Raw genomic sequence first — 57,671 nt, 5'->3', positions numbered from 1 at the left:
GGCGCCAAACAGAAAGCCGACATGCTAGAAGCAGCCCGTACTTTAAAAGAGCATGGTTATGAACTTTATGCTACAGGAGGAACTAGCCGTTATCTGACGGAGAACGGTGTGGCGAACCATTTGGTGTATTGGCCGAGTGAGGAGGGAACACCTCAAGCACTTGCCATGCTGCATAACCGGGAGATAGATATGGTGGTCAATATCCCGAAGGATTTGACGGTAAGCGAATTGAGCAACGGTTACAAGATTCGCCGTGCTGCGGTGGATTTGAATATTCCCTTGATTACGAACTCCCGTTTGGCGAGTGCCTTTATCCAGGCTTTCTGCCATATTGATATGGATGATCTGCCCATAAAGAGTTGGTCTGAATATAAGTAAACACTACACAATCATGCCATACCATGAATTTTGAAATTGTTTATGTCTTAATCTGTCTGGCCGCTATGGTCGTAGCACTAATCTACGACCGTATGCGTCCGGGCATGATACTTTTTTCTGTCGTCATCTTGTTTTTCTGTGCGGGAATACTTACCCCTAAGGAAGTGTTGGAGGGTTTCTCGAACAAAGGCATGATTACGGTGGCTCTTTTGTTTCTGGTCAGTGAAGGAATACGTAAGAGTGGGGTGTTGGAACGTTTGATTTTTGCCATGTTACCGCAAAAGAAGTCTACAGTAGCCAATACGAATCTGCGTGTATTGCCGGTCATTGCTTTCATTTCGGCTTTTCTGAACAACACGCCGGTGGTTGTCATCTTTGCGCCTATCATCAAGAACTGGGCAAGACGGATGAAACTGCCGCCTGCAAAATTTCTGATACCTCTTTCGTATGCCACTATACTTGGCGGTATTTGTACGTTGATAGGAACTTCCACGAATTTGGTGGTGGACGGAATGATACAAGACGCGGGTCTTAAGGGATTTTCCATCTTCGAATTGGGGCAAGTCGGGGTGATTATAGCCATTGTGGGCATTATTTATCTGGTTTGTTTTGCCAAGCGTTTATTGCCAGACCGAACCCTGAAAGATGACGATATTGAAGAAAGTAGCGACTCGGGTGACATTGTACGCGTGGAGGCTGTGTTGGGGGCACGTTTCCCCGGAAACGGAAAAACGTTGCGCGAATTTGATTTTCACCGTCATTATGGAGCCACGGTAAAAAGTCTGCATCGTAATGGTGAACGTCTCCAAGGGGATTGGATGAATGTACGCCTGTCAGAAAATGACACGTTGATTCTGGATGCAGACGGCACCTTTATTCCGACGTGGGGAGACAGCCGCGTGTTTTTGATGTTGTCGGTGTTGGATGCGGAACCCGAAATGGGAAAGAAAAAGAAATATCTGGCCATGATTCTGTTGTTGGTGATGATTATCGGGGCAACGGTAGGCGAGCTTCCGGTCGTGGAGCGGGCTCTTCCCGGACTGAAGTTGGATATGTTTTTCTTTGTTTGCGTCACAACGGTGATTATGGCTTGGACGGGAATGTTCAATCCCAAGAAATATACGAAGTTCATTTCATGGGACGTGTTGATTACCATCGCCTGTGCTTTTGCCATCAGTAAGGCTATGAGTAATTCCGGGTTTGCGGCTTTCATTGCCGAATATATAATAGGTATGACCGATGCTCTCGGACCGTATGCTTTGTTGGCTGTGATTTTTGTTATCACGAACCTGTTTACGGAGTTGATAACGAATAACGCCGCCGCCGCCCTGTCTTTTCCTATCGCTTTGGAGGTGGCCAATCATTTGGGAGTGAGTCCGACTCCGTTCTTTGTAGTGATTTGTATGGCTGCGTCAGCCTCGTTCTCTACACCTATCGGTTACCAGACCAATTTGATTGTACAAGGTATCGGAGGCTATAAATTTACCGATTTCGTTAAAATAGGCTTGCCTTTGAACATAATTGTGTTTGTGTTATCTGTATTTTTAATACCTTTGTTCTGGAATTTTTAAAAGAGAAGTAAGCAGTTTATGGGAGAGGCGACAAATATCTATCCGATATACGAAAAAATGATGACCCGTTCGGACAAGGAACAACTTCTTGGACAACGTGGGGTGATGGTCTGGTTCACTGGCTTGTCCGGTTCCGGGAAAAGTACGGTGGCACTCGGTGTAGAACGGGAGTTGCATAAGCGTGGCATCTTGTGCCGCATTTTGGACGGTGATAATATTCGTAGCGGTATCAATAAGAATTTGGGATTCTCGGCTGATGACCGGAAAGAGAATATCCGTCGTATTGCTGAAATCGGAAAATTATTCGTAGATACGGGGGTGGTGACGCTTTCAGCCTTTATCAGTCCTACGAACGAATCCCGTCACATGGCTTCTGAGATTATCGGGGCAGACGATTTTAGGGAAGTCTATGTGTCCACACCGTTGGAAGTTTGCGAACAACGCGACGTAAAGGGTTTGTATGCCCGTGCACGTCGGGGAGAAATCAAGGATTTTACCGGAGTCAGTGCCCCCTTCGAGGTGCCGGAACATCCGGCTCTGACGTTGGATACTTCCGTTCTGACGTTGGAAGAATCGGTTAATAAAGTGTTGGAACTTATATTGAACAATAAATAAATCACAATATTATGTCTGAATATAAATTGAGTCATTTGCAGGAGTTGGAGGCTGAGTCCATTCACATTATCCGTGAGGTGGCGGCTGAGTTTGAGAATCCTGTAATGCTTTACTCCATAGGAAAGGATTCTTCCGTGATGGTTCGTTTGGCTGAAAAGGCTTTTGCCCCGGGCAAGGTTCCTTTCCCTTTGATGCACATCGACTCCAAGTGGAAGTTTAAGGAGATGATACAATTTCGCGATGACTATGCCAAAAAATACGGTTGGAACCTGATTGTGGAATCCAATATGGAAGCGTTCCGGGCAGGGGTAGGCCCCTTTACGCACGGCAGTAAGGTGCATACGGATTTGATGAAGACCAAGGCTTTGTTGGATGCTTTGTCCAAGTATAAGTTTGACGCGGCTTTTGGTGGGGCGCGTCGCGACGAAGAGAAAAGCCGTGCAAAGGAACGTATCTTTTCATTCCGTGACCAGTTCCAACAGTGGGATCCTAAGAATCAACGTCCGGAGTTATGGGACATCTATAACGCCCGTATCCACAAAGGAGAGAGTATTCGGGTGTTCCCGTTGAGCAATTGGACAGAATTGGACATTTGGCAGTACATCCGTTTGGAAAACATTCCTATCGTCCCGCTGTATTATGCCAAGGAACGTCCGGTAGTGAACATCGACGGACAACTGATTATGCCGGACGACGACCGTTTGCCGGAAAAATACCGCGACAAGATTGAGATGAAGAATATTCGTTTCCGTACGTTGGGCTGTTGGCCGCTGACCGGTGCCATCGAAAGTGAAGCCGACACGATAGAGAAGATTGTGGAGGAAATGATGACTACCACCAAGAGTGAGCGTACGACCCGTGTGATAGACTTCGACCAGGAGGCGTCCATGGAACAGAAAAAGCGTGAAGGGTATTTTTAATTCAGGAGGGTATTATATGGCTACATTAAATATAAAGGAGTTTTTAGACCAAGACGAGAAAAAAGATTTGTTGCGCCTGTTGACGGCCGGTTCGGTGGATGACGGAAAATCCACATTGATAGGCCGGCTTTTGTTCGACAGCAAGAAACTGTATGAGGATCAGTTGCAGGCTTTGGAGCGTGACAGCAAACGTGTGGGAAATGCCGGCGACCATATAGATTATGCTTTGTTGCTCGACGGTTTGAAGGCGGAGCGCGAAGAAGGTATCACCATAGACGTGGCCTATCGTTATTTCTCGACGAACCAACGCAAATTTATAATTGCCGATACTCCGGGACACGAACAATACACCCGCAACATGATTACCGGCGGTTCCACAGCTAATTTGGCCGTCATATTGGTGGATGCCCGTACGGGAGTCATCACGCAGACCCGTCGTCATACCTTTCTTGTTTCCTTGTTGGGAATCAAACATATTGCGTTGGCCGTGAACAAGATGGATTTGGTGGATTTCGACGAAAACGTGTTCGACGCCATCGTAGCGGAATATAAGGCTTTGACGGATAAATTAGGTATAGAAGATGTGACTTGTTTTCCCCTTTCCGCTTTGGATGGTGACAATGTGGTAGAAAAGTCCGAGCGTACGCCTTGGTATGAAGGCACTAGCCTGTTGGACTTTTTGGAGACCGTGCCCATTCATACCGACCGCAACATGACGGATTTCCGTTATCCTGTGCAGTACGTGTTGCGCCCTAACCTCGATTTCCGTGGGTTCTGCGGAAAGATAGCTTCCGGTGTGGTACGGGAAGGAGATGAAATCATGGCTCTTCCGTCGCGTAAGAAGTCTCATGTGAAACGTATTGTGACGTACGACGGAGATTTGAAAGAGGCTTTTTGTCCGCAATGCGTGACGTTGACGTTGGAGGATGAGATAGACATTTCACGTGGTGAGATGTTAGTACATCCAGACAACGTGCCGGAAGTAGGGCGCTATTTCGAGACGATGCTCGTATGGATGGACGAAGAACCGATGGACCGTAACAAGCATTTTTATCTGAAGCATAATACGAATACGACTCGTGCCACGGTAGGTGAGATTTGTTATCAGGTAGATGTGAATACGATGGAGCAGCGTCCGGCGGACGGTTTTCATTTGAATGAAATAGGGAAAGTGCATATCACGACGGCAAAACCCATATTTTTTGATGCTTATCAGAAGAACCGTGCAACCGGTTCCTTCATATTGATAGATCCGATTACGAACAACACCAGTGCTGTAGGCATGATTATCGGTCCGGTGGAAGCCAAGGAGAATGACGTTGAGCGTCTTCCGGAGTTGGACTTGCCTAAATTAGGTATTGGTAAAGAGCATTACGAAGCCATAGAGAAAGCGGTCAAAGATTTGGGACGGCAAGGTCTCGCGATAGAAATCATTAAAGAATAACCTTAATTAAAAATCAAAGTTTCATGGGATTATTAGAGTTCAGCAAACTTCCGGTCAATACGTTAGTAGGTGCCGATTGGAAAACGTTTAAAGAAATGACGCATGGTCAGGAAATAGCTCCGGACAAGCGTACCAAGTATTATCTGACGAAAAGCGTATGCAGGCTGTTGAGTTTGTTGGCACCTATCCAAGACCACAGGTTTGAGGAGAAGTTGGGGGCGTACGAATTCGACCACGATCCTGTTTTCATCCTCGGGCATTGGAGAAGCGGTACGACTTTTGTGCACAACATCTTTGCTCAGGACGATAATTTTTGCTATACGACAACGTACCAGACTGTATTTCCCCATCTGATGATGTTCGGGCAACCGTTCTTCAAGAAGACGATGGGGTGGCTTATGCCGGACAAGCGTCCGACGGATAATATGGAGTTGGCTCCCGACCTGCCGCAGGAGGAAGAATTCGCTTTGTCGAACATGATGCCTTATTCCTTCTATGACTTTTGGTTCTTTCCTCAGAAATGGCAGGAATATTGCGACAAGTATCTGACGTTTGAGAACATTACGAAAGAGGAACTTCAGGTATTCAAGGAAACATTTGTGAAGTTGATGAAGATTTCCAGGTACTGTACGACGGGAGGTGATGTGTATTTATCCAAGAACCCGCCTCATACGGGACGTGTAAAAGCCTTGGTCGAAATGTTTCCCAATGCCAAGTTCATTTATCTGATGCGTAACCCCTATACGGTGTTCGAGAGCACACGTAGCTTCTTCACCAACACCATCAAGCCGTTGGAATTACAGCATATCAGCGACGAGGAGATGGAGAAGAATATTCTTCTTACCTATACAAAGCTTTACCGCGCCTACGAGGAACAGAAAAAATATGTGCCGGAAGGAAATCTTTTCGAAGTGAAATTCGAGGATTTTGAGGCTGATGCATTCGGGACTACGAAGCTCGCGTATGAAAAATTAGGTATTCGCGAGTTTCATTGTGCCGAGGCTGCCATACGCCGATATACAGACCGGAAGAAAGGCTACAAAAAGAACAAATATGAGTATAAGCCCCGTACCATTCAGTTGGTGAATGAAAATTGGGGATATGCCCTTAAGGATTGGGATTATGAGATACATCCATAAGATGGGATTCCGTATTTTCCTTTAAAACGAGGCATCCTCTCATTTTCGGGTGAGAGGATGCCTTATTTTTATTCTTTGATTTTTCCGCTGATTTTTTCGGCCATTTCCGGTTTCTGTTTGTACCGCTTGTTCAGGCCGTTTACCACGTCTTTAGTAATGTCGTACTTAGCGTTGGCTACCAAGATATTGTCTCCCGCCTTGCTGATGATATAATCGAATTTCTTTGATTTATTGTATTCTTTCAGGAATGCTTGGATGGAATCGCGCATTTCGGTGTTGTATTTTGCTTGTTCTGCGGCGAAATCATTCATCAACCGGTCGTTTAATGCTTGCAAGTCCTGTTGTTGTTTGGCCAATGTCATTTGAGCCTGTTCCACTTGTTCTTTGGTGGTGAACTGGTTGGTTTCATATTTCTTTTGCAGTTCTGCGGCTTTAGCCTGGAGGGCGCGTTCTTTTCCGGCCAATGTAGCTCGGATATTTTCTCCCTTTTTGTTCATCAGGAGCGTGTAGTCTTTACAGAAATTGTATTGCGACATCAGAGTGTCGATTTCCACGTATGCGATTTTCAATCCGCCTGCAGGGATTTCCGTAGCTTGAGTGTTTGTTTTTTCTTCCGGTGCCGACTTGTTACATCCCGTCAGGGCGAATGTGGCTGCCAAGGTGATAAGTCCTGTGCCAATGATACTGTTTTTCTTCATTATTTTTTCTTTATTTATGATTTTCTTGTACTGCGTTCATTGATTCTATGTGGGTTTTCCACCCGTTCCTGGGCATCCATGGTTTGTACGCACGTGATGCCCCGTTTGCGCATAGCCGCACTATGGCCTACGTGGGTGTTCGGGAAGCGGCCGTTTTTCTTGAAAAGGATTTTTATGGCAAAGAATGCCATACTTATGGCCACAATTATCAGGGTAAACAATAGTGTCTTCAACATTTTTGCGTATATTTGTGCTGCAAAGATAAACTTTAAAAGCGTGGATTTGTGTCGTATCTTCGCTTTTAACCAAATTTAGTAGAATGAATATATAAAATTATGGATATGGAAATGAGCTCATTGAAACCAACCGAGGTTTTTAAGTTTTTTGCAGAAATCAACCGGATACCCCGTCCTTCCAAGAAAGAAGAGCGGATGATAGCTTATTTGGAACAGTTTGCCCGTGAAAGAGGTTTGGAATGCAAAGTGGACGAGACGGGAAACGTATTGATTCGTAAGGGGGCGACTCCGGGGATGGAAAACCGTAAGACGGTGATCTTACAGAGCCACATGGATATGGTTTGCGAGAAGAACCGTGAGGTGGAGTTCGATTTTGAAAAAGACGCGATTCGTACGTGGGTTGATGGCGATTGGTTGCGTGCGGACGGGACGACGTTGGGTGCCGACGACGGGATAGGCGTGGCGATGGAGTTGGCCTTGTTGAATGCTTCGGATATTGCCCACGGCCCGATAGAATGTGTGTTTACCCGTGACGAGGAGACGGGCTTGAGCGGTGCGTTCGGCATGAAGCCTGGTTTCATGTCCGGTGATATTTTGTTGAACTTGGACTCGGAAGACGAAGGGCAGTTGTTCGTAAGTTGTGCCGGAGGAGCGGCAACTACGGCTGAATTCGACTTTACGCCGGTGGATGTTCCGCAGGATTATTTTTTCTTCGAAGTGAAGGTGAAAGGATTGACGGGCGGACATTCGGGTGACGACATTAATAAGAAGCGGGCGAATGCCAACAAGATACTGGCGCGTTTTCTGTATAATGCTTGGGCAAAATACGATTTATATTTATGCGACATCCAGGCCGGAGGTCTGCACAACGCCATACCCCGTGAAGCGATGGCGGTTTGTGCCATCCCGATGAAGGACAAGGAGAGCATCCGTGTGGATTGGAACCTGTTCAGTGCCGATGTGGAAGAAGAATACAGCGTGACCGAAAAGACCATGGTTTTCGAGTTGCAGAGCGAAAGCGCGAGGCCGGAAGCCGTGGAGCGCGAAGTCGCCCGCAAGCTCATTTGGGCTTTACAGGCCGTGCACAACGGCATTCTTTCCATGTCGCAGGATATAGATTTGGTGGAGACCAGTTCCAATCTGGCCAGTATCCGTCTGACGGACGGCAATAAGATTCTAGTGAAAACCAGTCAGCGCAGCAGCATACTGAGTGCACGCCACCACATGAGCAATATGGTGAAAGCCGCTTTCGAGTTGGCAGGTGCCCGTGTGGAAGTGGGCGAAGGCTATCCGGGTTGGAAGATGAATCCGGAATCAGAGATTTTGAAAATAGCGGTGGAAACTTACAAAGCCTTGTTTGGCAAAGAACCGAAAGTGTTGGGGATACACGCCGGATTGGAATGTGGGTTGTTCAGCGAGAAGTATCCCGGTCTGGACATGGTGTCGTTCGGCCCGACGTTGCGTGGAGTACATTCGCCTGACGAACGGTTGCTGATACCGACGGTTGCCATGGTTTGGGATCATATCAAAGCCATTTTGAAGAATATTCCGGTGAAAGCCTAAAATAAGCGGGGCATATCTGCGTTATGACAAGGCAGATATGCCTTTTTTGAATTTATGAATATGCGAAAAATATCCGTCCTTTGTGGCTCAGTCCTTGTGTGGGGCGTCGTGGCTGTATCCGGTTTTACGTCTTGTGACGACTCCATGTCGTTCACGACCGACCGCAGTGCGCTGTTATCCTTTTCTGCCGATACGGTGCGGTTCGACACCGTGATTTCAACCGTAGGGTCGAGCACACGCCAACTGATGGTTTACAACCGTAACGCAGATGGCCTGCGTATTGCGTCCGTACGTCTGAAACAAGCGTATGCCACTCCCTTTCGGGTGAATGTGGACGGTTCCTATCTGGAGCCTGAAAGCGGGGCACGGGCATACGATTTCGAGGTGCGTACGGGAGACAGTATCCGTGTCTTTGCAGAGGTGACGATGCCGGAAAACGGGCAGGATGCCCCCGTAGCCTTGAACGACACACTGATTTTTGCATTGGAGAGCGGGGCGGAGCAGCATGTCATTCTTACAGCAGTGGGGCAGGATGCCTATATGTGGCGTGGCAGAGTGATAGAAGCCGATACTTTGTTGGAGGCCGGACGTCCGATTGTGGTGTACGACAGCCTTTCTGTAAAAGAGGGAGTGACATTGTCCATGGCCGCAGGCGTACAGTTGTATTTCCACGACGGGGCTAACCTTTGGGTGCACGGTCGTATCGTGGCCGAAGGGACGGTCGATCGTCCGGTGGTGTTCCGTGGCGACCGTACAGACCGGATGTTCGACTACCTGCCATACGACAATACGCCTTCCCGTTGGGGAGGCATACGGCTGAAGGCCACGAGTACGGACAACCGGCTGAACCATGTGGACATCCATAGTGCTTCCTACGGCATTGCGTGCGACAGCTCTTCCACGGACGCGATGAAACTGACGTTGGAGAACAGCGTGATTCATAACGTAGGAGGCGAAGGATTGGGGCTGTACCATTGCCGTGCGTCGGTAGGCAACACCCAAATCAGCAACACGTTAGGGCATTGTGTGGCCGTGGTAGGTGGTTGGGCCGAGTTCGTGCATTGCACGTTGGCGCAATTCTATCCTTGGGATGCTGAGCGGGGCGATGCCTTGTATTTGGCCAACAAATGGTTAGCTTTGGATTATCCTCTCCAGCATGCCCATTTCCTGAACTGTCTGGTGACGGGATATGCCGACGATGTGGTGACGGGAAATCTGGAAGACGAGAACAAGGATGTGGATTACTATTTCGGGAATTGCGTGCTTCGTACGGTCGAGGCGGAAGACGATGCCTCGCGTTTCGTCGGCGTGGTGTATGAAAAGAAAGACGAGGAGGGTTCCGGCCAAGAACAGTTCCGGTTGTTCGATACGGATAACTATCTGTACGATTTCCGTTTGAAAGACATTTCCATTGCACGTGGCAAAGGCTCGACGGAGTGGGCCGCCCGTTATCCGACGGACCGTTACGGGACAGACCGTTTGACGGAACCGGTACCGGATGCCGGGTGCTATGAATTCGTGCCCGAAGAATGAAACCGCTTGTTTGGCTTTCGGCGTTGCTTTGTGGATGGAGCGCGTGGCTTCCGGTCAAGGGGCAGCAACCTTTCCGGGTCATGTTCTACAATGTGGAGAACTTGTTCGACTGCCGTCATGACAGCCTGAAGGAAGACCGTGAGTTTTTACCCGGTGGGGAGAAGAAATGGACACCGTCGCGTTACTGGCGCAAGTTGGATGCCTTGTCCAAAGTCGTTGCGGCTGTAGGAGAAGAACGTTTGCCGGATTTGGTCGGGTTGTGTGAGGTGGAAAATGACAGTGTGCTTTTCGATTTGACCCAGCGTTCGTCCCTGCGTGCGCTCGGTTACCGTTACGTGGCGACCCACTCTCCCGATGTGCGGGGCATCGACGTGGCCTTGCTCTATCAGCCGGGTAGTTTCCGTTTGTTGGAGTCCCGCGAAATCACCGTTCCTTCCGTAGATGCCGGATTCCGTCCCACGCGCAATGTCTTGTATGTAAAGGGAAGAGTGCTTTCGGGAGATACGCTGCACGTGCTCGTATGCCATTTGCCCAGTCGTCTGGGAGCGACCCGTGTTTCACGCCGCCATCGGATGTTGGCGGTGCGGACGGTGTCAGCCGTTGCCGACTCCATCCGTACCGTGGTGGGCGATGCCCGTATTGTGGTTATGGGTGATTTCAATGCCGGAAGTGAAGACGAAGTGTTCCTTGAAGCGTTTATTCCATATTTCCATGAGCCAGAACTTGCCTTTTCCAGGCAGAGTGAGGTGAAAGGTTCCTACCGTTACCGTGGAATATGGGAAACGATAGACCATATCTTGGTCAGTCCGGCGTTGATGGACAATAGCCGTCCGTTTCATACCTCCGACGGATGTCGTGCCATAGTGGCCTTTCCTTTTATGTGCGAACGGGAAAAGACGTATGGCGGCATTCGTCCGTTCCGCACCTACCAAGGCCCGTTGTATAAAGGAGGATACAGCGACCATTTTCCGGTGACATTGGATTTCGAGTGGCGGTTTCCCGAATGAATGTCTGCCCGGAAGGGTTATTCATGATGATAAGGTTCACCGTTGATGATGGTCATGGCCCGATAGATTTGTTCGGTGAAAATCAGACGGATCATTTGATGCGAGAAAGTCATGCGCGAAAGCGATACCTTTTCGTTTGCTTTTGCATAGATGCGTGGTGAGAAACCGTAGGGGCCGCCCACGACGAACACCATCCGCTTCAGGCCGGCCGCCATCCGCTTTTCCATCCATGCGGCGAACTCCACCGAACGGTGTTCCTGTCCGTGTTCGTCCAGCAAGACGATATGGTCGCCCGGTTGGAACGCTTTCAACAGCAAATCCGCTTCTTTCTCCTTTTGTTGTTCTTCCGAAAGGCTTTTGGTGTTCCGCAATTCCGGTATGACTTCGATGCCGAAAGGCAGGTAGTGCCGGATACGTTTGGCATATTCTTCTATGCCTGCAATGAAATGCGGGTCGTTCGTCTTGCCGACGACGAGTAGGGTAATCTTCATGGCCGCGACGGATTATTATTTTTTGTTTAGGATGACCAAAGCCGCAATGACTCCCGGAATCCAACCGGCCAGGGTGAGGATGAACACGATGACTACCGATCCGCAACCTTGGTCCAGTACGGCCAAAGGTGGAAAAATGATGGAAAGGAGAACTCTGAATAATGACATTTTATTTTTCTATGTGCTTGATTGACGGGTCAAAGTTAGGAAAAAGTTTCAAGAACCGGCACGGAAACCCTCCGTTTCTGTGCGGTTTTGTGCCTACGGTAGGGCAGGGGGCGCGTTCCAGTCTTCTTCAAAAGCCGATGGCGGCCACGTCCTTCTGCGCTTTCCGGAAGTTTTCCACGAGTTGCCGTACGATGTCTCCGGCGGGACGTATGGCATCTACGGACGATGCGATTTGTCCGATTTCGAGTTCGCCTTGTTCAGTGTCCCCCTCGAAAATACCGCGCTTAGAGGCCGCTTTGCCTAAAATGTCGCGCAGTTCTTCCGCATGGGCCCCACGGGCCTCCGCTTCGGCCACTTTGTCGAACAGCCCATTCCGCACCAGGCGTGTGGGCGACAGTTTTTTAAGGCAGAGCATCGTGCCGCCTTCGTTCAAAGCGAGGCAATGCTGTTTGAAGGCTTCCGAAGCCGAACTTTCTGCCGACAGGGCAAAAAGGGTACCGATTTGTACCCCTTCGGCTCCTAATGCCATGGCTGCCAACATCGCTTCTCCGCTGCCGATTCCTCCGGCTGCCACGACCGGAAGGCCGGTGGCGCGGCGCACTTGCGGTATCAGGGTGAGGGTCGTCGTTTCTTCACGTCCGTTATGTCCTCCGGCTTCGAATCCTTCGGCTACGATGGCGTCTACTCCGGCCTCCTCGCATTTCCGTGCGAATTTGCTGCTCGACACCACATGGGCTACCGTCACGCCCGCCTCGTGAAGCATCGGGGTGAATTTCTTGGGGCTTCCGGCCGAGGTGAACACTATTTTCACTTCTTCCCGTATGAGGATGTCCATCAGCCGGGCTATTTCCGGATACATCAGCGGGACGTTCACGCCCCACGGCCGATCTGTAGCTGCCTTCATCTTACGGATGTGTTCCACGAGAGTTTCCGGATGCATCGAACCTGCTCCGAGCAGTCCCAATCCGCCGGCCTGGCTGACGGCAGATGCCAGTCTCCATCCGCTGCACCACACCATGCCGCCTTGTATGATGGGGTAACGGATGCCGAAAAGTTCGCATATTCTATTCATGTCGGTTTGCTTTTAGGTTTGTTGTATTCCAAAGTTAAGCAAAAAGACGGCTAGTCGCGGCTTCGCCCCTACGGAATTAGCATTCTTTATAGGATGATCGTATACTGATGATGTTCGACCGCGAAGGGAAATTCCTCAAGTCCATGCCATGACGGTGGGTAAGGGCATAATGAGTAAAGCTGATACCATTGCGGAAACGTTGAAACAATATCGGGAAAAAGATGGCACGTTGCCCCCTGCGCTGCAAGAGGTGGAACGGAAGTTCAACCCCGACGGCAATCCGCTCCTCATCGTGTGGAAAATCAAATGACAGATTCGCTCCGGGCGTTTGTAAAGGCAGGTTCAAGGTGTTTGTCTTTTTTCTTTTTGTTGTGGTTTTTGAATATTGTAATGTATTGAATATCAGTATAGTGCTTTCGTGAAATCAATCTGCGCCAAACGAAAAATCAATCGGCTGAGAATGAAAAATCGTTTGGCGCAGATTGATTTCACGTTCTCAGCCGATTGATTTTTGTTATTCAAAAGTCGGAAAATGCCGTCCGTCGTTCTTTATCTTCCGAAAGGTATTGAAAAAAGCACCTCCTTTCGTTTTTATGTTGTATCTTTGCCGGGAAATCATTGCGAATACATTAAAGGAATAGGAAATATGTTGTCAGTAGAAGAATTGAATGACCGTTTGATTGATTTGGCCTTTGCCGAGGACATAGGCGATGGAGACCACACTACGCTCTGCTGTATTCCGGCGGATGCCATGGGAAAATCTAAGTTGATCATCAAGGAAGAAGGCGTGTTGGCCGGAATAGAAATCGCCAAGGAAGTGTTCCGTCGCTTCGATCCGGACATGAAAGTGGAGGTGTTCATCGAGGACGGGGCGCACGTGAAGCCGGGCGACGTGGCCATGGTTGTCACGGGACGGGTGAGGAGCCTGCTGCAAACGGAGCGCCTGATGTTGAACATCATGCAACGCATGAGCGGCATTGCCACCATGACGGATAAGTACGTGGAGCGGCTGAAGGGAACGCATACCCGTGTGTTGGACACGCGTAAGACGACCCCGGGCATGCGTATGTTGGAAAAGGCGGCTGTGAAAATCGGAGGCGGCGTGAACCACCGTATCGGGTTGTTCGACATGATTCTCTTGAAAGATAACCACGTGGACTTTGCCGGTGGCATTGCCAACGCCATCAACCGTTGCCATGAGTATCTCAAGGAAAAAGGAAAGGACCTGAAGATAGAAATCGAAGTGCGTAATTTCGACGAATTGCAACAGGTGTTGGACATGGGTGGCGTAGACCGTATCATGTTCGACAACTTCTCCGTGGAGGATACGCGTAAGGCCGTGAAGATGATAGGCGGCCGTTTTGAAACAGAATCGAGTGGCGGTATCACTTTCGACACTTTGCGCGATTATGCCGAGTGTGGGGTAGACTTCATTTCCGTCGGGGCACTGACCCATTCCGTCAAAGGGTTGGATATGAGTTTTAAGGCTTGTTGACAGGCCATGGGTCTGTCGGATGGACAAACGGTTGCCGGGACTGTCGCGTCGTGAAAACGGAAGGGAGATAGCCTTGGTAATCGTTTTTTGCATATATAATTAAGGTATATAAGGTATGAAGAAACACTTTTGGTGGATGAGTGTGGCTTTGTGGCTCCCTTTGCAGGCAGCGGCACAGGACGAGCGTTTCCATTCTCCGGTGGACATTCCGTTCCTGATGTCGGGCAGTTTCGGCGAACCGCGTCCGAACCATTTCCATTGCGGCATCGACGTGAAGACGCAAGGTGTGGTGGGAAAACGGGTATTGTCCGTATGCGACGGCTACGTGTCGCGGCTTACGGTGGGTTACGATGGTTTCGGCAATGCCCTTTATGTGACGCACCCCAACGGACTGGTATCCGTTTATTGCCATTTGGACGAGTTTGTGCCGGCGTTGCAGGAAATCGTCCGTAGCCGCCAATATGAGATGGAAACGGAACGGGTGGACGTGGTGCTTCAGCCCGGCGAGTTTCCGGTGAAGGCCGGGCAACTGGTGGCATACAGCGGTAATACGGGGGCTTCTCTTGCCCCTCATCTTCATTTGGAATTACACAGGGCATCGGACGGTGCGTTGGTGGACCCGTTGCCTTATTTCCGGCATTTGCTGACGGACGACATGTCGCCGGTCGTACACGGGGTGAAGTTGTATGCTTGTCCGGGGCAGGGTTGGATAGACACCGGAAGGTCGTCCAAGACATTCACGGTCACGGCCGATGCTTCTGCCCGTGTGGTGCGGGCTTGGGGGCGTGTGGGTGCTGCCGTTTGGGCGGACGACCTGATGAACAACACGCAGAATAAGTTCGGCATCCGTCGCATCACGCTGAAAGTGGACGGCAGGCAGGTTTTCCAAAGCCTGATGGACGAATTCATGCCGGACGAAAACCCGTTGGTGAATTCGTGGGGAGACTATCCCCACTACCGGAAAACGAAACATTGGTATTTGAAGTCTTTTGTAGAGCCGGGTAATACATTGTGTTTCCTGTCGGCTGACGAGAACCGGGGGTGGGTGGACGTGGACGAGGAGCGCGACTACCTCTTTGAATATGCCTTGGAAGATTTGAAAGGAAACGTCCGGGTGTGCCGTTTTACGGTGCGGGGCGAACGTGACGATGCGCGTTTGGCCGAAGCGGAAGAGCGTGAGCAGCTTCGGAGGGCTTCGGGCGCATGGTTGGAGTACGACCGTCCGCAAGTGGTGCAGCGTCCGGGGATGGAGTTGCGCATTCCGGCAGGAGCATTGACAAAAGATGAAGTGCTTCGTCTTCGGGTTGAAGCCAAAGAAGACGGGATTTCCAACCTTTATGTGCTCCACGATGAGTTTGTGCCGTTGGTGAAACGGGCCACGTTGATGCTGTCCCCCCGTATGCCTGTATCCCGTCCGGAGAAATGTTATATAGAATCTTCCCGTGGATATGTAGGGGGAGAGTATGCAGACGGTTGGTTTTCTGCCCGGATTCGGGATTTGGGGGAGTCGTACGCGTTGGCCGTGGACACCGTGGTGCCTGTGGTTCGTTGGAAGACGGCTTTCAATGGCAAGAAAGTTAGCGTGTTGCGTTGCGTTCCGACAGACAGCGGTTCGGGGGTGAAGTCTTTCAAAGCATACGTGGATGGCCGGTTTGTGCTCTTTACTTCTTATCGCGGAGTTTGGACTTGCCGGTTGAAAGAAACGCCGTTGCGTCCGGAAGGCAAACGCCGCCGGTTGACCGTGAAGGTGACGGATCGTTGCGGAAATGAAACAGTGGATGAAAAAGAGTTTATTTATTAATGATAGATTTATTGATAGAAAGATGAAATTCAAATGGGTAATGACGGTCGTGTTGGCTGTGTGCACGGGCTACGGGCAGGCTTGCACGAACCTGATAGTGGGAAAGAAAGCGTCGGCTGACGGGTCGGTCATCGTATCTTATAGCGCAGACGATTTCGGCAGTTTCGGTTATTTGCGCCATTGGGCCGCCGGAAAGCATGCGAAGGGCACAATGCGTCCGGTGTATAATTGGGAAAACAACAATTATGCGGGAGAGATAGAAGAAGCTCCCGAAACGTACAACGTGATAGGGAATATGAACGAATATCAGTTGACGATTACGGAAACGACTTTCGGTGGTCGTGCCGAACTGGTTGATTCAACCGGATTGTTGGATTACGGTAGTTTGATATACATCACTTTGCAACGTGCCAAGACAGCGAAGGAAGCTATCAAAGTGATGACGGATTTGATTAATCAATACGGGTATAACAGTGAAGGCGAAAGCTTTACGATAGCAGATAAGAACGAGGCGTGGGTCATGGATCTGATTGGAAAAGGAACGGGACGCAAAGGTGCGGTGTGGGTGGCCGTGCGTGTGCCGGACGATTGTATCTGTGCCCATGCCAACCAGAGCCGCATCCGCCGTTTCCCGTTACGCGACAAGGAGAACTGCCTTTATTCCAAAGACGTGATCAGCTTTGCCCGCGAGAAGGGATATTTCAAGGGAAAGAAAGACAGCGATTTTTCATTTGCCGATGCTTATGCTCCCGCTGATTTCAGTGCTTTGCGTTTTTGCGAGGCACGGGTGTGGAGCTTCTTTAACCGCTACGTGGACGGAATGGAGAAATATTTGCCATACGCTTCGGGAGAAAACCCGCAGGCCGAACCGATGCCGCTGTTTGTCAAGCCGGATCGTCGGCTTTCCGTGCAAGACGTGAAGGATATGATGCGCGACCATTATGAAGGCACTCCGTTGGCTTTAGACAACGATCCCGGTATGGGGCCTTTCGAAGCTCCTTACCGTCCTACACCGTTGACTTGGAAGGTGGATGGAAAGACGTATTTCAACGAACGTCCTATTTCTACCCAACAGTCGGCATTTGTCATGGTGGCACAGATGCGCAGCCAGTTGCCCGATTATGTGGGAGGTGTACTGTGGTTCGGCTGCGACGATGCGAACATGATGGCTTTCACGCCGGTGTATTGCTGTACGGACTTGGTGCCGGAGTGTTATAGCGACAAGGTGGCGGACGATTTGCACTTTTCTTTTAAAAGTGCTTTCTGGGTATGTAATTGGGTAAGCAGTATCGTGTATCCCCGTTACAGCCAGTTGTTCGGTGAACTCAAAACGGTGCGCGACCGGTTGGAAACCGATTACAATACGTTACAGGAGAAAACGGAAAAAGAAGCCATGGCATTGGCCGGGACGGAGGGCGAAGGGATGTCGGCCGTCCGTAAATACCTGACGGCTTATACGAACCGGATGGCTGCCGGAATGCTCTATGAATGGATGGAGCTGGGCAAGCGTCTGATGGTGAAATATATTGACGGGACTGTACGTCCTGAAAGAGACGGGCTGTATGTGCGTACGCCCGGAGGGTTGGGCGTTCCGGTAGAACGTCCGGGATATCCGGAACGTTACCGGCGTGAAATCGTGAAGGCTACGGGAAATCGCTTTGAGGTGAAATAAATCGTGCAATTAGGGTATTTTCAGATTTCATCGTAGGCGATATGCTGTGAATTGAGTATATTTGCCCGTAATTTGGAACAAAGGATAAAAAATAACTCATAATAAAAAGATACAAAATGGATAATGAACTGATTAAATCGTGTGAGGCCAAAGCTGAAGCCTGGCTTTCTTCTTCAGTATATGATGCGGCTACGCAGGCGGAAGTACGCAAGATGCTCGACAATGCCGACAAGACGGAGTTGGTGGAGTCTTTCTATCAGAATCTGGAATTCGGAACGGGCGGTTTGCGCGGCATCATGGGAGTAGGCACGAACCGTATGAACATTTACACGGTGGGGGCAGCTACGCAAGGCTTGTCCAATTATCTGAACAAGAATTTCAAGGATCTGAAAGAAATTGCTGTGGTGGTAGGCCATGACTGTCGTAACAACAGCCGCTTGTTTGCCGAGGTTTCGGCCAATATTTTTGCCGCAAATGGCATAAAGGTATATTTGTTCGACGACATGCGTCCTACTCCGGAAATGTCGTTTGCTATTCGCCAGTTGGGTTGCCAAAGTGGAATCATCCTTACGGCTTCCCACAATCCGAAAGAATATAACGGTTACAAGGCTTACTGGGATGACGGTGCCCAGGTATTGGCTCCCCACGACAAGGGTATCATCGATGAGGTGAACAAAGTCGGTGCCGAGGATATCAAAGGTTTGCATACGGTATTGGACACGGCCAATCCTTTGATTGAGATTATCGGTGAAGAGATAGACAAACTTTATTTGGATAAGATAAAAACTATTTCCATCGACCCGGACGTGATTCAACGTCAGAAAGACATGAAGATTGTCTATACTCCCATCCACGGTACAGGCATGATGTTGATTCCCCGGTCGTTGCAGTTGTGGGGATTTGAGAACGTCAATACCGTACCCGAACAAATGGTGAAAGACGGCAACTTCCCCACGGTAGTGTCACCGAATCCCGAGAATGCCGAAGCACTTTCCATGGCCATCGCTTTGGCCAAGAAGATAGACGCAGACATCGTGATGGCTTCCGACCCGGATGCCGACCGTGTCGGTATGGCCTGCAAGGACAGCAACGGGGAATGGGTGTTGGTGAATGGTAACCAGACTTGCATGATTTTCCTCTATTACATCATCAAGAACCGTATTGCAATGGGTAAGATGAAGGGGAACGAGTTCGTAGTAAAGACCATCGTGACCACGGAATTGATTAAGGCGATTGCAGACAAGAACAACGTAGAGATGTACGATTGTTATACCGGTTTCAAGTGGATTGCAAGCGTGATTCGCGAAAACGAAGGCAAGAAGCAGTATATCGGCGGAGGAGAGGAGTCATACGGATTCTTGGCCGAGGACTTCGTGCGCGACAAGGATGCTGTGTCCGCTTGTTCGCTTTTGGCTGAAATATGTGCTTGGGCCAAGGACCAGGGGAAGACGTTGTTCGATGTCTTGATGGACATTTACGTAGAGTATGGTTTCTCGCTGAACCATACGATTAATGTCGTGAAACCGGGTAAGACTGGGGCTGACGAAATCAAACAAATGATGGTGAACTTCCGTACGAATCCGCCGAAGGAACTGGCCGGTTCGGAAGTCGTACTGACGAAGGATTATCAGAGTCTGAAGGCTACGGATAATAAGGGTAACGTGACGGACATTGCGCAACCTGCTACCTCCAATGTACTGCAATGGTATACCGCAGATGGAACAAAGGTGAGTGTCCGTCCATCCGGAACAGAGCCTAAAATCAAGTTCTACATTGAAGTGGCAGGTGAGATGAAATGTCCGAAATGCTACGCAGAAGCAGAAAAGAAGGCTATGCAAACCGTCGAAGCCGTGAAGGTTTCTTTGGGATTGTAATAGGACGTCTGATGAAATAACTGTTCGGGAAGCCTCGCCTTTAAGGTTGGGGCTTCCGTTTTGTATGATAAGACTTATGGTACAGGTTGTATATGACAAGCCGGTGTATTGGTTTGTTTTTTGTAAGGACGAATTGTTGTTGCAGCGAGAGACGGAAGGCCGTTGTACAGTACCTTACGGGGCGGAACCTCCGGTGAAGTTGGCAGAATGGAATACCGTGCATCGGCTGACCCCGTTGGAAGGGCGGGACTGCCGGACGGTAAGTATCGACATGCCGGTGGTTGGAGACGAACGCTATGTCATGACCGGACTTCGGGCATCGTATGACATTTTGCCTCGTGGGCTTTATTTGAAGGCCGGAAAGGGAGCCGAGATTCTTTATTGGGATAAGAATACGAAGTTTTGCGGAGTATGTGGGGCACCGATGAAGTTGCATACGGACATCAGCAAACGTTGCACGAATTGCGGGAAAGAAGTCTGGCCCCAACTGGCTACGGCCATCATCGTATTGGTACGCCGGGGAGATAGCATTTTATTGGTGCATGCCCATAACCTTCGTGGAAAGTATTACGGGTTAGTGGCCGGTTTTGTGGAGACCGGAGAGACGCTCGAAGAATGTGTGCGCCGCGAGTTGATGGAAGAGACCGGTGTCACCGTGAAGAATATCCGGTACTTCGGAAGTCAGCCTTGGCCTTATCCTTGCGGATTGATGATTGGTTTTTATGCCGACTATGTGGAGGGGGACTTGCATTTGCAACGGAGTGAAATCGCATACGGTGGTTGGTTCAGTCGTGACAAATTGCCGGACATACCCGGAAAGGTCTCCATGGCACGCATGTTGATTGACGCGTGGTTGGAAGGGAGGCTTGCGGAAGGATGTGGCGGGTGACAAACAAAAAGCGGGAAGTGCTTTTCATTGCATTCCCGCTTTTCTTGTTTCTTTGGCAAGTGCCGCCTTGCCTTTATTCTGTGGCAAGGAGCTCTTCGGCCAGTTCCTCCATTTGCAAGAGATCGGCTTTCTTCATGCTGCTTTTAATCGTGACCGTATGTTCCATGATTTCCATGCTTTTCATTTCAGAGAGCATGCACGACATCACGCGTCCGGCAGTAGGTGCCCAAGAGCCGTTTTCGATGATGCCCACCCGGCGTTTCTGGAAATTCTTGATTTGCAGGTGATGCAGGAAATCGAACATTGGGGGGAATACCCCCGCGTCGTATGAGGATGCGGCCACAATCATTTTGCTGTAACGGAACGCACTTTCCACGGCCAGGGCCATATCGTCACGGCATAGGTCGATAAGCATCACTTCTGCAACTCCTTTTTCGTTTAGGATTTCAGCCATCCGGCGTGCTGCTGCGGCCGTATTTCCATGTATGGAGGCATAAGCCACTACAACCCCTTCCGTCTCCGGTTCGTATTTGCTCCAAGTGTCGTAAAGCCCGATGTAATACCCTAAGTTTTCTTTCAAGACAGGCCCGTGGAGCGGACAAATCATGGCGATGTCCAGACCGGCGGCTTTCTTCAGCAAAGCCTGTACTTGCGCCCCGTATTTTCCGACGATGTTGAAGTAGTAACGGCGGGCTTCGTTTGTCCATTCCCCCTCACGGCAGAGTGCACCGAACTTGCCGAAAGCATCGGCAGAGAACAGGATTTTCTCGCTTTCTTCATACGTCAGCATCACTTCCGGCCAGTGTACCATCGGCGCCATGATAAATTTCAGGGTATGTTGTCCCAGACAGAGCGTGTCGCCCTCCTTGACGGTTTGCGTACGTCCTGCGAAGTTGACTTCTTCAAAAAACTGAGGCATCATTTGGACGGCCTTGGCACTGGCTACGATTGTGGCCTCGGGATATTTTTCGGCAAACCATCCGATGTTGGCCGCATGGTCAGGTTCCATATGCTGCACGATGAGATAATCAGGCGTCCTTCCCTCCAAGGCTTCTTCCAGACGAGCTGTCCATTCGTCCGTTTTACGTTGGTCTATCGTGTCCATCACGGCTATCTTTTCGTCCGTGATAACGTATGAGTTGTACGAAATGCCTTGTGGTACGACGTATTGGCTTTCAAACAGGTCCAAATCCTTGTCGTCGGTACCTATGTATCTGACGTAAGGTGTGATATTGTCGTTCATATTGCTTGATGTTGAAGTTTAAAATCCGGTGCAAATATCGCACTTTTCTCCGGATTTCACAACATTTTTCCTTATCTTCATCCCATTCTCATTTGTTGTAACAGCTCCTTTTGCCTTTCGCTCAGGTTGGCAGGGAGTTGCACATTATAGTTCAGAATCAAGTTGCCGCGCGTACCGTCCGCTTGCATGTTACCTTTTCCTTTCAGGCGGACTTTGGTGCCCGGCTGTGTACCCGGTTTGATTTTCAGTTTCAATTTGTCGCCTTCCGGAGTCTGTACGATAATGGAACCGCCCAACAATGCCGTGTACATGTCGATGTTTACCGTGCACTCACGGTCGGCGTAGCTTACAGTCCCGCTTTCGTTTCCGAAAGGGTCGAATCCCCGTTTGAAGCCGCTGCGGTAGCTGCGTGCGTGTCCGCCGCCTCCGCCGAACATTTGCGTGAAGAAGTCCGAGAAGCCTCCTCCTGTAAACTGACTGAAGTCAAATCCTTCAAAGCCGCCTGCGTCTGCACTGCCTGTGGCACCGCCGCTCATGCCTGCCATTTTCCAGTGTTCGCCGTATTGGTCGTATTTGGCCCGTTTTTCCGGGTCGTTCAATACGTCATACGCTTCATTCAGAGCCTGGAATTTGGCTTTGGCTTTAGGATCGTCGGGATGCAGGTCAGGGTGGAACTGCTTGGCCCTTTTCTTGTAAGCGGCCTTGATGTCCTTTTGTGGAGTATCTTTGCTGATACCCATTATTTTATAATAATCTATAAATGCCATGGTTAAAATCTCCTTTCTGCCTAATTTGCAACAAATAAGATGCCAATCTGTTTGTAGAAGACGGCATTATTGTTATTTTTGCATGGAAGATTCAATTTCGGAGGGCTGATTATGATAAAAAGTACGGCAGGCAAACAAGTCGTGAGTTTAAAGATTGTACATACGAGTGACGTGCATGGCAGTTTTTTCATGCGAGATTATGTGAACAATCATGCCGTAAAAGGAAGCCTTTCGCGGGTGTACGCTTACGTGCAGTCGTTGCGGAAGGTTTATGGGGACAGGTTGTTGCTGATGGACGGCGGTGACATATTGCAGGGGAGTCCTGTGGTGTATTACAATAATTTCGTAGCTTCTTCCGGAAAGAATCTGGCGGCGGAAATCATGAACTATATGGCATACGATGTAGGTACGATAGGGAATCATGACATCGAGACGGGGCATGCGGTGTACGACCGTTGGACGGCCGCCTGCCGTTTCCCGGTGTTGGGGGCCAATGTGATAGACCGGGCGAGGGGCGGATGCTACTTGCCTCCCTATTGCATATTGGAGCGTTACGGTGTGAAAGTGGCCGTAATGGGGATGACGACCCCGGCTTTGCCGAATTGGCTTCCGCCGGCTTTGTGGGACGGCTTGGAGTTTGAGGACATGGTGTCTTGTGCAAGTCGGTGGGTGCCCCTGATTCGGGAGAAAGAGCAGCCGGACGTGCTCGTCGGACTGTTCCATTCCGGAAAGGAAGGCGGCATCGTTACGCCGGACTATTCGGAGAATGCGGCTTTGGACGTGGCCCGTGAGGTGGCGGGATTTGATGTCGTGTGCTATGGGCATGACCATATGAAGAACTGTGAAACGGTGATGGGGCCCGGTGGCAAAGAGGTACTTTGCCTGGCTCCGTCGAGCATGGCTGTAACGGTGGGCGAGGTCGATATAGACGTAGAGACGGGACGGGAGGGCAACCGTGTGGTGTCCGTGAGGGGGAAAGTAACGGATTTGTCGTACTATAAAGGTGAAGAATCCAAATACATGCAGCGTTATTTCAGCCGTTATATCCGGAATACGGAGTATTATGTGGGGCAGAAAATCGGCCGGTTCGTGCGTACGATTGAAAGCCAGGATGCTTATTTCGGCCCGTCGGCTTTTGTAGACATTGTCCACCGGGCGCAGTTGGAGGCCACGGGTGCCCAGGTGTCGTTTGCAGCTCCGGTTTCTTTTGCGGCTAGCATCAAGGAGGGGGACGTGTGCGTGCGCGACGTGTTCAATCTTTACCGTTACGATGACGTGCTGTACACCATGCGGCTTACTGGACAGGAAATCAAGGATGTGTTGGAGATGAGTTACGGACTTTGGACGGCGCAGATGAAAACGCCGGACGACCACGTGATGCTTTTGGACTATGTGTTGGACGAAGGCAGGCGTTTGGGGTTCAAGCATTTGGCTTACAACTTCGATTCGGCTGCCGGTATTTGTTATACGGTGGACGTGACGAAGCCTTACGGCGAGAAAATCCGCGTGACGGGGATGGCGGACGGAAGTGCGTTCGGACTTGAAACGTGGTACACGGTGGTTGTTAATTCCTATCGCGGAAACGGAGGAGGGGAACTGTTTACCAAAGGTGCCGGCATTCCTCACGAGAAGTTGAACGAACGCTTGCTGTCCAGTACGGATAAGGACTTGCGTGCATGTATCATAGAGTATATCAAGGGCAAGGGCGAGATTGATGCCCGTCCTTTGTACCAATGGCGTTTGGTGCCAGAAGCATGGGCCGTTCCGGCTTGCGAGCGCGACCGTCAGCTGCTGTTCGGGAAGCGTGAAAAGGAAGAATGATATACAAAAAACGTTCTGCGCCAAACGGAATTTTGTTCTGCTGAGAATGATTTATCAATCTGCTGAGAACGATTTTTCGTTTGGCGCAGAACTTTTTTACAACTGTAACCGGTTGTAAATCAATGATGTTATTCTGGTAAATAATATGTACGGAAGACCGGATGCCTGGCGCGTCCGACCGACGATGCTTTGTGGGGCAGGCGAAGGGAACGCGTGCGCTGCGCGTCAATAGCGGAACTTGTTTTTGGTACTTTCCTTGATGAAACCGTGACGGTAGGCATAAAGCAATTCTTTCAGCTCTTCTATCTGGCTTTCCAGTTCGGCACCCTTGTCGGTGTCCCTTACCATCATACGTTGGGTGCTCATTTCCACGATTTGCGTGGTGCTCACAATGTCCGTCCCGTTCTTGATAGCTTCTTCGGCCGATGTGAACGGTTCGTGCTGTACCAATTGGAATCCCCGGCTGTGGAACACCAAGGTGTAGCCCGCTATTCCGGTCGTATTATGATATGCCTTGGCGAAGCCGCCGTCGATGACCATCAGTTTGCCATTGGCTTTGATGGGTGTCTCTCCGCGTCCCACGCGTACCGGGACGTGGCCGTTGATGATGTGGCGGTGCTGCCCCGTGACACCGAACGAATCGAGAATCATGTCGCAGACTTTCTCGTCGTCCCTCAATCTGTAGTAGTACCCTTTCTCTTCGGTATGGGTGGTTTTGTCCTCCAGGAAATAGCGTTCGAAAGTAGTCATTTTGGATTTGTCGAACAGGGGGGAGTCCACGCCGCACCACAGATACCAAAAATAGTCGACGGCAAACTTCCTTTCTTTGGGCTCGGTGTCGCTGTTGAAAGCGGAACGCAAGACCAGACCTATCTTGTCCAGCAAAGCCCGTCCTTTGACTTTTTCTCCGTTGATGTCCACTTCCTTCAAGCTTCCGTCGGCATTGAGCGGTACGGAAGCGTGGAACAGCAAATTGGAGTTGAATATCCCGTACATGCATCCGTGGGAGAACAGGCATTGTATGTGTTTGTTCAGCTTGTCGCTCACGCTGAAAGAATGGTGCAGTTTGTTGACCAGGTCTTGTTCTTCGGCTGTAAGCCGGTAGGGGGATTTAGGGTCGATGGTGGGGAAATAACAGTCGCGCATGGCATATTCCTTTCCGTCGCGCACGAAAACTTTTCTTTCAAAATCAATGTGCTCCAGTTGTTTCCTTTCTTGCATGTGCCATTCGGGGCGGCTGTCTATCATGGCAGCTTCGAGCTTGAACTGGATAATGCTGATGGCCTTGTGCATCTGTGCGATGAGGCGCCGGGCTTTCTGGTTATGCCTCGTGTCGTCTTTGTCCAGTTGCGGCCCGAAATAATGGCAGGGGTCGTCGGCGTATGTTTCCATGGCGAACGTGGCAAGCGGCACCAGATTGATGCCGTAACCGTCTTCCAGTGTGGCGAGGTTGCCGTAACGGAGCGTCAGGCGCAGCACGTTGGCAATGCAACAGTCGTTGCCGGCTGCCGCCCCCATCCAAAGCGCGTCGTGGTTGCCCCACTGTATGTCGAAGTTGTGGTAATTGCACAGTGTGTCCATGATGATGTGCGCTCCGGGACCGCGGTCGAAGATGTCGCCGAGGATGTGCAGTTGGTCGATGCTCAGGCGTTGTATCAGGTTGCAGATGGCGCAGATGAATTCATCAGCCCGTCCGGTGGACACGATGGTCTCGATGATGCGGTTGAAGTAGGCTTGTTTGTTGTAGTCCTGAGGGGACTCGTGCAATAACTCCTCTATGATATAGGCGAATTCCTTAGGGAGCGCCTTGCGCACCTTGGAACGCGTGTATTTGGAAGAGACCGACTGGCATACGCTTACCAGTTGGTGAAGTGTGATATTGTAGAAATCGTTCAGGTTCGTTTCGGAGTTCTTGATGTATTGCAGCTTTTGCTCGGGGTAATAAATCAGGGAGCAGAGTTGCCGGATTTCCGATTCCCGCATCGTGGTTCCGAATATTTCGTTCACCTTGCGCTTGATGTTGCCCGACGCGTTTTTCAAGATATGCTGGAAAGCCTCGTATTCCCCGTGTATGTCGGCCAGGAAATGTTCAGTGCCTTTGGGCAGGTTCAGGATGGCCTCCAAGTTGATGATTTCCGTGCACGCGGCACCGATGTCGGGAACGCTTTGGGAGAGCAGTTCCAATAGTCTCATGTCGTTCCGAATCTTTTCGTAGGAGTATATCTGGGTCATAGTATTTGTATTTCGTTTGTTCGTTATGACAAAATTACGCAAATCTTTTGTCCCCTACAATGTTTGTTGGCGCTTTTTCGTGACAAACAGGCCGATAGGATGCAGGAATCATAGTGTTAATTCTTTTAAGAAAGCATCAATATACTGAAAACAGTACCTCTTAATGGCAAAAAAAACGTAATTTTGCAACTTCATAGAATAAGAAATGCGGAATAGATTCTTTTGTACTGTGCTTTTGTACGGGCTGTCTTGCATGTTTGTTCGGGCTGCCGGAGAAGGCGGGCATGCCTTCGCTGAGGTGAAAGACAGTATAAAACCTGACGCGGATTCTGTATCTTCAGTTGTGGAGCCGGTTCGCAAGACGCGTAATCCGCTTAAGTGGATAGGGCGTTACCTGAGTAACACCAATAAACACGAAGACCGTCCCTTCGATTTCAGCATGCTGATAGGGCCGAGTTATTCGGCTGCCACTTCCGCCGGATTGGGAGCTACGGCCTCCGGTCTGTATTCATGGGATCGTTCCGATTCTTTGTTGCCCAAGTCCAATGTTTCGGTATACGCCAATGCGTCCCTGTCGGGAATGTTGGCTGTCGGGTTGCGGGGAAATAATTTTCTGCCTCATCAGAAATATCGTTTCGATTATCAGTTGTCGTTTTATACTTTCCCGGGAAAATTTTGGGGGATAGGTTATGAAAGCGGTGCCAGTGATGCGAATAAGAGCGACTATGAGCGTGTGAAACTCCAATTCAAGCCCAGTTTCTTGTTTCGCCTGAACGAATCGGTCTTTTTGGGGCCGGTCGTGGACATAGAATGGGTGAACAGTTTCGGTTTTGAGAACGAGACGTTGTTGGAGGGACAAGACAAATCGGTGGCGAATTATGGAGCGGGATTTAATTTCACGTACGATACGCGAGATTTTGTACTGAATGCCTACCGCGGCAATTTCTTTCGTTGGGAACAGATGTTCTACCCGTCCGGTTTCGGAAACGACTACGCTTTCAGTTATACCGACTTGACTTATAGTACCTACCATCAGGTATGGAAAGGCGGCGTGTTGGCCATGGAATTGCATACCTTGTTCAATTATGGAGATGTGCCTTGGACCATGATGGCCCAGGTCGGGGTGTTGGGGCGCATGCGTGGGTATTATGAAGGGCGATATCGCGACCGTAATATCATGGAAGGGCAGTTGGAGCTGCGCCAACATGTTAAAGGGCGTAACGGGATAGCCGTATGGGTGGGTTTGGCCAACGTGTTTCCCGATTTCGGTCATATATATTATGATGAGATACTTCCCAACTATGGTATCGGCTACCGCTGGGAGTTCAAAAAAAGGGTGAACATACGTTTTGATTTGGGCTTTACCAAAGACAGCCCGAATTTCACCTTTAATATCAATGAGGCCTTTTGAAAAGAACTAAAAAACAGAGATATAAAATGAAATTTAAGAGTGTGTATGTCTCAGGGCTGTTAGCTGTATGGCCCGTGATGCAGGGCATGGCCCAATCGGAACTGATTAAGTTTGGTGATTTTGATTCATGGATTGTCCGCAACATCAAGGAGAGCGGCATTATCGGTGGAGATACCAAACAGTTGTACGAAATCGGTCCGGATGCGGTCTGGAACGAGAACAAGGCTTACACGAACCAGGGAGGTTCGCCGTGGGCTACATCGAATGTGATGGCCAAAGTTTGCGGAATCACAAAGACGAATACTTCGGTTTACCGGGAGAAGCGAGGAGACGGCTATTGTGCCCGTCTGGAAACCCATGTGGAAAAGGTGAAGGTGATGGGCATCGTAAATATAGAGGTGTTGGCAGCCGGTTCTGTTTTTTTGGGCAGTGTGCCCGAACCGATTACCAATACGTCCAATCCGATGAGCAAATTGGCTGTGGGCATACCTTTTACCAAACGTCCGCAGGCTATCAGTTTCGACTATAAGGTGAAGCTTTCCGACGAACCGGACCGTATCCGTCAGACAGGGTTTAGTCGTGTGACCAAAGTCCAGGGGAAAGATATGCCCGATGTGGTATGTTTGCTCCAGAAACGTTGGGAAGACAAAAAAGGGAATGTGTACGCACAACGTATAGGGACGATGATTCATCGTTTCAACCACAATACGGATTGGGTAAACGCTGCAAAATTTCCTATTAAATATGGTGATATTACCAAGCAGCCCGGGTTCCAGAGTTATATGGGGCTGATATCCGGAGACAGGACACAATACACCCGTAACAGCAAGGGGAAGATGGTGCCTATCAAGGAAGTGGGTTGGGCCGATGCTGGTGAAACTCCCACGCATATCGTGCTACAGTTCGATTCCAGTTACGGAGGCGCGTACGTGGGTTCTGTAGGAACCACATTGTGGTTGGACAATGTGCATGTCATATATTAAAATAGGTAAGTGGACAATATGAAGACGGACCATTTTACATACGAAGGTGTGCCGACGCCGTGCTATATCATAGAGGAAGATTTGTTGCGGCGGAACTTGGAGCAGATTCGGGATGTGTCCCGGAGGGCAGGAGTAGAAATCATTTTAGCCTTCAAGGCTTTCGCTTTATGGAAGTCGTTCCCTGTTTTCAGGGAATACATCAGCCATACTACGGCTAGTTCCCTCTATGAGGCTCGTTTGGCGGCAGAAGAGTTCGGCAGCAAGGCACATACTTATTCGCCGGCCTATACGGAACGTGATTTCGACCGGATACTTTCGTATAGTAGCCATGTCACGTTCAATTCCATGAGCCAGTATGCCCGTTTCTATCCGAGCGTGGAGGAATACAGCCGTCTGCATCCGGAGGAGCGTGTTTCTTGCGGGCTGCGCATCAATCCGGAGTATTCGGAGATAGAAGTGGACTTGTACAATCCTTGTGCGCCCGGTTCTCGTTTCGGTATGATGGCCTCGCAACTTCCGGACAGCCTGCCTGCCGGGATTGAAGGATTCCATTGTCATTGTCACTGTGAGAGCTCTTCCGAAGCACTCGAACACACTTTGCTGCATATAGAGGAGAAGTTTGGGGGATGGCTGTCCCGATTGAAATGGCTCAATCTGGGAGGCGGCCATTTGATGACGCGGAAGGATTATGATGTGGAGCGTTTGGTGGCCATCCTGAAAGGCTTGAAGGAACGCTATCCCAACCTTACGGTCATTTTGGAGCCGGGCTCGGCTTTTGCCTGGCAAACCGGTCCGTTGGTTGCTTCGGTAGTCGATGTGGTGGAAAATAAAGGGATACGCACGGCCATTCTCGACGTGAGCTTCACTTGCCACATGCCGGATTGTTTGGAAATGCCGTATCAACCGGTGGTACGTAATGCCGAGACGATGGAACCCGATGCGGTGAGACGTGCGGCTCCGGAAGAAAATGTCTATCGCTTGGGCGGGAACAGTTGTTTGAGTGGCGACTACATGGGAGCATGGCGCTTTGGCCATCCTCTCGCGCCGGGCGACCGGATTATTTTTGAAGACATGATACATTATACTACAGTTAAAACCAATATGTTCAATGGCATCCGCCATCCGGACATCGCGATGCTGCATAGCGACGGAACTTTGGAATATTACCGTCGTTTCAGTTATGAGGATTATCGTGACAGGATGTGTTGAAAATAGAAAAAAAAGAAATAACGAATGATTTTTTTCAAGCAGATGCTTGCGCTTTTAAAAAATAGTTGTACCTTTGCAACCGCATTCAGGGGAGTGCAAAAGTTAATGAACTTAATGGAACAAGCATCTTTTGCGGAAATAGCTCAGTTGGTAGAGCACGACCTTGCCAAGGTCGGGGTCGCGAGTTCGAGTCTCGTTTTCCGCTCAAGATATTCAGAAACATTTTTGCCCAGGTGGCGGAATGGTAGACGCGCTCGTTTCAGGTGCGAGTGTTGAGAGACGTGCAGGTTCGAGTCCTGTTCTGGGCACATAGAATGTTTTCTGTATCATTCGGAGAGATGGCGGAATTGGTAGACGCGCTACTTTGAGGGGGTAGTGACAATTGTGTCGTGGGAGTTCGAGTCTCCTTCTCTTCACACTTTTCATAAGCAATATAATTGCGGAAATAGCTCAGTTGGTAGAGCACGACCTTGCCAAGGTCGGGGTCGCGAGTTCGAGTCTCGTTTTCCGCTCAGATAAAGCTGCCCGTGAGGGTGGCTTTATTTGTATTTACACTTCTGTTTCATTTGTTTTCTTCGTTTCGTTTGCGGTAGAGTTGGTAAGAGTTGTAAATATTGTGCCAAATGCTGTAGAAGCCTCCGGCTACCGATGTAACCGGAGTCATGAATGTATACCCCATCCAAATGGCAAATACCGTGTTCTTTTGTCCCAAGGCTTGACCGGCACTAATGGGATCGTTGTAACGGGTTCCGATGTATTTCCCCGCCCAGAATTGTACGACGCAGCAAACAAGCGATATGCCGGCTATGCCAAATTGGTAAAGCGCCGATACTTCGCTGTGGACGATACTCTTCACGGTAACCCCGATGGCAATGGCCAGTGCCACGGCCCACAAATAGAATGCCAGTTCCTTGCAGCGGAGAACTAGCTTGTGTATGCCAGGAAGGCAGTAGCGGACGAACAAGGAGGCCAGGAACGGGCAGAACAATAAAGGAAAGACTTTGCTTAATATCAAAGAAAAGGAGACACCAAATGTCAGGTCAGGGTGGGGGTGGACCAAGGGGACGAATATGGGGACAATCAGTGCCGTGGCCAGATTGATTAAAATGGTATAGGTCGTAAGGTTGGCCGCATTGCCTCCTAATTTCCCGGTGACTACAGCGGCTGCAGTAGCTGTCGGGCAAATCATGCACAGCATGGCTGCTTCTGCCAAAACTTGGCCCGGCAGGTTGGGAAAACATTTCAAAAGCCCGGCCAGGAGGGCAAAACAGCCAGCTTGGATTAAGAGCAGCCATCCATGCCAACGGCAAGGACGGAGTTCTTTGGGATTTACTTTGCAGAACGTTATAAAAAGCATGGCAAAAATCAATACCGGTTGCAGGATGCCGACGAACCGGGCTACGTAAGGTTTCGTAGGCTCCAGGACAGGAATGCCTGTGTAAATGAAGTAAGACAATGCCCCCATGAGCATGGCGATGGGGAGCGTCCAGTTTTTGATGAATCTGATGATAGACATATTCAAATTATCATGAATGGTTGTGCAAAGTTACTTATTTTGTCATCGCGGAGGTGGATTACACCGGACAAAATTTGTCCGGACGGGAGATTTTATATAATTTTGCATCGGTCTCCGACTAATTATGCCCGAGGGGTATAATTGTTCGGATTTTATGGTTTTATTTATATAATGAATTGATGAATTTATACATTCGCTATTTTGACGAGGAGTGCGTGGTGAGTTCGGCGGAAGAGGCTTTTGATTTCCTGTCTTCCCTGCCGGGTATTACGTTGGATGAGGCTTTCGTGAAAGACTTGCGCCAATACATGGATAGCCCGATGCCTTATCCCAAGCGTTATAAGGTACGTCCCCGTGTGTATTTTATTGTGATTAAGACAACGGCTACGACTTTGGCCGAATTTAAAGTGAACGGAGGCAGGACGCAGTCTTTAGCCGAAAGTTCGGAGAAGGAAGCACCGGCCCGTTTTTCCATTAACGACCGTCCGGGATGGTATGAGGGGGAAATCCTTTTCAAACGTGTGGTTCCCATTCCTGGCACCACTAAGTTCCAGTATAAGGATACGCGGTTCAAGGCTCGTTGCAAGGCTCGTAACACGCAGGAGTGTTACAACCGTATAGTAGAGCATTTGCGTTCGCGGCAAGATGTGGATGCGCGTAGCCAGTTTCCTTCCGTAAAAGGAAAGAATTTCTCTTGTTCTTATTTGGGCATGACGTTGGAAGAAGCGTAAAACCCGTAAGGGGAATGAGTCCGGTCGTTTGTATCGGAACGTTTTCCTTATGTAGGGGATTTTATTTTAAAGATAAAGGGATACCGGTTACGGTATCCCTTTTTTATGATTTGTTTTTTATTGAACTTCATTTTGAGCCTGCCAAATTGTCAGTTATAATGAGTTTTGGTTTGTTTTTTTCGGGAGTGGTTGCGGATTCGTGTGACAATAATGGATTCTCGTGCCTTTTGCCCGGGACAATGTTTGTACTTGCGAGCACTTTCCTTGCTCAAAAGCAAGCTTTTGGCTTGGAACTGCACTTGCCTTTCGCTATCTTTGCGTGCGGAAAAGGACCGTTCAAAAGAAAGGAGACGATTATGCTTGCATACACGTTCGTAGAACAAGGGAGATTCGAATTAAGGGAAAAGCCGCGTCCGGAGTTGCAGGACGGGCGGGATGCCATCGTACGGGTGACGTTGGGGAGCATCTGTACCAGTGATTTACACATCAAACACGGGAGTGTGCCGCGTGCCGTACCGGGAATCACGGTGGGGCATGAAATGGTTGGGGTGGTGGAAGAAGTAGGCCGTGAGGTCACTTCGGTCAAGCCGGGCGACAGGGTGACCGTGAACGTGGAGACATTTTGCGGGGAATGCTTCTTTTGTCGGCACGGGTACGTGAACAACTGCACCGACCCTCATGGCGGTTGGGCTTTGGGTTGTCGTATCGACGGTGGACAAGCCGAATTTGTCAGGGTTCCGTATGCAGACCAGGGCTTGAATGTGATTCCCCCATCGGTGACCGACGAGCAAGCTTTGTTCGTGGGCGACATCTTGGCCACAGGCTTTTGGGCAGCGCGTATCTCGGAAATCAAGGAGGAGGACACGGTGTTGATTATCGGCGCAGGCCCTACGGGGATATGCACTTTGCAGTGTGTCATGCTGAAAAATCCGCATCGCGTCATCGTTTGCGAACGGTCGGAGGAGAGGTTGCGTTTCGTGCGCGAACACTATCCCGGGGTAGAGGTGACGACTCCCGAAGGCTGTAAAGACTTTGTGCTGTGCCATAGTGCCCATGGAGGGGCGGACGTGGTGTTGGAAGTGGCCGGTGGCCAGGACAGTTTCCGGTTGGCCTGGGAATGTGCCCGTCCTAATGCCGTCGTGACGGTTGTGGCACTTTATGACAAGCCCCAGTTGTTGCCGTTGCCGGACATGTACGGGAAGAACCTGACGTTCAAGACTGGAGGGGTGGACGGTTGCGATTGTGCCGAAATCCTTTCCCTGATAGAGGCGGGCCGGATTGACACCACACCGCTTATCACCCACCGTTTCCCGTTGGAACGTATTGAAGAAGCCTACCGGATTTTTGAGAACAGGTTGGATGGTGTCATCAAGGTGGCCGTCACCGGACGGGGGCGATAGGGAAAAACGAACCCCGGTTTCCGATGCTTGTTTGAGGCAGGAAATCGGGGCTTGTATAAGTGAATGTTTACCGACGCGTTACCGGACGATGACTTTTTGCCGGTCTACGATATATAGCCCTTTGGAGAGGCCGCGCACTTGTTCGTATCCGTCTACGGTCACTTGCCGCACGATGCATCCGTCCGTTCCGTATATGGAAACGGTCAGCACTTGTCCTTCCGGGCCTTGCAAGCTGATGTAACCTTCTCCGCCGTATGCCTTGACGGTGGCTGTGCCCTTGTGTACGGGAGTGACGGAGGTGGTGCCGTCGCCCAGATAGTACAACCTGAAATTGTCGGCCTTATACCATCCGTCGTTGCCTTTGATGCCAAGGGTGAGCATGCCGTCCGTCACGTGGATGCTGTCTATGACGGTCTCCCTCAGGTAACGTCTGCCGAAGCCGTCGTCGGTCATCGTGGCTGTGGATGTATTGGCAAAGAGTGTCACGCTTTGTCCTTCGTCGGTGGCTATCCATGCTTTTACGCGGTAGAATCCGTTTTTCAGGCCCGTGGCTTTCTGGCTCAGCGTGACGCTGCCTTTTCCGGAACTGGAATAGGAGTGGAATACGTAACTGCCGTCTGCGTCCACCATGTAATTGTCCAAGGACGAAACGTCCGTCACCTTTGAACTCTGCCCTGTCTCGCGTGTGATGTCCCAACCCGTGGTGCGACGACTTTCAAACGAAGCGTTGGTCAGGTACACGTCCGTGAGGTCGATGGGCGCATCTGTGGGGATGAGGTTCCGGCGGCAGGCTTTGATGCCCTCTTCCAAAAGGGCTTCGGCTTCGGCTATCTCCTCTGCTTCCGGATGGCGGGTATAGCATGCGGCTGCAGTGTGGATTTGGTCAAGGAACGTGTTGAGATCTTCCGGCAACAACTGCCCTTTGGCATTTTCAGCCAAAAGGTAGGCTTGGTTCAGCAGCTCGCCGAGCGCCTCGCTTTCCTTGTCTTTCTTCTCGTATGCGTAGATGTTGGTGCTTACGTCCTTGTCGTATGTAAGGTAGCCGCTGAAAGCCGGGATGGTGGCCCCCTCGTCCTCTACGAAGGTCTGTATGTCGGCCTTGTTCAGCATGCGGAGTCCTTTCCGGGCCACTCCATTGCTGAAACTGTAGGACAGGGTGTCGGACGTGGCCGTTCCGTGACCGTAATCGACGGTCACGTCGGTGGCCGTAATCCGGTCTTCGCCCGGCCGGGTAGTCCGGTAAAGGTAAGGCGTGCAAGCCTTTAACGTGGTGTTCACTTCGTCCGATTCCGAGATAAGGATGTTGCTCAGTTTCTTGATTCTCCGTGCGCGGTTGCCTTCGGCCACTTCGCAGTCGAAAGGCAGGGCGATGTATTGCCATTTCATCGACGAGGACTGTGGGTTGAAGACGGCACGGCGGGCGGTGAAAGGCTGCTGTGCGCAGTAGTCGTAACCCATGGTCAGGCTGAGTTCCTCGCATATACCTTCTTTGATGATGTTTTTTCCTTTGGCTTCCGAGGCGGCATCGAGATAAAACAAAATGTTCGGATTGGCGAGCTGCGGCACGCTGTCTATGCCCGTCACGCGAGTCAGGTCGAAATGAGCGGACGGCACGGTAGAAGCCAGTTCCAAAAACTTGTCCCTGTTCCAATGGCCGGAGAAGACGACTCCCCGGTTGTCCGTTTCAGCCATGGTGAGGTCGCAACCGGCTACCTTGAAATAGACGATGGTGTCTTCCGGTGCAGCCTCTATCGTCTGCTCTTCTCCTCCGGCCTTGTAGTCGCGGTGCAGTGCGGCGGCATACAATGCGTCTTTTTCCATGTCGTCGAAGTTGAACGTCACTTCTTGTGTCGAGCCTTCTGCAAATACGGTCTCCCTGTCCGACAAATCCTCACGTTTGACAAAGGCCGATTGTCCGGCATCGTATTGGTACAGGTCGCATTGCAAGGTCGGCGTGGCAGCGGTGGCTTCTTGGGCGTTCGTTATGGAAGCCCGGACGCAGGCTGCGTCGCTGTACACCTTATTATATAATATGGTGCTTTCTTGTCCGCCGAGCACAATGGATGTTTCCTCGCTTTCCGAAGCGGCATCGAGCCGGAGGCTGTTCAGAGACAATGCGGGTTCCTGTGCGGAAGCTTCGGTCGCCAGACGTGCCAGGATACGCGCATTGCTGTCCATGAGGTACATGTAATACGGCCCGGCGATGCTGGGCCGGTAAGTCAGTTCCACGTTTGCCGTTTCCCCGCTCGGGATGACCGTGTTCACGTCTCTCAGGTTGGCATCGCTTACGTCTGTCGGTTCCTCTTCTTTCCGCTCAATGGCAAGGTATATCCCCTTGTAGTCCGTGATGCCATGGTTGGTGATTTCCACCTCGATGGCGTTTTTCATGCGGGTGTACATTTTGCTTGTCCGGATTTCTCCTTCCAGAGAATAGGCACGCGGATGTATGGCATGGGTCATGCCTTGCTGCCCGTTGAATCCGTTCATACCCGTCAAGTCGTCCACAGTGTAATACCCGTCTCCTTGTCCTCCCCATCCGAAATTAAAATGGAAAAGGTTGTCCGAGGCGCGGTATCCGTCTACCACTACGGCATGTCCGCCTGATGTCGGGGATACTCCGCTGTACACGATGGGCCAACCTTTTGCCAGGTCGTCGTACACCATATCTTCCCATTCCGACTGGCTGATGCCGGATTTGTATGTACATCGGCTGTCCATGAGGAATTGTCCGGAGAAGGTATTGACCAAATCACGGATTTGTCCCGATGTGGACGAACCGTAGGTGAGCCAGGTGGAGGTTCCCGTGATGGCCATCAGCGTAGCCACGGCCGTGTTCATGTCCTCGGGCGTGTTTCCTCCGTAGTTGTCCTGCATCAGTTCCCATTGCAAGGGAGTCCCTTTCGGGAACGATTCGGTGACGGGGGCATCGCCGTAACCGTAAGTCGGTGTGTCATACTGCGAACGGTCGGGCAGCTCTTTTCTCCAGTAATATGCCACTTGCGCGGCAGCCGTGGCCACACATCCGGTCAGCGCGCGGCCTCCTCCGTCTTTACGGAATGGGCACAAGTTGTTGTAAGGTGCCCCTTGCGACCAGTGTGCACTGACTAATGGAGCGATGTTCTCTTTGTCATTGGCCCGTGCTTGCGCTCTCGGACCTAAACCTTGGGCTTGTGCCGCTTCTATCATCTGGCTGTATCCTTCCAACCAGTCGAGCATGGCGGGCGGGAGAGTTTGCGGGTCGAAATCTCCTTGTTCGGTGTATCCTAAGACGTAAGGCATACAGTCGTCTCCGGATATGATGACAAAGCCTTGGTGGTTTCCCCTGTTGAAAATATAGAGGGGCGCGTACCCGTCGGTACTGTTGCGTTTGTTCACGAGGGTTTCCACGGTTTCGGGAATCTGGTTGCCACACATGTATGCCTGGGCTATTTCCCTGGCTTTTTCCGGGTCGATGGGGTCGGCCCATATACATGTGGATGACGTGAGAAGCGTCAAAACTGTCAATAAGGGTTTCATCATAGGTTTCTATTTTTATTGATATTAGATTAATACGACCAAAGGTAACTTTTTTTATGGACATTCCCGTCGTTTTCTTAAAATACTTGTGGTAGAACGTATTTATTTTATTACTTTTGCCAAAAAATTAAAGAGGAAAGGATATGCAGAAGAAGAATTACTATTTGGAGTCGGTTCTCGATTTGAACGCCAGTAATGTATGGGGAACGGAAGCCCAAGAGCTTTTGGAATTGTGGCAAAAGGATATTAAGGAAGAAGGTTTTTCTTCATCTGAGGAAAAAGTGCTGAACGTCATCCGGTTGGCTTTTGACGTGTATCATTTCGACCCGAAAGATGACCGGGATGTCATGAGGTATAATAATGGAGATTATGTCATTCTGCCCAGTGTGGACAAACGCAAAGGAGCCGTGGCCATACGTAAGAAAGAGATCCGCCGGATTACGGATCTCTCGTATGAGAACATTAAACATATTACGGCATCCGACCTGCTGAAGTTGATAGAAGGTAATTTCGGCGGTGGTTGGGATTCCATATCTTTGACGATAAAAGACATTATAGAGTCGGCTTTCGACATTAGTACGACAACCTTGCCTGCTTCACGCATTCATGCAGCGGGCGGTACGTTGGAACGTAAGGTTGCTGATGGGTATGAAGTACTGGAGATTGCGAAAGGGACGTGGGTAGAGGCTATTTTTGCCAAAAAGCGCGAACCGGTAGAGAAGTTGCGTTTTGTGCCCGAACCGGAATATGACGAAGACGGCAACCGCCGTATTGTGGACGAAGACACAGAAACTGATTCGGAGTCGGAAGAAGAGGGCGATACGGCAGGAGATGACACTTTTTACGGAAGCTATACCCCTGAGGCGGACATCAAGGATGTAGATGAAGAACTGGCAGACGAATGACCTTTGGGCCGGAAAAAGAATAAAATATGAAAATTGAAAAAACGGAGCGGGAACGCATCATCCGGTTGGTGAAGCAACAGGTGGTGCCGGCAATGGGATGCACAGAACCTATATGCGTATCTCTTTGTGTGGCCCGCGCGGCAGAGGTGCTTGGAGAAAGGCCGGTCGCTGCCGGCGTCTTTCTCAGCGCGAATATACTGAAAAATGCCATGGGGGTGGGAATTCCCGGTACGGGTATGGTGGGACTTCCCATAGCCATAGCTTTAGGCGTAGTGGCAGGTAAGTCTGCATACGGACTTGAGGTGCTGAAAGACGTAACGCCGGCCGACGTAGAACAAGGAAAACAATATATCGCGGAACGGCGTGTCAAAATATCATTGAAAGAAGGCATTTCGGAAAAGCTTTATGTCGAAGCCATAGTGGATGGTGAGTCCGGCCATAGGGTTACGGCTGTCATCGCCGGTCAGCACACGCATTTCGTTTATGTGGAGAAAGACGGGCAAGTGCTGTTGGACAACCGTATGCCTCAAGGAGAGGAATCCGGAGAAGACGAATGCGAACTCAACTTGCGTAAAGTGTACGATTTTTCCGTAGAGGCACCGTTGGAAGAAATCGAATTTATCCGGGAAGCACGCCGCTTGAACGAATCTGCCTCCCAACAGGCCTTGAAAGGGTGCTACGGACATGAGTTGGGCAAGACGCTGAGCCGTCCTTTGGGGCGTGGTATTATGGGGGATACGATATTCTCTCATATCCTGTCGAGCACCTCATGTGCGTGCGATGCCCGCATGGCTGGGGCTATGATTCCGGTGATGAGCAATTCTGGAAGCGGCAACCAGGGAATTTGCGCTACGATGCCGGTCGTGGTTTTTGCCGAAGAGAACCACAATACGGACGAAGAACTTATCCGTGCGCTTATGCTGAGCCATCTGACAGCCATTTATATCAAGCAAAGTCTGGGGGTCCTGTCGGCATTGTGCGGATGCGTGGTGGCTTCCACGGGATCGAGCTGTGGCATCACCTATCTGATGGGAGGAAAGTACGAGCAAGTCTCATACGCCGTAAAGAATATGATAGCGAACCTTACCGGGATGATTTGCGATGGAGCCAAACCGAGTTGCGCATTGAAATTGACGAGCGGGGTTTCTACGGCTGTATTGTCAGCCATGTTGGCCATGCAACAGAAGTGTGTGAGCAGTGTGGAAGGCATTATCGACGATGATGTGGATAAGAGCATACACAACTTGACCAGTATCGGGGCTGAAGCCATGAACGAAACCGACCGTAAGGTTTTGGAGATTATGACACATAAGAACTGAATTTGGATTTAAGTCTTTTTAAGAAGAAAACGGGCGAAAGCCCGTTTTTTCTGATTTATATCAGATGTTTATTCCGACAGAAGTTTTAAATTTGTAACCGTTATTCATTAACCCAATTTTTAACTATTATGAAACAAAAAATCAAAATGCTTTTTGCATGCGGTTGTCTGGCGGCGTGGTCTGCCGGAACATTGGCACAGTCGTTTACGTGGTACTCGAGCACGGAAGACAACATGTGGCAAACCTCTGTCGTGAAGATGGCCAAGAAGGCTGGGAATCCCTTGGTGACGGTGGACGAAGATGAGAAGCCCATCGTGGAGTTCAAGGCATGGGCTGCCACGTTTAACGAATTGGACTGGGACGCATTGGGGATATTGACCCGTGATGAGCAGGATGAAATCTTGAAGAAGGTATTTTCACCGGATGGCGATTTGCGTTTTTCCCGTGGCCGCATTTCCATGAACGCCAACGACTATGCCCGGTCCTGGTATAGCTGCGACGAGGTGGAAGGGGATTTAGAACTGCGTTATTTCAACATCGACCGAGACAAGCAGACAATAATTCCCTTCATACGTGCGGCACAGAAGTATAACCCTGATTTGACGTTCTGGATATCTCCATGGTGCCCTCCCAGTTGGATGAAAATCAATGGTGATTATCCGGTGCTGGGCAGCAAGTTCAATGACATGCCCGAAAAGATGAACTACATCCTTTACGGTAATGTGAACGACAAGGTGGATCCCGACGAAATGAAATTGACAGGCAAGAGAGGGAATAAGTTCCCGCGCCAGTTGGCCACCACGGACTACTTTATACAAGACCCGCGTTACTTGCAGGCGTATGCCAATTATTTCTGCAAGTTTATCGATGCCTACAAGGAGCAGGGGGTGAACATCGACATGGTGATATACCAAAACGAGGCATACAGCTACACGGCTTACCCTGGTTGTGCATGGACGGCCGAGGGAACGGTGCGGTTCAATCGTGACTATCTGGGTCCCACGCTCAGACAAAAGCATCCGGAAGTGAAGCTTTATCTCGGGACGTTCAACACCAACCGTGTGGACTATGTGCAGAAGATTGCTTCCGACACGAAGTTGCAGGAGTTCGTGAGCGGTATGGCTTTCCAATGGGAAGGCCGCGAATCGTTGCCCGTGTTGCGTGCGGAGCATCCCGAATGGAACTATATCTGCTCGGAAAGCGAATGCGGAAGAGGAAGCTTTGACTGGGGAGCCGGGGAGCACACGTTTGAGCTGATGAACCATTATTTGGGCAACGGTTGCAACGAGTACACCATTTGGAACTTCATCTTGAAGGACAATGGTGAAAGCCCGTGGGGATGGAAGCAGAACGCGCTCATCCGCGTGGATTCCAAAACCCGCAAGTTTACTTATACACCGGAGTATTTTGCCGTGAAGCATTACAGTAATTTTATCTCGAAAGGCACGCGTGTGGTGGCTTACAAGGCACAGGGTGAAGACAGGATGCCGGTATTGGTATGCCAGACACCGGAGGGTAAGTATGTGGTCGTTGCCGGAAATTTCAAGGACGAGGCTTCTCCTTTGGTCGTCAAGATAGGAGAGAAGAGCTTGTCTGCTGAATTGGCGGCGCATTCTTATAATACATTTGTGATGAAATGATACGGTTTGCATAAGGGGTTCCCCGTAAAAAGGGCCGGTTTCGCAAGGGGACGGAACCGGCCCTTTGCGTATGCCGTACAGTGTAGGGCTTGTTAAAACTTGTTATATCCAGTAGGGGAAAAGTTTTCAGGAGTAAACCTTAAGCCCGGAAACGGGTCATACTTCTGTGGAACAAAAAAGAATGGTTTAATTAAAAAGGAAACAGCTATGAGAAAATTGATGATGGCCGTATGTTTTGCTTTGCTGGCCGGAAGCACATTGTCAGCCCAAGGGCGCGGAAACGCGCCGCGCATGCGGACGAATCCCGGACAGATGGCCAAAAGGATGGCCGGGAAACTGATGTTGGACGACGAAACATCGGCAAAATTCATTCCCCTTTACGAGGAATACATGCAAAAGTTGGCGGAATGCCGCATACCCGGAAAGAAAATGGGAAGTCAGGCGGCACAATCGGATAAAGATATAGACGAGAACATAAAGGCTCGTTTTTCGGCTCAGGAGAAACGGTTGGACGTGCAGAAGAGCTACTATGACAAGTTTAAGAAAGTGTTGACAATGAGACAGGTGCAACAGCTTTATGAACGTCCGGACATGGGAAGTCGTCCGCGTTTTCAGGGACAAAGACAGCATCCTACGCCGCGTCGCTGAAAAGCAGGCAGGAGGCTGTAAAACCGTTTGTCGCAGAACGGAAAATCAATCTCAGGAGATTGAAAAATCATTCGGCTGAGAATGAAAAAACGTTTGGCGAAGATTTTTATGACGTTAATTATCAGGTTGTTGCAAATTGCCTTCCGAATGTATTTTTTAGGTTTGGAACATAAGAGTAGGAAACACAGGTGAGGGCGATAGAGGAGTCAGGAAAAAATGACCGGGCATACAGAGGAAATTCTCTTGGTATGCCCGGTCTGTTTTTAAAAGTTGCGGAGCGTGGTGTGTCATGCCATGGTGCCGCCCATGATGTCCAACAGTTCGTTGGTGATGGCTTGTTGGCGTCCTTTGTTGTACACGACGGTTAGGTCCTGTATCAAGTTGTTGGCATTGTCCGTGGCTATCTGCATGGCCATGCTTCGTGTGGCATGTTCGGATGCGTTGGAGTCTAAAAGCGTGGTATAGACTTTCAGTTTCAACACCTCCGGAATCAGTTTGGCCAATAAAACCTCTTCCGAAGGTTCTATCAGGTAGTCCGGCTGCCGGTTGCCGTCCGGAGCCTCGGTCATGGCAGATAAATCTATCGGTAAATATACCGTGTTGACGAGTTCCTGCGAACCGGCAGATTTAAAGTGATGGTAAATAAGCTCTACCCGGTCTATGTCGCCCGACAAAAAACGTTCGCATAGTTCCGCAGCCAGTTTCTCACATTCCGTATAATTAGGCTTGTCGGCCATGTGCGTGTAATCTCCGGCCGGGGTAAAGCCCGATTTTTTCACTGTGTCCGCAATCTTTCTCCCTATGGGATAGATGACGAGGTTTTCCTTTGCCATTTGCGCGTGTCCGTCCAACCACTGGTGGTAAGCGCGTATGACGTTGGAGTTGAATCCTCCGCACAGGCTGCCGTTGGACGAGAATATGACCAGTGCGATGCGCTTTGCCTCCCGTTGCGTGGCAAAGGGCGATTCCGCCTTTCCGCCGGTTTGCAAGAAGTGGGTCATGATGGCCGACATCTGCCGTTCGTAGGGCAACATGCCTTCGATGACTTCTTGTGCCTTGTGCAGCTTGGCGGAAGCCACCATTTTCATGGCCGACGTAATCTTCAGCGTATTATTGGCCGAGAGTATTCTGCCCTTTACTTCTTTTAATGATGCCATGGTCTATCAGTTTTTAAATAACAGAAGAGTGGACTGAGCCACATCTTCGATGACTTTGGTCACTTGTTCGTTGATGACTCCGCCTTCTAAAACCTCCAATACATCCTGACGGTGCGACGTGCGCAGGCTTTCCAGAAATTCATGCTGGAAGGCAATGACCTGGTCAATACGTATATCGCGCATCAATCCGTGCGTACCGCAATAGAGGATAGCGACTTGTTCGCCTACCGGCATTGGGGAGTACTGGGGCTGTATCAACAGTTGGTTGTTCTTTCGTCCGCGGTCGATGGTCATGACGGTCACGGAATCCATGTCGTTACTGAACTTGGAGAAAGCTTCCAGTTCACGGTATTGCGCCTGGTCGATTTTCAGTGTACCGGCCACTTTCTTCATGCTCTTGATTTGCGCGCTGCCGCCCACACGGGATACGGAGATACCTACATTGATGGCCGGACGGAAGCCTTGGTTGAACAAGTCCGTTTCGAGGAATATCTGTCCGTCGGTGATGGAAATCACATTCGTAGGGATGTAGGCGGATACGTCGCCTGCCTGTGTCTCGATGATGGGGAGTGCCGTGAGCGAACCTCCGCATTTCACTTTTCCTTTCAGGCTTTCCGGCAGGTCGTTCATCTGCTCGGCCACTTCCTGTTGGTTGATGATTTTGGCTGCACGTTCCAACAGGCGGGAGTGCAGGTAGAAGATGTCGCCGGGGTAAGCTTCGCGGCCCGACGGGCGGCGCAGGATGAGCGAAACTTCGCGGTAGGCTACGGCCTGTTTGGAAAGGTCGTCGAATACGACTAAGGCATGGCGGCCGGTGTCGCGGAAATATTCCCCGATGGCTGCCCCGGCAAACGGTGCGAAGTATTGCAATGCGGCCGGGTCGGCAGCCGTGGCGGCAACGACCACCGTGTAGTCCATGGCACCTTTTTCACGCAGCGTGTTGACGATGTTGGCCACGGTGGAGCCTTTCTGCCCGATGGCCACATAGATGCAGTACACCGGTTTGCCCGCCTCGTAGGCGGAGCGTTGGTTGATGATGGTGTCGATGGCTATCGCGGTCTTTCCCGTTTGGCGGTCGCCGATGATCAATTCACGTTGTCCCCGTCCGATAGGAATCATGGCATCGATGGCCTTGATGCCTGTCTGCAAGGGTTCCGATACCGGTTGGCGGTAAATGACCCCGGGAGCTTTGCGTTCCAACGGCATTTCGAAAAGTTCTCCTCCTACGGTACCTCTTCCGTCCAAAGGAACGCCCAACGGGTCGATGACACGTCCCAGCATGTTCTCGCTGACCCGTATGGACGCAATTCGTCCCGTACGTTTCACGATCATGCCCTCTTTGATGAGGTCTGTGGCTCCTAAGAGGACGGCACCCACGTTGTCCTCTTCCAGGTTCATCACTACGCCCATCACTCCGTTTTCAAATTCCAATAATTCATTGGCCTCGGCATGGAGCAACCCATAAATACGTGCCACGCCGTCGCTGACCTGCAACACGGCACCCACTTCGTCGAACTGGATAGACGTGTTGATTCCTTTGAGCTGTTGGAGCAATACCTCCGAAACCTCGCTGGGTCTTATCTTATCTGGCATATTCTTGTTTCCTTTTCATTATACTATTCTTCTGTTTTTCTCGATGAACTGTTTCTTCACGCGTTTCAACTGTCCGGCTATGCTGGCATCGATTCGCCAATAGCCGATTTCCAGAATGCCACCGCCGATGATACCGGGGTCTACTTTGGTTTTGAATTCCACCGTGCGTCCCCGATAGCGTTTCAGGATGAGCGTTTTCAGTTCGTTGAGGGTTTCCTCCGGTAGCGGCATAGCCGTGACAAGTTTTCCCTGACGTATTTTTTTCTTTTTCCGATATAAGAATAAGAAAGAATGCAGGATGAAAGCCAACAGCTTTTCGCGCCTTTTTTCAAGTAGCAGATAGAAAAATTTGGTCAGCTCTTCGCATGTGTCAGCTCCGGCAGTAGCATTGTGCAGGAGCTTTATTTTCTCTGTACGGCTCACCATCGGATTCTCTATCGTGTGGCGGAACTCCGGAAGCTCGTTGTATTGGAACAGGAGCTGTTGAGCCTGTTCGTACACCAAGGTCTCGTGTCCGTTCTCACACGCGAAGAGCAGCAATGCGCGGGCATAACGTCTTGCAATAATTCCTATATCCATTATTCAATGTCGTTGTTTGATTTAACTTCGTCCAACAGTCTGTTCACTAATTCAAGCTGTTCCTTATCATCAGACAGTTTTTTACGCAACACCTTTTCAGCTACATCTACGGACAGTATTGCCACTTGCCGACGTATGTCGTTGATGGCGCTTTCTTTTTCCGCAGCAATCTGGTGGCGGGTCTCGTCCAGGGCTTTCCGAGCTTCGGTGCGTGCCCGTTCGCGCGCTTCTGCGATGATGCGGTCGCGCGTGGCGGAAGCTTCTTTCAGTATGGCGGTCTGCTCTTCGTGCGCCCGTGCCAGCAGTGCTTCGCTTTCGGCTTTCACCTGCTGCAACTGCTCGTTGGCCTGGCGGGCAGCCTCCAACGAACTGTCTATGTATTGTTTCCGTTTGTCCACCATTCCGGTGATGACAGGAAATGCGTATTTAGCCAAGATGAAGAATACGATTCCGAATATAATCACCATCCAGAACAATGTACCCGGATCCGGGGTTAGCAGTCCCATAAGCAACAACGGTTTAGAGGAACAATGTCAAAAGACAAACGACAATGGCGATGAGGGCTACACCTTCTATCAAAGCTGCCGCGATGATCATGTTCATACGCACGTTGTTGGATTCCGACGGCTGTCGTGCGATGGCATCCATGGCCGACCCGCCGATGCGTCCGATACCTATGCCTGCACCCAAAACGGCAATACCAGCGCCAATCGCTGCACCCAACTTGGTAAGACCTATACCTCCGATAGCTTGTAATAAAATGGATAATAACATAATGTTTCTGTTTTTAAGGGTTATACTTGATTTTCTAATAGTTCTTTTTAATTCTCTTCTTTAATACGTGACAGGCCGATGAACACAGCCGACAACATGGTGAATACATACGCCTGGATGAAGGCTACGAGAAGTTCCAACAGGTCCATGAAGATGCCGAACAATACGGATATGACTGTCATGGAACCGTTGATGACCGGACCGGCCTTCACCGTGATGAAGATGATGGCTACCAAACTTAGGATGGCTGCGTGCCCGGCCATGATGTTGGCAAACAGACGGATCATCAATGCAAATGGTTTGGTGAAAATTCCGAATAGCTCGATCATCGGCATGAGAGGCACGGGAACTTTCAACCATAAGGGGACTTTCGGCCAAAAAATATCCTTCCAATAGGCTTTTGTTCCGTAGATGTTGGTGAAGAGAAAGGTGCACAATGCCAATACCAATGTAATGGCAATGTTTCCCGTGACGTTAGCTCCTCCCGGAAAGATTGGAAGAATACCTATCAGGTTGTTAACCAGAACGAAAAAGAATGCGGTCAGCAAATAGGGAGCGTATCTCCGGTAGTCTTCCCCGATACATCCTTTGATGACTTCGTCGTTTATCATGACCACCAAAGCCTCTATCATGCCCACACCTCCTTTAGGTGCCCCTTCGCTCACTTCGTGACGTTTATACCAACGCGCACATCCCAACATGATGGCCACCAATATGACGCTGTTGATGAACAGTGCCAACACATTCTTGGTGATGGAGATGTCGAACGGGCGGATTTCTTCTCCCGTGGCATTCTTTTCCACGATTTTGTTTTTGTATTCACCGTCCGGTGCGATGTATAATCCTTCGTATCGGGCCTGGTTTCTCAGACGGGCGGATGAAAACACATGCCAACCGGAAGAGCTTTTCACAATCACGGGCAGGGGGATGCGTATGGAGGCGTCTCCGATGTCCGTGATATGCCATTCGTATGCGTCTTCGATATGGCCGAAAACGATTTCGTACACATCTATTTCCTTGTTCTCCTCAGCTTGCGCTTGCCGGGGCATGAACATCAACAGGCATAGGCCTATACAGCATAAATATTTTAGTAGCTTCATTCCTTAGACTTCTCTTTTTATGTGTCCGGATAAGGGAGCGGTCAGGCCGTCGCTTCCGTTACGCAGACGGAGACTGTGTTGTCATTCACTTCTACAAAACCACCTGAAATGTTCACGCGGTTTTTGTCTTTTCCGCTTCGGTAAACGACTTCTCCTGTGTCGAGGGACGAAATCAGGGGGGCGTGGTTGTAGAAAACGGCGAACTGTCCGGCACTGCCGGGAAGTCTTACGTACTTCACCAGACCTTCGAACAAAGTCTTTTCCGGAGACACGATGAGCAAATGAATTTTATCCTCTTCCATACGATTTAATTTTGGGCTGCGCTCAACAATTCTTTTCCTTTGGCAATGGCGTCTTCAATGGTGCCTACGTTGAGGAATGCCTGTTCGGGAAGGTCGTCCACCTCTCCGTCCAATATCATCTTGAATCCTTTGATGGTGTCCTCGATGGATACCATGACGCCCGGCACGCCCGTAAACTGTTCGGCCACGGCAAAGGGTTGCGACAGGAAACGTTGTACCCGTCTCGCACGGTTCACCGTCAGGCGGTCTTCATCCGAAAGCTCGTCCATGCCGAGGATGGAAATGATGTCTTGCAGCTCCTTGTTCCGTTGCAGGATTTGCTTGACGCGCTGTGCCGTTTCGTAATGTTCCTGTCCCACGATGAGCGGGTCAAGGATACGGGATGTGGATTCCAAGGGATCCACCGCAGGATAAATGCCCAACTCCGTGATTTTACGGCTCAGTACGGTCGTGGCATCCAGATGCGTGAATGTCGTGGCCGGGGCTGGGTCGGTCAAGTCGTCGGCAGGCACGTACACAGCTTGTACAGAAGTGATGGAGCCATTCTTCGTGGACGTGATTCGTTCTTGCATCTGTCCCATTTCGGAAGCCAGTGTCGGCTGATAGCCCACGGCCGAGGGCATGCGCCCCAACAGGGCGGACACTTCGGAACCGGCCTGGGTGAAACGGAAGATATTGTCGATGAAGAACAGGATGTCCCGCGGTCCGTCTCCCTTATTGTTGTCACGGAAAGACTCGGCCAAGGTCAGACCGGAAAGCGCTACGGAAGAACGTGCGCCCGGCGGTTCGTTCATTTGTCCGAACACCATGGCCACTTGTGATTTTTCCACTTCGTTCATGTCCACTTTCGAGAGGTCCCAGTGTCCGGCTTCCATGCTTTTCAGGAATTCGTCGCCGTACTTGATGACACCGGACTCAATCATTTCGCGCAGCAGGTCGTTACCTTCACGCGTACGTTCTCCCACACCGGCGAACACGGAAAATCCGTTGTGCTTTTTGGCGATGTTGTTGATGAGTTCCTTGATTAATACCGTTTTTCCTACGCCCGCCCCGCCGAACAGTCCGATTTTCCCTCCTTTCAGATAGGGTTCCAACAGGTCTATCACTTTGATGCCCGTGAAAAGCACTTCCTGAGTGGTGGAAAGGTCTTCAAACTTGGGAGGGTCCCGGTGGATGGGGGACGCACCGCTCTCGTCCAAGGCCGGCATGCCGTCGATGGCGTCGCCTACGACGTTCATGACCCTTCCGCGAATCTGTGCGCCCACCGGCATGGTGATGGGTTTTCCTGTGGAGACCACTTTCATGCCACGTTGCAGTCCGTCCGTGCTGTCCATGGCGATGGTACGCACCGTGTCTTCTCCGATGTGTTGCTGTACCTCGACAATCAATGTCTTGCCGCCCGGACGTTGGATTTTCAGGGCGTCGTGTATGCTCGGAAGGTTGGCGTTCTGTTCTTTTTCGCTGTGTTCGAAATGAACGTCCACCACCGGGCCGATAATTTGCGATATGTGTCCTAATACCTCTGCCATAAATGATGTTTATACCTTAATTATATATAATCGTTTTATTTGTTTCGTGTTCTTTTTACCTGTCGAACCGATTGTTTTGTCGTTTGCTTTCGTGGAACGTGTCGAACCGCTTGGGTTTCTCAACATTCTTATACATTATTTAATGTCAACCGTGTCTTTCTTTCGCTTCGTTTATAATAGTTTAACCCGGAGACATTTCCATTTTTCTTGTTTCAAAGTTAAGGGTAATTTCTCTTTTTTGTAAATTTGTAGAATTAATAATATTCATGATTTCTATTGATTTTTCTTATGGAACTGACTCCGCTGAAATATTTCGTCAAATTGGCAGACGTGCTTTCATTCACAGAAGCCTCCAAAGAGCTTTTTATCACGCAGAGCACCTTGTCGCTAAGCATCAAGCAACTGGAAGAGGAACTCGGCGTGACACTGTTCGACCGCATCGGGAAGAAAATCTACCTGACGGATGCCGGACGGGATTTTTTGGACTGTTCCCGTAAGGCGATAGAGGAGGTGGCGTATGGCATACAGCATTTGAAGGAAATGCAGCATGTCTATACGGGAAAGATAAAGATAGGCGTAATATACAGCCTTTTCCCTTTGTTGAATATCTGCGTGTTGAAGTTTACGAAAGCTTTCCCCAAGGCCGAGCTTTCTATTGTCTATTCCCATTCGGTGTTGGAACTGGTGGAGCTGATCAATTCCAACAAGCTTGATTTCGCGTTGAGTTACAACCCGCAGGATGTGTCTGCGCTTACGGAATCCAAGGAATACGCCTGCATGCCTTTGTGTGTCATTGTCCATGAAAGCCATCCGGTGGCCATCCGGAAACATTTTTCCTTGTCGGACTTGAACGAGTTCCCCGTTATCTTCTTGGACAAAGAGCTGTACACCCGGAAGGTCATAGACCGCATGCTGGCCCAGTACAGGGTGAAGGTAAAACCTCAGATAGAAGTCAACAGCACGCCGCTATTGCTTGAAATGCTGCGCACGGGGCATTGGATTTCCATTTTGCCTCAGGACATGACGGTAAGCAGCCCGGACTTGAAAGCCGTGCCGATTAAGGAGAAGACAGAGATGATGCACATCAGCCTTCTTTCCCTTAAAGGTAAAAGGCATTCTTTGTTGACGGAGAAATTTCTGGAAGTGTTGCGGATGGAGACGCAAAAAATACAAGAGCGTAGAATTGCCAGAGGAAAAGACTCGGATTTGTTTGAAGGGAAATCTGCCGAAGAAGAAGCATGATGCACCGTATATATATAAGGTATGGGCGAAATAGCGGAAGTGGTTGGATTTTAGTTTGGACTTTGTAATGGATAAAATAGGATATGAGAAAAAACATTTGGATTATCGTGGGCGCATGGGCCTGTTTTTCGGCTTGCAGGTCTGTGCAAGCTCCCCAACTTATCGGGGGAAATAAGGATGAACATGGTTGTCTTACGGCGGCCGGTTATACGTGGAGTGAACTTCGCCGGGACTGTATCCGCATCTTTGAGGACGGGGTGCGTGTGGACGACCCGTCTTTGCAACCCTCTTTAGCGTCGTACGCCGTGTTTGCGGCAGACAGCAGCCGGGTGGAGGTTTTCCGTCCGTCTCCGTTTCGGAACGAGATACTCGACCGTAAGGGGGGCGTTTGGCAGGGCAAGACCTGCAAGTTGTATCGGACAGGAAACCGGTGGGAACTTCGCGGAAAGTGAAATCAAACAAACAGACTTTGTATGGAACGAATTATCAATCATTTTACAGATGATGACCTGTATAAGTTCACCATGTGCTGTGCGGTCATCGACAATTTTCCCCGTGCCCAGGTGAAGTACCGGTTTACCGACCGGGACCATACCGTCTATCCGCCGGGCTTTGCCGACAAATTGCAGGAACAAATCATCCTGTTGGAGGACGTGGTCATCACGGACGAGGAAATTGCGTTCATGAAACGGCGGTGCAGCTACATTCCCGGTTGGTTCTACACCTATTTGAAAGGCTACCGTTTCTGTCGCGAATGGGTGAAAGTCCGGCAGGATGCCGAGGGGCATCTGTACGTGGAGTTCGAAGGGAGTTGGGCCGATACCATCCTGTTGGAAGTGAAAGTGCTGGCCATCATTTCCGAGCTTTATTACAGGATGACGGGCGAAGACAGCCGTTTCGATTATGAGGATTATTACCGGAAGACGTACCGGAAAGCCGTCCGCCTGTTGGAAGCCGGTTGCGTGTTCAGTGACTTCGGGACGCGCCGCCGCGTCTCGTTCGAGGCGGAAGAGACGGTGGTTCGGGCGATGAGAGACTGTTACCAAAGCCGGGAATGGAGCGGGAAGTTTGTCGGGACTAGCAATATCTACCTGGCGATGAAGTATGACCTGGTTCCTGTCGGCACGATGGCACACGAGTTTGTCTGTGCCATAGGAGGAATGTACGGCCCCCAGATGGCCAACCATATTGCCATGAACTCTTGGCGCAACACGTTCCGTGGAGCTTTGGGCACGTACCTCTACGACAGTTTCGGTTGGGACATCTTCAGCCTGAATTTTTCGGAGGACTTTGCCAACTTGTTCAAAGGTCTTCGCGTGGACAGCGGCGACAACCGTGCGGAACTGCAAAGGATTGTGGAGAAATACCGTTCGTTGGGCATCGACCCCCGTACGAAGCAGGTCATATTCAGTAATGCGCTCGACACGGACCGTGCGATAGAGATACAACGTTACGCCCGGGAGTATTGCCAACCTTCTTTCGGGATTGGCACGCACTTCACAAACGACTTCGAGGGCGTGAAGCCCATGAACATCGTTATCAAACTGGTGGCCGTGAAAATCACGGAGTCATGGACTTTCTACAACGATACTTGTAAGTTGAGCGAAGACGACGGCAAGCATACAGGCAAGCCCGAAGTGATTCGCCGTTTCATGGAAGCGTTGAATATGAAAGGATGAAGGGAGTCCGGACGATAAAAACTTCAAAATTTTGTCCGTTCTTTATGGGATTGGTTCTTAGAAAAGATTAACTTTGCATTGGGTTCCCGGTGATTCTTGCTGTGCCGTGATGTCCGGTAGCGACCGGTAGGCCGATCCAAGCAAGGCGACCTGCGCCGATACGAACAGGAACATCTGTCCTTTGCGGCAGGTGGGAATGGGAGTGGACGGGTAGGGAAAGGGGAACCGCTATATATAAGAAGGCGTTTATCATGCGCTGGTTCTTGACGCTTCGAATCTCGCAAATTCAAAATTGTAGTTATGAACTATGCAACGGTAGATGCCCATGGGATGTTTTTATAAATATCCCTAAGGGATTGTTTTGTCCTTTTGCCCCTATGGGCAAAAGGAAGGAGGCAAATCCTAAAGGGGGATTATATAAACTCATCGGCGTGGGTTCTGCGTTGCTCGTTCTACTACAATGGGCAATGCGAGAGCCTCGAAGCGTGGGACGGGTGACGGGTACAGATCTCCACGCTTTTTTTGTTGTAGTATTCTTTATCATGAGTATCATTTAAAGTCAACGGAGGGAGGTCGGTTGGCAGTTTGTTGTTTTAAAGAGACTTTATGATGAAACGACTATTATTGGTGACCATGGGGACGGCTTCGTTCCTTCTGTCTTCGGCGCAGGTGCCGATAGATGAAGCCCATTTTCCGGATCGTTTTTTCCGGAATTATGTGGGGCAAAAGTTCGACACTAATCAAAACTTGCAGTTGGATGACGAAGAAATCAGGTCGGCTGTCCGGATGGATTTGGATAAGGATTTGAGCACTTCCTGCACTTCTTTGAAAGGTTTGGAATTCTTTACCGCTTTGCGTGAGTTGAATGTGTTGTCGAAAGGGAAATTGGTCGAGTTGGATTTGAATGCCAATGTAAACCTTGAGCGCTTGTATTGTTGGGGTACTAAAATCCAGAAACTTGATTTGCGGCAAAACCAAAAACTGGAGTATGTCAGTGTGGGGAGCACTTCCTCATTGTCGTCTTTGGCCTTGGACTGTCCGAAGTTGGATACGCTGATTCTTTCTACTTTGCCTTTGGGAAAATTGGATGTGTCGGCATCTCCTGGTTTGGTGCATTTGTCGTGTGAGGGATGCCAGTTGGCAACGTTGGATTTGCGACATTGCGTCGGGTTAAAGGTATTGGAGTGCGAATATAATAATTTAGTGGCTTTGAATCTGAACGAAAAAGTCCAGTTGGAGGTATTCGAAGGGGGAATGCAATATGAAACCTACGTGTCTCCTGTGGACGGTTGTTTTGACATGGCTGCATTTTCTGGTTTTGACGTGGGGCGGTCGTATGATTGGGAAGGTGTCTACCGTTACGGCAGTCAAATCGTATTCAATCAAGTTAAGCCAACTTACGAGTTCGCCACGGCAAAATACAAATACAAGACAGGTGCCGCTTCCGGACTGGGACGTGAAATAGAATGCAAGGTGAAATGCCGGAATGAGGGTTTGCCTGTTTTGCTCGAAGGGTTGGGCGGTAACAATTCGGATTTCTTTTACGATGCTGACGGCGACGGGACGAAAGAATATTATAAGGTGGACAGCGAGAATAACTTTAAGGCTCGTTACCATTGGCGTGCCCCCGGCTGTTATGCACAGGATTTCCTGTTGGATTTGCCTTTCACCTACTTGCAGGAAGACCGTATGATGACGCATCTGAATAACGACGGTATACCTGATTTTGCTAATCGTGCTTTCGCGGATTTCCGCAAGATTGAGATAGCTCTGGGTGGGGCAGACGGTACTTATACCCTGATGGACGGATGCAACTCCGCTTATCCGTTGGACGTGAACCATGACGGGTTGCCGGACTTGTTCGCGTTCAACAACACGGACTGGAGCATCTTTTACCAAAATCCTGACGGGACGTTTACCGCCACGCACATCGACACCATTTCGCGCGTGCAGGCCGATTCGTTGGTGGCTCAAAAGGCAGAGGAAGCTAACGGGAAATTCGACATCAGCGACTTGCCGTCGTTGAGCGACGGGATGTTCATTGGCGGAAGCCCTACGGTAGATGAAAGTTACAAATTCACGCAGGCCATCGACGTGAACCGTGACGGTTACATGGATTTGGTGGGACCTCGCACGATTTTTTATAACGTGGGCGACAACCGTTTCGTGGCTTCCCCGCAGCCGGGCGAGCTGACGGTGAAGGACTTGAACGGTGATGGTATCCCCGATTACATCTATAATGATACGGAAGGAAAGCGCGTGTATACCCGCACGTACTTGGGTGGCGACCGTTTCGAGGAACAAACGTTGATGAAGGACTTGGACGTGACGAACATTTATTGTTATGACTTCGACAAGGACGGCGACGTGGACATCCTGCTGACGTTCGATTACCTTTCGTCCTCCACTTTTTCATTCCTGGTTTTTGCCGAAAACACCGGCAAGGGGAAGTTCACGATTCACGAGCATTCCTTTAAGACGAAGTGGGCGTTCGGACAGTGTCTGGATTTCGACAACGACGGTTACATGGAACTCTTGGCGGGCGTGCAGGATGAAGGTCGGTTAGAATATAGATGTTCTTCCGTGCACGGGTTGTATTTGTTCCGGTTGGACGACATGAAGAAAGTGGAAGAACCATCTGCGATGCAAGTGGACGCGACTTTCTTTTATGAACGGGATAACGGTCCTGGTACCGATTGGCAAGAAGCGGTTGTGAGCTGTTTGGACGAGAACATCACCGTGGCGGATATAGATAATGACGGGCGTTTGGAGCTCCTGGCCGATACGACGAAGACGGCTGGCGGTTATTGGGCCACCAAAGACTTGCCCCTCTTGCAGGGCATCCCGGCCAACGAAGCCCCGCAACGCATGTCCGCCCCGTCGGTAAACCTCGACCGCAAGAGCGGCAAACTGAAGGTTGCTTGGAAGCCGGGCAAGGACAAGGAGACTTCTACCGTGGATTTGACTTATGCCCTCCGCATCGGCAGTGCGCCCGGCAAGGACGACATCTATTTCTCGGGGGCGAATGCCGACGGTAGTCGACGCGATTTCCGTCCCGGCAACATGGGAGCGAATCTGGATGCCACATTGGACGTGAGCCGTTGGAAGCACGGCACGTATTATATAGCCATACAGACGGTGGACCCGATGGGTAAAGGCTCGGCGTGGTCGGACGAGGTGGCGTACGAGCACGACCTCGTGCAGGCAGCGTTCACGGTGTCGGATGATGAACCGGCAGCGGCAGACACTTTGGTACTGACGGCAGCTTCCCGCGCCGCCGGGTTGGATTACGCTTGGGATTTCGACGGAGGCAAAGCCATAAAGGCTTCGGCTGACAGCGCACAGGTATGGCTGACGTTCGACGTGCCCGGCGAGAAGCATCTTCGCCTGACGGTGACGAATCCGGCGGATGGCACGGAGGATGTACGCGAAAAGGTAGTGACGGTGCAGCGTGTTTCGTTTGGGCATCGTGACCTTGAAGCTTTCGGATACACCAATCCTTTCCAGTTTTGGGACATGGACGGTGACGGAGTGTTGGATTTGATAGACAAAAACGGCTTTTATGTGCACGACGGCACGGGGCATTATGAGAAATTAGGCACGATATTCAACTCCAATTTGCAGATTACGAAGTATGCGGGTCAGCAGATTCCACTGCTTGATTTTGACATGGACGGGGATGCAGATATCGTGGTGAAGAGTAATAAAGGTAACCTTATCCTCAATAACGGGAACAAGTCGTTCGAGGCGCAGGAAAGCAACTCTTTGCTTTGCGATAACTCAAACGGGCAAAGTGACGTTTGGCCGGACTTGGACAACGACGGTTTCAATGAACTGTATTACGATGCCAATAGCGGATATGATGACGATGGCATTTATGTGAATACGGGGGATAACGTCCGTTTTGAACGGTTCAGATTTCCAAATAGTGGAGAAGAATACAAATTCCGCTTTGAATATCAGGAAGGCATGATGTATGACATCAACCGTGACGGTTATTTGGACTTCTATTCCGGAAGTTCATTAAGGGTCATCAACGATGGTTGGTACAAGTGTGAGGCTTTTGCCATCAACCAAGGTGGAATGGATTTCAATTACCATGTAGGTCCCATAAACGAAGGCTGCGAAAGGCCTTACAGCATCTTCCTTGAAGACTTGGACAGCGATGGCATGCCGGACAAGGTGATGGTGTATGCCAATGAAAGCAAAGGGGACAGGATTGTGGTGTGTTTCGGAAATAGAGATTACACCTTCTCTTCCCCGGTAGAATATGTATTTGAAAATGCCCACAGTAATGATTACGTCATGAAAGTGGTCAAGGTTGCCGACTTCGATAACAACGGTTGTCCGGACATCTTGGTGAACTATGATTTTTACAAGATAGACGTGAGTAAGACGGAATATGCCATACTCTATATGGAGCGCGACCGGTCGGGACGGATAGAAGTGCTGCACAATCATGAGTTGGGGGTTGTGGATGGCATGGCCGATATTAATCATGATGGCAAACCGGACTTATATGGAGAGAGTGGCGGTGTAGATTTTCTCCGCACCGGCATCCCGAACACTTCTCCCGAGGCTCCTGCCCATGTGCGGGCCACCCAGGAAGGCCTTGGCATATTGTTGGAATGGGATGATGCCTACGACAAGGAGACCCCGGCCATGCAGATGCGCTACAATGTGAGCGTGAAGAAGAAAGGCGCAGAGGGCGAGGGGGCCTATATCATCTCGCCGCTGAACGGCGGAAACGACAAGACGGCGGTCATCCCCGGCGCATATTACCAGAAGTCCACGCGCAAGATGATTCCCATCGAGCGGTTCGAGGCCGGACAGGAATACGAGGTGCAGGTACAGGCCATAGACCTGTGGGATGCCCATTCGCCCATGTCGGAGACCTATACCTTTACGGTGAGCGAACAGTTCATTGCCGGACCCACGGTGACGGCACCGCGCAAGGCCGTGGCTTTGACGTATAATGTGCCCGATGCCGCTTTGCAAACCGCCGAGTGGGACTGGGACGGCGGGACGCTTCTCGGTCAGGAAGGGAAACGGTTTGAGGTGGCATGGGACGAGCCGGGACTGAAGACCGTGACCGTCCGTACGGCAGATGGCGAAACAGCCACCAAGAACGTGATGGTGCGCGACATCGACCTTTCGTTCGACTTCCCCACCGAAGGACTGGCCGGGACGGAGATTACCTTCACGCTTCCCGAAGCCTTTGCGCAGGCTTCCCGCGAGGACATAGATGTCGTGCTGTCGGACGAACGTATCGAGATGCTGCTCCGCGTAGGGAGTCGGGAAGCCAAGGTGGTGTTCCCCGATGCCGGTGATTATTCCTTCCACTTGTCGGTGCGCGACTCTGTGTGCGGCGTGGTGGAATCGGAAGAGAAGCACATCCGCATCGTGGGCGAAGTGCCTGTGCCCGTTATCCGTTTGGTAGGCATCGATGCGGCTACTGGTAAGAACAAGGTGATGTGGGACATGCCCGGCATGCCGGATTTCGTCACCACCGTGAATATATATAAGGAGAGCGGACGCTACAATGCGTTCGACTGCATCGCACAGGTGGCTCCCGGGGCGGGAGAGTTTGTGGATACGTCTTCCAATCCCTCTGTCTCGTCCGACCGCTATTGCATCAAGTTGGGCACGACGTTCGGTGTGGAAAGTCCGGCCAGCCGTGTGCACAGCGGTACGCATCTGATGCTGAACAAAGGAGTGGGCGGTGCCGTCAACCTGATATGGAACGCCTACGAGGGTGGCATTGTGGACAGTTACCGCGTCTTGCGCGGAACGTCCGCCGACCGTCTGG

Annotated in this window: 47 protein-coding genes and 4 tRNA genes (2 of these 51 running past the window's edge); 33 read left to right on the top strand and 18 right to left on the bottom strand. The window is 50.4% G+C overall.

Annotated features, from left to right (window positions below):
- The 6 genes in view from carB to E0E47_RS04715 are tightly spaced (at most 23 nt apart) and all read left to right on the top strand, a layout consistent with a single transcriptional unit that may run on beyond the window.
- Positions 1 to 378, top strand: partial view of a carbamoyl-phosphate synthase (glutamine-hydrolyzing) large subunit gene (gene carB, locus E0E47_RS04740; protein WP_130893038.1) — the 3' portion only. The gene continues 2,847 nt to the left of window position 1, outside the view; 378 of the gene's 3,225 nt are visible here — the last part of the coding sequence; its start codon lies beyond the left edge, outside the window; its stop codon occupies positions 376 to 378.
- Between the two features lie 23 nt (positions 379 to 401).
- On the top strand, positions 402 to 1,949 hold the full coding sequence (locus tag E0E47_RS04735; protein WP_008629503.1) for an SLC13 family permease: 1,548 nt from the start codon (positions 402 to 404) through the stop codon (positions 1,947 to 1,949).
- An 18-nt stretch (positions 1,950 to 1,967) separates the two neighbouring features.
- Positions 1,968 to 2,564 (top strand): adenylyl-sulfate kinase, encoded by a 597-nt coding sequence (cysC, locus tag E0E47_RS04730; RefSeq protein WP_008629499.1) that lies wholly within the window; start codon positions 1,968 to 1,970, stop codon positions 2,562 to 2,564.
- 8 nt (positions 2,565 to 2,572) lie between these two features.
- Entirely contained in the window at positions 2,573 to 3,484 is a 912-nt protein-coding gene (cysD, locus tag E0E47_RS04725; RefSeq protein WP_172604755.1) for a sulfate adenylyltransferase subunit CysD, read from the top strand.
- A gap of 16 nt (positions 3,485 to 3,500) precedes the next feature.
- Positions 3,501 to 4,928, top strand: coding sequence for a sulfate adenylyltransferase subunit CysN (gene cysN / locus E0E47_RS04720; protein ID WP_130893037.1), 1,428 nt, complete (start codon positions 3,501 to 3,503; stop codon positions 4,926 to 4,928).
- Between the two features lie 23 nt (positions 4,929 to 4,951).
- On the top strand, positions 4,952 to 6,067 hold the full coding sequence (locus E0E47_RS04715; protein WP_130893036.1) for a sulfotransferase family protein: 1,116 nt from the start codon (positions 4,952 to 4,954) through the stop codon (positions 6,065 to 6,067).
- Between the two features lie 68 nt (positions 6,068 to 6,135).
- On the opposite strand, the gene E0E47_RS04710 is transcribed toward E0E47_RS04715, so the two are convergent.
- Both E0E47_RS04710 and E0E47_RS17235 read right to left on the bottom strand, forming a co-directional pair.
- Positions 6,136 to 6,765 (bottom strand): OmpH/Skp family outer membrane protein, encoded by a 630-nt coding sequence (locus tag E0E47_RS04710; RefSeq protein ID WP_130893035.1) that lies wholly within the window; start codon positions 6,763 to 6,765, stop codon positions 6,136 to 6,138.
- 14 nt (positions 6,766 to 6,779) lie between these two features.
- The gene (locus E0E47_RS17235; protein ID WP_172604654.1) at positions 6,780 to 7,001 is read right to left on the bottom strand and encodes a hypothetical protein; all 222 of its coding nucleotides are present in this window, start codon (positions 6,999 to 7,001) and stop codon (positions 6,780 to 6,782) included.
- A 105-nt stretch (positions 7,002 to 7,106) separates the two neighbouring features.
- On the opposite strand from E0E47_RS17235, the gene E0E47_RS04700 reads away from it, so the two are divergent.
- The 3 genes from E0E47_RS04700 to E0E47_RS04690 are packed head-to-tail and all read left to right on the top strand — an operon-like array spanning position 7,107 to position 11,104.
- Positions 7,107 to 8,564 carry an aminoacyl-histidine dipeptidase gene (locus tag E0E47_RS04700; protein ID WP_172604754.1) on the top strand — a complete coding sequence of 486 codons (1,458 nt, stop codon included), beginning with the start codon at positions 7,107 to 7,109 and terminating at the stop codon, positions 8,562 to 8,564.
- A 60-nt stretch (positions 8,565 to 8,624) separates the two neighbouring features.
- Positions 8,625 to 10,097, top strand: coding sequence for a hypothetical protein (locus tag E0E47_RS04695; protein WP_232038336.1), 1,473 nt, complete (start codon positions 8,625 to 8,627; stop codon positions 10,095 to 10,097).
- The gene (locus E0E47_RS04690; RefSeq protein WP_130893033.1) at positions 10,094 to 11,104 is read left to right on the top strand and encodes an endonuclease/exonuclease/phosphatase family protein; all 1,011 of its coding nucleotides are present in this window, start codon (positions 10,094 to 10,096) and stop codon (positions 11,102 to 11,104) included. Before E0E47_RS04695 ends, E0E47_RS04690 begins: the two co-directional genes overlap by 4 nt.
- Positions 11,105 to 11,121: 17 nt before the next feature.
- On the opposite strand, the gene rlmH is transcribed toward E0E47_RS04690, so the two are convergent.
- The 3 genes from rlmH to E0E47_RS04675 form a co-directional block, all read right to left on the bottom strand.
- Positions 11,122 to 11,595: a 23S rRNA (pseudouridine(1915)-N(3))-methyltransferase RlmH gene (rlmH, locus tag E0E47_RS04685; RefSeq protein ID WP_130893032.1), complete on the bottom strand. Its 474-nt coding sequence runs from the start codon at positions 11,593 to 11,595 to the stop codon at positions 11,122 to 11,124.
- 15 nt (positions 11,596 to 11,610) lie between these two features.
- Positions 11,611 to 11,763 (bottom strand): YqaE/Pmp3 family membrane protein, encoded by a 153-nt coding sequence (locus tag E0E47_RS04680; protein WP_008622165.1) that lies wholly within the window; start codon positions 11,761 to 11,763, stop codon positions 11,611 to 11,613.
- Between the two features lie 127 nt (positions 11,764 to 11,890).
- Complete coding sequence (locus tag E0E47_RS04675; protein WP_130893031.1) at positions 11,891 to 12,835, bottom strand: NAD(P)H-dependent flavin oxidoreductase; 945 nt, start codon at positions 12,833 to 12,835, stop codon at positions 11,891 to 11,893.
- Positions 12,836 to 13,004: 169 nt separating this feature from the next.
- Between E0E47_RS04675 and E0E47_RS17230 the strand changes: the two genes are divergently transcribed.
- The 6 genes from E0E47_RS17230 (at position 13,005) to nudC (ending at position 20,566) form a co-directional block, all read left to right on the top strand.
- Complete coding sequence (locus tag E0E47_RS17230; protein ID WP_172604653.1) at positions 13,005 to 13,145, top strand: hypothetical protein; 141 nt, start codon at positions 13,005 to 13,007, stop codon at positions 13,143 to 13,145.
- A 336-nt stretch (positions 13,146 to 13,481) separates the two neighbouring features.
- A complete protein-coding gene (gene nadC, locus E0E47_RS04670; protein ID WP_130893030.1) occupies positions 13,482 to 14,330 on the top strand; it encodes a carboxylating nicotinate-nucleotide diphosphorylase in 849 nt (282 codons plus the stop codon).
- Between the two features lie 115 nt (positions 14,331 to 14,445).
- Complete coding sequence (locus tag E0E47_RS04665) at positions 14,446 to 16,131, top strand: M23 family metallopeptidase (RefSeq protein WP_130893029.1); 1,686 nt, start codon at positions 14,446 to 14,448, stop codon at positions 16,129 to 16,131.
- Positions 16,097 to 17,803, top strand: a complete 1,707-nt coding sequence (locus E0E47_RS04660) for a C69 family dipeptidase (protein ID WP_418810322.1) — start codon at positions 16,097 to 16,099, stop codon at positions 17,801 to 17,803. The genes E0E47_RS04665 and E0E47_RS04660 overlap by 35 nt, the downstream gene beginning before the upstream one ends.
- 116 nt (positions 17,804 to 17,919) lie before the next feature.
- Positions 17,920 to 19,677 (top strand): phospho-sugar mutase, encoded by a 1,758-nt coding sequence (locus tag E0E47_RS04655; RefSeq protein WP_130893027.1) that lies wholly within the window; start codon positions 17,920 to 17,922, stop codon positions 19,675 to 19,677.
- Positions 19,678 to 19,741: 64 nt separating this feature from the next.
- Positions 19,742 to 20,566: an NAD(+) diphosphatase gene (nudC, locus tag E0E47_RS04650; protein ID WP_008629470.1), complete on the top strand. Its 825-nt coding sequence runs from the start codon at positions 19,742 to 19,744 to the stop codon at positions 20,564 to 20,566.
- A gap of 73 nt (positions 20,567 to 20,639) precedes the next feature.
- Here the strand turns inward: nudC and E0E47_RS04645 are convergent, their stop codons facing one another.
- Both E0E47_RS04645 and E0E47_RS04640 read right to left on the bottom strand, forming a co-directional pair.
- Positions 20,640 to 21,809 (bottom strand): FprA family A-type flavoprotein, encoded by a 1,170-nt coding sequence (locus E0E47_RS04645; protein WP_008629469.1) that lies wholly within the window; start codon positions 21,807 to 21,809, stop codon positions 20,640 to 20,642.
- A 77-nt stretch (positions 21,810 to 21,886) separates the two neighbouring features.
- Positions 21,887 to 22,576, bottom strand: a complete 690-nt coding sequence (locus tag E0E47_RS04640) for a DnaJ domain-containing protein (protein WP_008629468.1) — start codon at positions 22,574 to 22,576, stop codon at positions 21,887 to 21,889.
- Between the two features lie 111 nt (positions 22,577 to 22,687).
- Between E0E47_RS04640 and E0E47_RS04635 the strand changes: the two genes are divergently transcribed.
- The gene (locus E0E47_RS04635; protein WP_008629467.1) at positions 22,688 to 24,397 is read left to right on the top strand and encodes a bifunctional metallophosphatase/5'-nucleotidase; all 1,710 of its coding nucleotides are present in this window, start codon (positions 22,688 to 22,690) and stop codon (positions 24,395 to 24,397) included.
- Between the two features lie 225 nt (positions 24,398 to 24,622).
- On the opposite strand, the gene E0E47_RS04630 is transcribed toward E0E47_RS04635, so the two are convergent.
- Positions 24,623 to 26,629, bottom strand: coding sequence for a fructose-1,6-bisphosphatase (locus E0E47_RS04630; RefSeq protein ID WP_130893026.1), 2,007 nt, complete (start codon positions 26,627 to 26,629; stop codon positions 24,623 to 24,625).
- 205 nt (positions 26,630 to 26,834) lie between these two features.
- On the opposite strand from E0E47_RS04630, the gene E0E47_RS04625 reads away from it, so the two are divergent.
- From E0E47_RS04625 to E0E47_RS04595, 7 genes are all read left to right on the top strand, one after another.
- A complete protein-coding gene (locus E0E47_RS04625) occupies positions 26,835 to 28,040 on the top strand; it encodes a BamA/TamA family outer membrane protein (RefSeq protein WP_232038334.1) in 1,206 nt (401 codons plus the stop codon).
- Between the two features lie 26 nt (positions 28,041 to 28,066).
- Entirely contained in the window at positions 28,067 to 29,023 is a 957-nt protein-coding gene (locus tag E0E47_RS04620; RefSeq protein WP_040603157.1) for a PCMD domain-containing protein, read from the top strand.
- Positions 29,024 to 29,041: 18 nt separating this feature from the next.
- Complete coding sequence (gene nspC, locus E0E47_RS04615) at positions 29,042 to 30,232, top strand: carboxynorspermidine decarboxylase (protein WP_130893024.1); 1,191 nt, start codon at positions 29,042 to 29,044, stop codon at positions 30,230 to 30,232.
- A 132-nt stretch (positions 30,233 to 30,364) separates the two neighbouring features.
- Positions 30,365 to 30,437 (top strand) — tRNA-Gly (locus tag E0E47_RS04610).
- A gap of 22 nt (positions 30,438 to 30,459) precedes the next feature.
- Positions 30,460 to 30,540 (top strand) — tRNA-Leu (locus tag E0E47_RS04605).
- A gap of 24 nt (positions 30,541 to 30,564) precedes the next feature.
- Positions 30,565 to 30,648: transfer RNA gene (locus tag E0E47_RS04600), tRNA-Leu, on the top strand.
- Positions 30,649 to 30,671: 23 nt separating this feature from the next.
- Positions 30,672 to 30,744, top strand: a tRNA-Gly gene (locus E0E47_RS04595).
- 50 nt (positions 30,745 to 30,794) lie between these two features.
- Here E0E47_RS04595 and E0E47_RS04590 read toward each other — a convergent pair.
- The gene (locus tag E0E47_RS04590) at positions 30,795 to 31,748 is read right to left on the bottom strand and encodes a transporter (protein ID WP_008629458.1); all 954 of its coding nucleotides are present in this window, start codon (positions 31,746 to 31,748) and stop codon (positions 30,795 to 30,797) included.
- Between the two features lie 179 nt (positions 31,749 to 31,927).
- Here E0E47_RS04590 and E0E47_RS04585 point away from each other — a divergent pair, with 179 nt between their 5' ends.
- Together E0E47_RS04585 and E0E47_RS04580 are read left to right on the top strand one after the other, a co-directional pair.
- Complete coding sequence (locus E0E47_RS04585) at positions 31,928 to 32,479, top strand: hypothetical protein (RefSeq protein ID WP_008629455.1); 552 nt, start codon at positions 31,928 to 31,930, stop codon at positions 32,477 to 32,479.
- A 356-nt stretch (positions 32,480 to 32,835) separates the two neighbouring features.
- A complete protein-coding gene (locus tag E0E47_RS04580) occupies positions 32,836 to 33,879 on the top strand; it encodes an alcohol dehydrogenase (protein ID WP_040603165.1) in 1,044 nt (347 codons plus the stop codon).
- A 78-nt stretch (positions 33,880 to 33,957) separates the two neighbouring features.
- Here E0E47_RS04580 and E0E47_RS04575 read toward each other — a convergent pair whose 3' ends face one another.
- A complete protein-coding gene (locus E0E47_RS04575) occupies positions 33,958 to 37,398 on the bottom strand; it encodes a C10 family peptidase (RefSeq protein ID WP_130893023.1) in 3,441 nt (1,146 codons plus the stop codon).
- Between the two features lie 140 nt (positions 37,399 to 37,538).
- On the opposite strand from E0E47_RS04575, the gene E0E47_RS04570 reads away from it, so the two are divergent.
- From E0E47_RS04570 to E0E47_RS04555, 4 genes are all read left to right on the top strand, one after another.
- Positions 37,539 to 38,300, top strand: a complete 762-nt coding sequence (locus E0E47_RS04570; protein WP_008627345.1) for a hypothetical protein — start codon at positions 37,539 to 37,541, stop codon at positions 38,298 to 38,300.
- Positions 38,301 to 38,326: 26 nt separating this feature from the next.
- Positions 38,327 to 39,619 (top strand): L-cysteine desulfidase family protein, encoded by a 1,293-nt coding sequence (locus E0E47_RS04565; RefSeq protein WP_008627347.1) that lies wholly within the window; start codon positions 38,327 to 38,329, stop codon positions 39,617 to 39,619.
- Between the two features lie 128 nt (positions 39,620 to 39,747).
- A complete protein-coding gene (locus tag E0E47_RS04560) occupies positions 39,748 to 41,259 on the top strand; it encodes a glycoside hydrolase family 30 protein (RefSeq protein ID WP_130893022.1) in 1,512 nt (503 codons plus the stop codon).
- A 207-nt stretch (positions 41,260 to 41,466) separates the two neighbouring features.
- Complete coding sequence (locus E0E47_RS04555; RefSeq protein ID WP_232038333.1) at positions 41,467 to 41,907, top strand: hypothetical protein; 441 nt, start codon at positions 41,467 to 41,469, stop codon at positions 41,905 to 41,907.
- Positions 41,908 to 42,194: 287 nt separating this feature from the next.
- Here the strand turns inward: E0E47_RS04555 and E0E47_RS04550 are convergent, their stop codons facing one another.
- The 8 genes from E0E47_RS04550 to atpD all read right to left on the bottom strand — a co-directional run bounded on the left by E0E47_RS04550 (position 42,195) and on the right by atpD (position 48,941).
- Complete coding sequence (locus E0E47_RS04550) at positions 42,195 to 43,064, bottom strand: F0F1 ATP synthase subunit gamma (protein WP_130893021.1); 870 nt, start codon at positions 43,062 to 43,064, stop codon at positions 42,195 to 42,197.
- Between the two features lie 6 nt (positions 43,065 to 43,070).
- On the bottom strand, positions 43,071 to 44,657 hold the full coding sequence (gene atpA / locus E0E47_RS04545) for a F0F1 ATP synthase subunit alpha (RefSeq protein WP_130893020.1): 1,587 nt from the start codon (positions 44,655 to 44,657) through the stop codon (positions 43,071 to 43,073).
- A gap of 18 nt (positions 44,658 to 44,675) precedes the next feature.
- Complete coding sequence (locus E0E47_RS04540) at positions 44,676 to 45,236, bottom strand: F0F1 ATP synthase subunit delta (RefSeq protein ID WP_008627355.1); 561 nt, start codon at positions 45,234 to 45,236, stop codon at positions 44,676 to 44,678.
- Positions 45,236 to 45,742, bottom strand: coding sequence for a F0F1 ATP synthase subunit B (gene atpF, locus E0E47_RS04535; RefSeq protein ID WP_008627356.1), 507 nt, complete (start codon positions 45,740 to 45,742; stop codon positions 45,236 to 45,238). The genes E0E47_RS04540 and atpF overlap by 1 nt, the downstream gene beginning before the upstream one ends.
- A gap of 13 nt (positions 45,743 to 45,755) precedes the next feature.
- Positions 45,756 to 46,010, bottom strand: coding sequence for an ATP synthase F0 subunit C (gene atpE, locus E0E47_RS04530; RefSeq protein WP_008622212.1), 255 nt, complete (start codon positions 46,008 to 46,010; stop codon positions 45,756 to 45,758).
- Positions 46,011 to 46,057: 47 nt separating this feature from the next.
- Positions 46,058 to 47,065, bottom strand: coding sequence for a F0F1 ATP synthase subunit A (gene atpB, locus E0E47_RS04525; protein ID WP_130894322.1), 1,008 nt, complete (start codon positions 47,063 to 47,065; stop codon positions 46,058 to 46,060).
- An 86-nt stretch (positions 47,066 to 47,151) separates the two neighbouring features.
- A complete protein-coding gene (atpC, locus tag E0E47_RS04520) occupies positions 47,152 to 47,412 on the bottom strand; it encodes an ATP synthase F1 subunit epsilon (protein WP_130893019.1) in 261 nt (86 codons plus the stop codon).
- Positions 47,413 to 47,417: 5 nt separating this feature from the next.
- Positions 47,418 to 48,941 (bottom strand): F0F1 ATP synthase subunit beta, encoded by a 1,524-nt coding sequence (gene atpD, locus E0E47_RS04515; protein ID WP_008627359.1) that lies wholly within the window; start codon positions 48,939 to 48,941, stop codon positions 47,418 to 47,420.
- Between the two features lie 288 nt (positions 48,942 to 49,229).
- Here atpD and E0E47_RS04510 point away from each other — a divergent pair, with 288 nt between their 5' ends.
- From E0E47_RS04510 to E0E47_RS04495, 4 genes are all read left to right on the top strand, one after another.
- Positions 49,230 to 50,183 carry a LysR family transcriptional regulator gene (locus tag E0E47_RS04510; protein ID WP_130893018.1) on the top strand — a complete coding sequence of 318 codons (954 nt, stop codon included), beginning with the start codon at positions 49,230 to 49,232 and terminating at the stop codon, positions 50,181 to 50,183.
- An 83-nt stretch (positions 50,184 to 50,266) separates the two neighbouring features.
- Positions 50,267 to 50,635 carry a hypothetical protein gene (locus E0E47_RS04505; RefSeq protein WP_008627362.1) on the top strand — a complete coding sequence of 123 codons (369 nt, stop codon included), beginning with the start codon at positions 50,267 to 50,269 and terminating at the stop codon, positions 50,633 to 50,635.
- A gap of 21 nt (positions 50,636 to 50,656) precedes the next feature.
- Positions 50,657 to 51,862, top strand: a complete 1,206-nt coding sequence (gene pncB, locus E0E47_RS04500; RefSeq protein WP_008627364.1) for a nicotinate phosphoribosyltransferase — start codon at positions 50,657 to 50,659, stop codon at positions 51,860 to 51,862.
- Between the two features lie 606 nt (positions 51,863 to 52,468).
- A protein-coding gene (locus tag E0E47_RS04495) for a T9SS type A sorting domain-containing protein (RefSeq protein ID WP_232038332.1) crosses the window boundary here: on the top strand, positions 52,469 to 57,671 show its 5' portion. The gene runs 1,004 nt beyond the window's last position; the window shows 5,203 of its 6,207 coding nt (coding positions 1-5,203); it begins with the start codon at positions 52,469 to 52,471; its stop codon lies beyond the right edge, outside the window.

The sequence above is a fragment of the Paraprevotella xylaniphila YIT 11841 genome (assembly GCF_900683745.1).
Taxonomy (GTDB): domain Bacteria; phylum Bacteroidota; class Bacteroidia; order Bacteroidales; family Bacteroidaceae; genus Paraprevotella; species Paraprevotella xylaniphila.
Note: the sequence above shows the minus strand (reverse complement) of the source record. Positions and strands in the feature narration are given on the sequence as shown.

What these genes read in the sequence shown, in the direction of transcription:
- E0E47_RS04735 (WP_008629503.1), top strand. Translation starts at nt 402, where the DNA reads ATGAATTTTGAAATTGTTTATGTCTTAATCTGTCTGGCCGCTATGGTC.
- cysC (WP_008629499.1), top strand. Translation starts at nt 1,968, where the DNA reads ATGGGAGAGGCGACAAATATCTATCCGATATACGAAAAAATGATGACC.
- cysN (WP_130893037.1), top strand. Translation starts at nt 3,501, where the DNA reads ATGGCTACATTAAATATAAAGGAGTTTTTAGACCAAGACGAGAAAAAA.
- E0E47_RS04715 (WP_130893036.1), top strand. Translation starts at nt 4,952, where the DNA reads ATGGGATTATTAGAGTTCAGCAAACTTCCGGTCAATACGTTAGTAGGT.
- E0E47_RS04710 (WP_130893035.1), bottom strand. Translation starts at nt 6,765, where the DNA reads ATGAAGAAAAACAGTATCATTGGCACAGGACTTATCACCTTGGCAGCC.
- E0E47_RS17235 (WP_172604654.1), bottom strand. Translation starts at nt 7,001, where the DNA reads ATGTTGAAGACACTATTGTTTACCCTGATAATTGTGGCCATAAGTATG.
- E0E47_RS04700 (WP_172604754.1), top strand. Translation starts at nt 7,107, where the DNA reads ATGGAAATGAGCTCATTGAAACCAACCGAGGTTTTTAAGTTTTTTGCA.
- E0E47_RS04695 (WP_232038336.1), top strand. Translation starts at nt 8,625, where the DNA reads ATGCGAAAAATATCCGTCCTTTGTGGCTCAGTCCTTGTGTGGGGCGTC.
- E0E47_RS04690 (WP_130893033.1), top strand. Translation starts at nt 10,094, where the DNA reads ATGAAACCGCTTGTTTGGCTTTCGGCGTTGCTTTGTGGATGGAGCGCG.
- rlmH (WP_130893032.1), bottom strand. Translation starts at nt 11,595, where the DNA reads ATGAAGATTACCCTACTCGTCGTCGGCAAGACGAACGACCCGCATTTC.
- E0E47_RS04680 (WP_008622165.1), bottom strand. Translation starts at nt 11,763, where the DNA reads ATGTCATTATTCAGAGTTCTCCTTTCCATCATTTTTCCACCTTTGGCC.
- E0E47_RS04675 (WP_130893031.1), bottom strand. Translation starts at nt 12,835, where the DNA reads ATGAATAGAATATGCGAACTTTTCGGCATCCGTTACCCCATCATACAA.
- E0E47_RS17230 (WP_172604653.1), top strand. Translation starts at nt 13,005, where the DNA reads ATGAGTAAAGCTGATACCATTGCGGAAACGTTGAAACAATATCGGGAA.
- nadC (WP_130893030.1), top strand. Translation starts at nt 13,482, where the DNA reads ATGTTGTCAGTAGAAGAATTGAATGACCGTTTGATTGATTTGGCCTTT.
- E0E47_RS04665 (WP_130893029.1), top strand. Translation starts at nt 14,446, where the DNA reads ATGAAGAAACACTTTTGGTGGATGAGTGTGGCTTTGTGGCTCCCTTTG.
- E0E47_RS04660 (WP_418810322.1), top strand. Translation starts at nt 16,097, where the DNA reads ATGAAACAGTGGATGAAAAAGAGTTTATTTATTAATGATAGATTTATT.
- E0E47_RS04655 (WP_130893027.1), top strand. Translation starts at nt 17,920, where the DNA reads ATGGATAATGAACTGATTAAATCGTGTGAGGCCAAAGCTGAAGCCTGG.
- nudC (WP_008629470.1), top strand. Translation starts at nt 19,742, where the DNA reads ATGATAAGACTTATGGTACAGGTTGTATATGACAAGCCGGTGTATTGG.
- E0E47_RS04645 (WP_008629469.1), bottom strand. Translation starts at nt 21,809, where the DNA reads ATGAACGACAATATCACACCTTACGTCAGATACATAGGTACCGACGAC.
- E0E47_RS04640 (WP_008629468.1), bottom strand. Translation starts at nt 22,576, where the DNA reads ATGGCATTTATAGATTATTATAAAATAATGGGTATCAGCAAAGATACT.
- E0E47_RS04635 (WP_008629467.1), top strand. Translation starts at nt 22,688, where the DNA reads ATGATAAAAAGTACGGCAGGCAAACAAGTCGTGAGTTTAAAGATTGTA.
- E0E47_RS04630 (WP_130893026.1), bottom strand. Translation starts at nt 26,629, where the DNA reads ATGACCCAGATATACTCCTACGAAAAGATTCGGAACGACATGAGACTA.
- E0E47_RS04625 (WP_232038334.1), top strand. Translation starts at nt 26,835, where the DNA reads ATGCGGAATAGATTCTTTTGTACTGTGCTTTTGTACGGGCTGTCTTGC.
- E0E47_RS04620 (WP_040603157.1), top strand. Translation starts at nt 28,067, where the DNA reads ATGAAATTTAAGAGTGTGTATGTCTCAGGGCTGTTAGCTGTATGGCCC.
- nspC (WP_130893024.1), top strand. Translation starts at nt 29,042, where the DNA reads ATGAAGACGGACCATTTTACATACGAAGGTGTGCCGACGCCGTGCTAT.
- E0E47_RS04590 (WP_008629458.1), bottom strand. Translation starts at nt 31,748, where the DNA reads ATGTCTATCATCAGATTCATCAAAAACTGGACGCTCCCCATCGCCATG.
- E0E47_RS04585 (WP_008629455.1), top strand. Translation starts at nt 31,928, where the DNA reads ATGAATTTATACATTCGCTATTTTGACGAGGAGTGCGTGGTGAGTTCG.
- E0E47_RS04580 (WP_040603165.1), top strand. Translation starts at nt 32,836, where the DNA reads ATGCTTGCATACACGTTCGTAGAACAAGGGAGATTCGAATTAAGGGAA.
- E0E47_RS04575 (WP_130893023.1), bottom strand. Translation starts at nt 37,398, where the DNA reads ATGATGAAACCCTTATTGACAGTTTTGACGCTTCTCACGTCATCCACA.
- E0E47_RS04570 (WP_008627345.1), top strand. Translation starts at nt 37,539, where the DNA reads ATGCAGAAGAAGAATTACTATTTGGAGTCGGTTCTCGATTTGAACGCC.
- E0E47_RS04565 (WP_008627347.1), top strand. Translation starts at nt 38,327, where the DNA reads ATGAAAATTGAAAAAACGGAGCGGGAACGCATCATCCGGTTGGTGAAG.
- E0E47_RS04560 (WP_130893022.1), top strand. Translation starts at nt 39,748, where the DNA reads ATGAAACAAAAAATCAAAATGCTTTTTGCATGCGGTTGTCTGGCGGCG.
- E0E47_RS04555 (WP_232038333.1), top strand. Translation starts at nt 41,467, where the DNA reads ATGAGAAAATTGATGATGGCCGTATGTTTTGCTTTGCTGGCCGGAAGC.
- E0E47_RS04550 (WP_130893021.1), bottom strand. Translation starts at nt 43,064, where the DNA reads ATGGCATCATTAAAAGAAGTAAAGGGCAGAATACTCTCGGCCAATAAT.
- atpA (WP_130893020.1), bottom strand. Translation starts at nt 44,657, where the DNA reads ATGCCAGATAAGATAAGACCCAGCGAGGTTTCGGAGGTATTGCTCCAA.
- E0E47_RS04540 (WP_008627355.1), bottom strand. Translation starts at nt 45,236, where the DNA reads ATGGATATAGGAATTATTGCAAGACGTTATGCCCGCGCATTGCTGCTC.
- atpF (WP_008627356.1), bottom strand. Translation starts at nt 45,742, where the DNA reads ATGGGACTGCTAACCCCGGATCCGGGTACATTGTTCTGGATGGTGATT.
- atpE (WP_008622212.1), bottom strand. Translation starts at nt 46,010, where the DNA reads ATGTTATTATCCATTTTATTACAAGCTATCGGAGGTATAGGTCTTACC.
- atpB (WP_130894322.1), bottom strand. Translation starts at nt 47,065, where the DNA reads ATGTTCATGCCCCGGCAAGCGCAAGCTGAGGAGAACAAGGAAATAGAT.
- atpC (WP_130893019.1), bottom strand. Translation starts at nt 47,412, where the DNA reads ATGGAAGAGGATAAAATTCATTTGCTCATCGTGTCTCCGGAAAAGACT.
- atpD (WP_008627359.1), bottom strand. Translation starts at nt 48,941, where the DNA reads ATGGCAGAGGTATTAGGACACATATCGCAAATTATCGGCCCGGTGGTG.
- E0E47_RS04510 (WP_130893018.1), top strand. Translation starts at nt 49,230, where the DNA reads ATGGAACTGACTCCGCTGAAATATTTCGTCAAATTGGCAGACGTGCTT.
- E0E47_RS04505 (WP_008627362.1), top strand. Translation starts at nt 50,267, where the DNA reads ATGAGAAAAAACATTTGGATTATCGTGGGCGCATGGGCCTGTTTTTCG.
- pncB (WP_008627364.1), top strand. Translation starts at nt 50,657, where the DNA reads ATGGAACGAATTATCAATCATTTTACAGATGATGACCTGTATAAGTTC.